Origin of the sequence: Parvularcula mediterranea (genome assembly GCF_013085255.1) — a bacterium.
GTDB classification, from domain to species: Bacteria; Pseudomonadota; Alphaproteobacteria; order Caulobacterales; family Parvularculaceae; genus Parvularcula; species Parvularcula mediterranea.
Map to the genome: position 1 here is coordinate 221106 of NZ_JABFCX010000002.1, position 55691 is coordinate 276796.

Annotated in this window: 58 protein-coding genes and 1 other RNA gene (2 of these 59 cut by a window edge); 17 read left to right on the plus strand and 42 right to left on the minus strand. The window is 63.4% G+C overall.

What is annotated here, in order from left to right:
- From HK107_RS01660 to HK107_RS01675, 4 genes are all read left to right on the plus strand, one after another.
- Positions 1-2549: the 3' portion of an Rne/Rng family ribonuclease gene (locus HK107_RS01660; RefSeq protein ID WP_173196173.1), read on the plus strand. It extends 448 nt beyond the left edge of the window; only the last 2549 of its 2997 coding nucleotides appear in the window; the start codon falls outside the window, past its left edge; its stop codon occupies positions 2547-2549.
- Positions 2550-2610: 61 nt separating this feature from the next.
- Positions 2611-3894 carry a NupC/NupG family nucleoside CNT transporter gene (locus HK107_RS01665; protein WP_173196175.1) on the plus strand — a complete coding sequence of 428 codons (1284 nt, stop codon included), beginning with the start codon at positions 2611-2613 and terminating at the stop codon, positions 3892-3894.
- 107 nt (positions 3895-4001) lie between these two features.
- Complete coding sequence (locus HK107_RS01670) at positions 4002-5366, plus strand: M48 family metalloprotease (RefSeq protein WP_173196177.1); 1365 nt, start codon at positions 4002-4004, stop codon at positions 5364-5366.
- 46 nt (positions 5367-5412) lie between these two features.
- Positions 5413-6198, plus strand: coding sequence for a DsbA family protein (locus HK107_RS01675; protein WP_173196179.1), 786 nt, complete (start codon positions 5413-5415; stop codon positions 6196-6198).
- 121 nt (positions 6199-6319) lie between these two features.
- Here HK107_RS01675 and HK107_RS15925 read toward each other — a convergent pair whose 3' ends face one another.
- The 4 genes from HK107_RS15925 to thiS all read right to left on the minus strand — a co-directional run bounded on the left by HK107_RS15925 (position 6320) and on the right by thiS (position 12998).
- Positions 6320-8293 (minus strand): alpha/beta hydrolase family protein, encoded by a 1974-nt coding sequence (locus tag HK107_RS15925; protein WP_173196181.1) that lies wholly within the window; start codon positions 8291-8293, stop codon positions 6320-6322.
- 124 nt (positions 8294-8417) lie between these two features.
- Entirely contained in the window at positions 8418-11666 is a 3249-nt protein-coding gene (locus HK107_RS01685; protein WP_173196183.1) for a TonB-dependent receptor domain-containing protein, read from the minus strand.
- 306 nt (positions 11667-11972) lie between these two features.
- Entirely contained in the window at positions 11973-12758 is a 786-nt protein-coding gene (locus tag HK107_RS01695) for a thiazole synthase (protein ID WP_332871465.1), read from the minus strand.
- Between the two features lie 3 nt (positions 12759-12761).
- Positions 12762-12998 (minus strand): sulfur carrier protein ThiS, encoded by a 237-nt coding sequence (gene thiS, locus HK107_RS15480; protein WP_198912264.1) that lies wholly within the window; start codon positions 12996-12998, stop codon positions 12762-12764.
- Positions 12999-13026: 28 nt separating this feature from the next.
- On the opposite strand from thiS, the gene aroQ reads away from it, so the two are divergent.
- Genes aroQ through HK107_RS01715 form a run of 4 tightly spaced genes read left to right on the plus strand, consistent with a single transcriptional unit; the run spans position 13027 to position 15882 of the window.
- Complete coding sequence (aroQ, locus tag HK107_RS01700; protein WP_173196187.1) at positions 13027-13494, plus strand: type II 3-dehydroquinate dehydratase; 468 nt, start codon at positions 13027-13029, stop codon at positions 13492-13494.
- A 14-nt stretch (positions 13495-13508) separates the two neighbouring features.
- Positions 13509-13982, plus strand: a complete 474-nt coding sequence (gene accB / locus HK107_RS01705) for an acetyl-CoA carboxylase biotin carboxyl carrier protein (RefSeq protein ID WP_173196189.1) — start codon at positions 13509-13511, stop codon at positions 13980-13982.
- A 5-nt stretch (positions 13983-13987) separates the two neighbouring features.
- A complete protein-coding gene (accC, locus tag HK107_RS01710) occupies positions 13988-15340 on the plus strand; it encodes an acetyl-CoA carboxylase biotin carboxylase subunit (RefSeq protein WP_173196191.1) in 1353 nt (450 codons plus the stop codon).
- A complete protein-coding gene (locus HK107_RS01715; RefSeq protein ID WP_173196193.1) occupies positions 15340-15882 on the plus strand; it encodes a CDP-alcohol phosphatidyltransferase family protein in 543 nt (180 codons plus the stop codon). Before accC ends, HK107_RS01715 begins: the two co-directional genes overlap by 1 nt.
- Here HK107_RS01715 and HK107_RS01720 read toward each other — a convergent pair.
- The 19 genes from HK107_RS01720 to rnpB form a co-directional block, all read right to left on the minus strand.
- A complete protein-coding gene (locus HK107_RS01720; protein WP_198912265.1) occupies positions 15845-16495 on the minus strand; it encodes a nitroreductase family protein in 651 nt (216 codons plus the stop codon). The genes HK107_RS01715 and HK107_RS01720 overlap by 38 nt on opposite strands.
- A 31-nt stretch (positions 16496-16526) precedes the next feature.
- Positions 16527-17576, minus strand: coding sequence for a cell division protein FtsA (locus HK107_RS01725; RefSeq protein ID WP_173196195.1), 1050 nt, complete (start codon positions 17574-17576; stop codon positions 16527-16529).
- Positions 17573-18484: a cell division protein FtsQ/DivIB gene (locus tag HK107_RS15580; protein ID WP_173196197.1), complete on the minus strand. Its 912-nt coding sequence runs from the start codon at positions 18482-18484 to the stop codon at positions 17573-17575. The genes HK107_RS01725 and HK107_RS15580 overlap by 4 nt, the downstream gene beginning before the upstream one ends.
- On the minus strand, positions 18472-19404 hold the full coding sequence (locus HK107_RS01735; RefSeq protein ID WP_198912266.1) for a D-alanine--D-alanine ligase: 933 nt from the start codon (positions 19402-19404) through the stop codon (positions 18472-18474). The genes HK107_RS15580 and HK107_RS01735 overlap by 13 nt, the downstream gene beginning before the upstream one ends.
- 3 nt (positions 19405-19407) lie before the next feature.
- Positions 19408-19857, minus strand: coding sequence for a hypothetical protein (locus tag HK107_RS01740; RefSeq protein WP_173196199.1), 450 nt, complete (start codon positions 19855-19857; stop codon positions 19408-19410).
- On the minus strand, positions 19854-20738 hold the full coding sequence (gene murB / locus HK107_RS01745) for a UDP-N-acetylmuramate dehydrogenase (protein WP_198912267.1): 885 nt from the start codon (positions 20736-20738) through the stop codon (positions 19854-19856). The genes HK107_RS01740 and murB overlap by 4 nt, the downstream gene beginning before the upstream one ends.
- Positions 20735-20947: a hypothetical protein gene (locus HK107_RS01750; RefSeq protein WP_173196203.1), complete on the minus strand. Its 213-nt coding sequence runs from the start codon at positions 20945-20947 to the stop codon at positions 20735-20737. Before HK107_RS01750 ends, murB begins: the two co-directional genes overlap by 4 nt.
- A 4-nt stretch (positions 20948-20951) precedes the next feature.
- Positions 20952-22355: a UDP-N-acetylmuramate--L-alanine ligase gene (gene murC, locus HK107_RS01755; protein ID WP_173198690.1), complete on the minus strand. Its 1404-nt coding sequence runs from the start codon at positions 22353-22355 to the stop codon at positions 20952-20954.
- Positions 22356-22402: 47 nt separating this feature from the next.
- Positions 22403-23506 (minus strand): UDP-N-acetylglucosamine--N-acetylmuramyl-(pentapeptide) pyrophosphoryl-undecaprenol N-acetylglucosamine transferase, encoded by a 1104-nt coding sequence (locus tag HK107_RS01760; RefSeq protein ID WP_173196205.1) that lies wholly within the window; start codon positions 23504-23506, stop codon positions 22403-22405.
- Complete coding sequence (locus HK107_RS01765) at positions 23503-24630, minus strand: FtsW/RodA/SpoVE family cell cycle protein (protein WP_173196207.1); 1128 nt, start codon at positions 24628-24630, stop codon at positions 23503-23505. Before HK107_RS01765 ends, HK107_RS01760 begins: the two co-directional genes overlap by 4 nt.
- Positions 24623-25939: a Mur ligase family protein gene (locus HK107_RS01770; protein WP_173196210.1), complete on the minus strand. Its 1317-nt coding sequence runs from the start codon at positions 25937-25939 to the stop codon at positions 24623-24625. The genes HK107_RS01765 and HK107_RS01770 overlap by 8 nt, the downstream gene beginning before the upstream one ends.
- Before the next feature lie 4 nt (positions 25940-25943).
- A complete protein-coding gene (gene mraY, locus HK107_RS01775) occupies positions 25944-27047 on the minus strand; it encodes a phospho-N-acetylmuramoyl-pentapeptide-transferase (RefSeq protein WP_173196211.1) in 1104 nt (367 codons plus the stop codon).
- A complete protein-coding gene (locus HK107_RS01780; protein ID WP_173196213.1) occupies positions 27047-28423 on the minus strand; it encodes a UDP-N-acetylmuramoyl-tripeptide--D-alanyl-D-alanine ligase in 1377 nt (458 codons plus the stop codon). The genes mraY and HK107_RS01780 overlap by 1 nt, the downstream gene beginning before the upstream one ends.
- A complete protein-coding gene (locus tag HK107_RS01785) occupies positions 28420-29868 on the minus strand; it encodes a UDP-N-acetylmuramoyl-L-alanyl-D-glutamate--2,6-diaminopimelate ligase (RefSeq protein WP_198912269.1) in 1449 nt (482 codons plus the stop codon). Before HK107_RS01785 ends, HK107_RS01780 begins: the two co-directional genes overlap by 4 nt.
- Positions 29865-31607: a peptidoglycan D,D-transpeptidase FtsI family protein gene (locus HK107_RS01790; protein ID WP_173196215.1), complete on the minus strand. Its 1743-nt coding sequence runs from the start codon at positions 31605-31607 to the stop codon at positions 29865-29867. The genes HK107_RS01785 and HK107_RS01790 overlap by 4 nt, the downstream gene beginning before the upstream one ends.
- Positions 31604-31915: an FtsB/FtsL family cell division protein gene (locus tag HK107_RS01795; RefSeq protein ID WP_173196217.1), complete on the minus strand. Its 312-nt coding sequence runs from the start codon at positions 31913-31915 to the stop codon at positions 31604-31606. The genes HK107_RS01790 and HK107_RS01795 overlap by 4 nt, the downstream gene beginning before the upstream one ends.
- Positions 31915-32919, minus strand: coding sequence for a 16S rRNA (cytosine(1402)-N(4))-methyltransferase RsmH (gene rsmH, locus HK107_RS01800; protein WP_332871466.1), 1005 nt, complete (start codon positions 32917-32919; stop codon positions 31915-31917). Before rsmH ends, HK107_RS01795 begins: the two co-directional genes overlap by 1 nt.
- Positions 32916-33434, minus strand: a complete 519-nt coding sequence (locus HK107_RS01805) for a division/cell wall cluster transcriptional repressor MraZ (RefSeq protein ID WP_173196219.1) — start codon at positions 33432-33434, stop codon at positions 32916-32918. The genes rsmH and HK107_RS01805 overlap by 4 nt, the downstream gene beginning before the upstream one ends.
- A gap of 446 nt (positions 33435-33880) precedes the next feature.
- An RNA gene (rnpB, locus tag HK107_RS01810) (RNase P RNA component class A) lies at positions 33881-34256 on the minus strand.
- Positions 34257-34317: 61 nt separating this feature from the next.
- On the opposite strand from rnpB, the gene HK107_RS01815 reads away from it, so the two are divergent.
- The gene (locus HK107_RS01815; RefSeq protein WP_173196221.1) at positions 34318-35352 is read left to right on the plus strand and encodes a Gfo/Idh/MocA family protein; all 1035 of its coding nucleotides are present in this window, start codon (positions 34318-34320) and stop codon (positions 35350-35352) included.
- On the opposite strand, the gene HK107_RS01820 is transcribed toward HK107_RS01815, so the two are convergent.
- From HK107_RS01820 to HK107_RS01845, 6 genes are read right to left on the minus strand one after another with little or no spacing between them, the layout of a single operon-like run.
- Positions 35349-35957, minus strand: a complete 609-nt coding sequence (locus HK107_RS01820; RefSeq protein WP_173196223.1) for a trimeric intracellular cation channel family protein — start codon at positions 35955-35957, stop codon at positions 35349-35351. The genes HK107_RS01815 and HK107_RS01820 overlap by 4 nt on opposite strands.
- Complete coding sequence (locus tag HK107_RS01825) at positions 35954-36559, minus strand: 2-hydroxychromene-2-carboxylate isomerase (RefSeq protein ID WP_173196225.1); 606 nt, start codon at positions 36557-36559, stop codon at positions 35954-35956. Before HK107_RS01825 ends, HK107_RS01820 begins: the two co-directional genes overlap by 4 nt.
- Positions 36559-37287, minus strand: a complete 729-nt coding sequence (locus HK107_RS01830) for an SDR family oxidoreductase (RefSeq protein WP_173196227.1) — start codon at positions 37285-37287, stop codon at positions 36559-36561. The genes HK107_RS01825 and HK107_RS01830 overlap by 1 nt, the downstream gene beginning before the upstream one ends.
- Positions 37284-37625, minus strand: a complete 342-nt coding sequence (locus HK107_RS01835; protein WP_173196229.1) for a DUF2834 domain-containing protein — start codon at positions 37623-37625, stop codon at positions 37284-37286. Before HK107_RS01835 ends, HK107_RS01830 begins: the two co-directional genes overlap by 4 nt.
- Positions 37625-37996: a DUF2834 domain-containing protein gene (locus HK107_RS01840; RefSeq protein ID WP_173196231.1), complete on the minus strand. Its 372-nt coding sequence runs from the start codon at positions 37994-37996 to the stop codon at positions 37625-37627. The genes HK107_RS01835 and HK107_RS01840 overlap by 1 nt, the downstream gene beginning before the upstream one ends.
- A gap of 5 nt (positions 37997-38001) precedes the next feature.
- Entirely contained in the window at positions 38002-38928 is a 927-nt protein-coding gene (locus HK107_RS01845) for a branched-chain amino acid transaminase (protein ID WP_173196233.1), read from the minus strand.
- A gap of 232 nt (positions 38929-39160) precedes the next feature.
- On the opposite strand from HK107_RS01845, the gene HK107_RS01850 reads away from it, so the two are divergent.
- From HK107_RS01850 to HK107_RS01860, 3 genes are read left to right on the plus strand one after another with little or no spacing between them, the layout of a single operon-like run.
- Positions 39161-39691: a GNAT family N-acetyltransferase gene (locus HK107_RS01850; RefSeq protein WP_173196235.1), complete on the plus strand. Its 531-nt coding sequence runs from the start codon at positions 39161-39163 to the stop codon at positions 39689-39691.
- A 41-nt stretch (positions 39692-39732) separates the two neighbouring features.
- Complete coding sequence (gene mazG / locus HK107_RS01855) at positions 39733-40530, plus strand: nucleoside triphosphate pyrophosphohydrolase (RefSeq protein ID WP_173196237.1); 798 nt, start codon at positions 39733-39735, stop codon at positions 40528-40530.
- Positions 40527-41519: a carbon-nitrogen hydrolase family protein gene (locus HK107_RS01860; RefSeq protein WP_173196239.1), complete on the plus strand. Its 993-nt coding sequence runs from the start codon at positions 40527-40529 to the stop codon at positions 41517-41519. Before mazG ends, HK107_RS01860 begins: the two co-directional genes overlap by 4 nt.
- A 141-nt stretch (positions 41520-41660) precedes the next feature.
- On the opposite strand, the gene HK107_RS01865 is transcribed toward HK107_RS01860, so the two are convergent.
- The 3 genes from HK107_RS01865 to HK107_RS01875 all read right to left on the minus strand — a co-directional run bounded on the left by HK107_RS01865 (position 41661) and on the right by HK107_RS01875 (position 43529).
- On the minus strand, positions 41661-42260 hold the full coding sequence (locus HK107_RS01865; protein ID WP_173196241.1) for an ATP-dependent Clp protease proteolytic subunit: 600 nt from the start codon (positions 42258-42260) through the stop codon (positions 41661-41663).
- Between the two features lie 209 nt (positions 42261-42469).
- Positions 42470-43285 carry an inositol monophosphatase family protein gene (locus HK107_RS01870; RefSeq protein WP_173196243.1) on the minus strand — a complete coding sequence of 272 codons (816 nt, stop codon included), beginning with the start codon at positions 43283-43285 and terminating at the stop codon, positions 42470-42472.
- Positions 43278-43529: a DUF3253 domain-containing protein gene (locus HK107_RS01875; RefSeq protein WP_173196245.1), complete on the minus strand. Its 252-nt coding sequence runs from the start codon at positions 43527-43529 to the stop codon at positions 43278-43280. Before HK107_RS01875 ends, HK107_RS01870 begins: the two co-directional genes overlap by 8 nt.
- Positions 43530-43660: 131 nt before the next feature.
- On the opposite strand from HK107_RS01875, the gene HK107_RS01880 reads away from it, so the two are divergent.
- From HK107_RS01880 to HK107_RS01900, 5 genes are all read left to right on the plus strand, one after another.
- Positions 43661-44596: a haloalkane dehalogenase gene (locus HK107_RS01880; protein ID WP_173196247.1), complete on the plus strand. Its 936-nt coding sequence runs from the start codon at positions 43661-43663 to the stop codon at positions 44594-44596.
- 81 nt (positions 44597-44677) lie between these two features.
- Entirely contained in the window at positions 44678-46828 is a 2151-nt protein-coding gene (locus HK107_RS01885; RefSeq protein WP_173196249.1) for a malate synthase G, read from the plus strand.
- Positions 46829-46890: 62 nt separating this feature from the next.
- Positions 46891-47718, plus strand: a complete 828-nt coding sequence (locus HK107_RS01890) for a hypothetical protein (protein WP_173196251.1) — start codon at positions 46891-46893, stop codon at positions 47716-47718.
- 51 nt (positions 47719-47769) lie between these two features.
- Complete coding sequence (locus HK107_RS01895; protein ID WP_173196253.1) at positions 47770-48141, plus strand: hypothetical protein; 372 nt, start codon at positions 47770-47772, stop codon at positions 48139-48141.
- Between the two features lie 52 nt (positions 48142-48193).
- The gene (locus HK107_RS01900; protein ID WP_173196255.1) at positions 48194-48433 is read left to right on the plus strand and encodes a DUF6356 family protein; all 240 of its coding nucleotides are present in this window, start codon (positions 48194-48196) and stop codon (positions 48431-48433) included.
- Here the strand turns inward: HK107_RS01900 and HK107_RS01905 are convergent.
- The 10 genes from HK107_RS01905 to HK107_RS01950 all read right to left on the minus strand — a co-directional run.
- Positions 48430-48906, minus strand: a complete 477-nt coding sequence (locus HK107_RS01905) for an AAA family ATPase (protein ID WP_173196258.1) — start codon at positions 48904-48906, stop codon at positions 48430-48432. The two genes, HK107_RS01900 and HK107_RS01905, sit on opposite strands and share 4 nt — an antisense overlap.
- A gap of 9 nt (positions 48907-48915) precedes the next feature.
- Entirely contained in the window at positions 48916-50253 is a 1338-nt protein-coding gene (locus HK107_RS01910; RefSeq protein WP_173196260.1) for a pyruvate dehydrogenase complex dihydrolipoamide acetyltransferase, read from the minus strand.
- A gap of 3 nt (positions 50254-50256) precedes the next feature.
- Positions 50257-50736, minus strand: a complete 480-nt coding sequence (locus HK107_RS01915; RefSeq protein WP_173196262.1) for a DUF805 domain-containing protein — start codon at positions 50734-50736, stop codon at positions 50257-50259.
- Positions 50733-51212 carry a DUF805 domain-containing protein gene (locus tag HK107_RS01920; protein WP_173196264.1) on the minus strand — a complete coding sequence of 160 codons (480 nt, stop codon included), beginning with the start codon at positions 51210-51212 and terminating at the stop codon, positions 50733-50735. The genes HK107_RS01915 and HK107_RS01920 overlap by 4 nt, the downstream gene beginning before the upstream one ends.
- A 27-nt stretch (positions 51213-51239) precedes the next feature.
- Positions 51240-51827 carry a hypothetical protein gene (locus HK107_RS01925; RefSeq protein ID WP_173196266.1) on the minus strand — a complete coding sequence of 196 codons (588 nt, stop codon included), beginning with the start codon at positions 51825-51827 and terminating at the stop codon, positions 51240-51242.
- A gap of 16 nt (positions 51828-51843) precedes the next feature.
- Positions 51844-52368 carry a DUF805 domain-containing protein gene (locus HK107_RS01930; RefSeq protein WP_173196268.1) on the minus strand — a complete coding sequence of 175 codons (525 nt, stop codon included), beginning with the start codon at positions 52366-52368 and terminating at the stop codon, positions 51844-51846.
- A gap of 96 nt (positions 52369-52464) precedes the next feature.
- Positions 52465-53838 carry a pyruvate dehydrogenase complex E1 component subunit beta gene (locus HK107_RS01935; protein WP_198912351.1) on the minus strand — a complete coding sequence of 458 codons (1374 nt, stop codon included), beginning with the start codon at positions 53836-53838 and terminating at the stop codon, positions 52465-52467.
- 160 nt (positions 53839-53998) lie between these two features.
- On the minus strand, positions 53999-54790 hold the full coding sequence (locus tag HK107_RS01940; protein ID WP_173196273.1) for a sulfotransferase family protein: 792 nt from the start codon (positions 54788-54790) through the stop codon (positions 53999-54001).
- A 53-nt stretch (positions 54791-54843) separates the two neighbouring features.
- Complete coding sequence (locus HK107_RS01945; protein ID WP_173196275.1) at positions 54844-55668, minus strand: SDR family oxidoreductase; 825 nt, start codon at positions 55666-55668, stop codon at positions 54844-54846.
- Positions 55665-55691, minus strand: partial view of an SDR family oxidoreductase gene (locus tag HK107_RS01950; RefSeq protein ID WP_173196277.1) — the 3' end only. Its footprint extends 768 nt past the window's final position; 27 of the gene's 795 nt are visible here — the last part of the coding sequence; the start codon falls outside the window, past its right edge; the stop codon is at positions 55665-55667. Before HK107_RS01950 ends, HK107_RS01945 begins: the two co-directional genes overlap by 4 nt.

Here is a 55691-nt window from a genome sequence, read left to right on the forward strand (position 1 = left end):
AGCCGGCATCGCCGGACTTCGTGCCCGAAGAAGACGGCGCGGAAGATGGCTTCTACCACGCCGCCGACGAAGACCTGATCTCTGCCGTTGGCAGCCGCGACGAAGCTGAAGCCTCTGACGACGACGCCAAGCGCAAGGACGCTGAGGAAGAGGAAGAAGAGGAAGAGCGCCGCACCGAAGAACACGGTGACGACGAAGAGGCTGATGCTGACGACAAGTCGGCCGCTCTCGAAGCTGAGCCTGAAGAAGCTCTCCGCAGCGAGGATGAAGCTGAAGCCGAAGCTTCCTCTGAGGAGCCTGTCGCAGAAGCAGACGCCGAAGAAGAAGCGGTCGCTGAAGACGAGACCGGCGACGCCGAGGCTCGCGCTGACGACGAGGGCAAGAAGGCCAAGCCTGAACCCACCGCAGAAGAGCTGGCCGCGCGTGCGCGCCAGAAGGAAATCGACAAGCTCCGCTCGCGCTATGAAGAAGCCAAGCGCGATCGCAACCGCCTGCTGCGCGCCTACAAGATCCAGGAGGTCATCAAGCGCCGCCAGATCATGCTGGTGCAGGTCGTCAAGGAAGAGCGCGGCAACAAGGGCGCAGCGCTCACCACCTATCTCAGCCTCGCTGGCCGCTACGGCGTCCTGATGCCCAATACCGCCCGCGGCGGCGGCATCTCCCGCAAGATCACCTCGCAGTCAGACCGCCGTCGCCTGAAGAAGGCGATGAGCGAGCTCGACATCGCGCCGAACATGGGCCTGATCATCCGCACCGCCGGGGCCAAGCGCTCCAAGGTCGAGATCAAGCGCGACTACGACTATCTCAACAGGCTCTGGCAGACGATCCGTGACAAGACGCTGGAAAGCGTCGCGCCTTCGCTGATCTACGAAGAAGCCAGCCTGATGAAGCGGGCCATTCGCGACCTCTACGACAAGGACACCGAGAAGGTCATCGTCCAGGGCGACGAGGGCTATCGCGAAGCCAAAGACTTCATGAAGATGCTGATGCCGAGCCACGCGAAGCACGTGCAGCAGCACAAGGGCGACGCGCCCCTCTTCCTCAAGCACAAGGTCGAGGAACAGCTCGACGGGATGTACAACCCGTCGGTCCAGCTGAAGTCTGGCGGCTACATCGTCATCCAGCAGACCGAGGCGCTCGTCTCGATCGACGTGAACTCCGGCAAGGCCACCAAGGAGCGGAACGTCGAGCAGACGGCGCTCAAGACGAACTCCGAAGCTGCCGTGGAAGTGGCGCGCCAGTGCCGCCTGCGCGACCTTGCGGGTCTCATCGTCGTCGACTTCATCGACATGGAAGAGAACCGCAACAACCGTGCGGTGGAGAAGAAGCTCAAGGACGCGATGAAGAACGATCGCGCCCGGACGCAGATCGGCTCGATCAGCTCCTTCGGCCTCCTCGAAATGTCCCGCCAGCGTCGCCGCTCCGGTATTGTCGACGGCACCACGCAGGCCTGCCCGGTCTGCGAGGGCGCAGGCGCCGTGCGCAGCCACGAGATGGCTGCCGTCCGCATCCTCCGCGCTGCCGAGGGCGAGGCCGCTGCCGGCAAGGTCGGCCTCGTGACGGTGAAGACCTCGACCGAAGTCGCGCTCTACATCCTGAACACGAAGCGCGCCTGGCTCGAACGGATGGAAGGCCTCTACGGGGTCAAGACGAACATCCTCGCCGACAGCGGCAGGTATGGTGACCAGTACGAAGTGACGGGTTCAGGCACCCCTGCCGAAGGCGTGTCGCTGAAAGATACCATCGGAGACGACGGTCCCCTCTCGGACTTCGAAGCGCCCGAACTGCCCGGCGAAAGCGCTGGCGAGACGAGCAGCACGTCCGACGAAGAAGGCTCCGAGGACAAGCCGAAGCGTCGCCGTCGCCGTCGCCGCCGCAAGGGCGGAGCCGAGGACAAGGCCGACGACCAGAACGAGGCTCGCTCGGACGAGAACGCCGACGAGGATGGCGCCTCGGAAGAGAAAGCTTCGGAAGACAAGGCCTCTGAAGAGACCAAGTCCGACAGCTCCGACGACGAGGACGGCGAGGACAAGCCCAAGCGCCGCCGTCGCCGTGGCCGCCGTGGTGGCCGCCGCAACCGCAAGTCTGGCGAGGACGGTGCCGAGGCAGGCAACGACAATGACGACGCCTCCGCGGAGACCGATACCGAGGACAAGCCGGCAGACGATGTGAGCGAAGCCGACAAGGCCGCTGCTGCTGCCGCCGTCGCCTCCACCGCCGCCGAAGCCGAAGCGCCGGAGGCTAGCGAGGACGCAGCATCGGCTGTCAGCTCCGAACCTGAGGCTGCGGACAATGTCATCGACCTGGACCAAAAGCGCGAAGCGAGCGCCGAGGCATCAGAGGACGCGGGCAAAGAGCCCGCACCGGCCGAAGCTGAAGAGGCTCCGATGAACGCCGAGGCGGAAGCCCAGGCCGAGGCTGACGAAACTACTGACGTCGAGGAGGCCGAAGAGGCTGCGGCTTCGAAGATCGACCGGACCGATACTCCGGCCGATCCCTCCAAGCCGCGCAAGGTCGGCTGGTGGTCGCGGGCGTTCCAGAAGGACTGATAGACATGATGCGGGGCGGGTGGATGAGCGGCAGGGGTGTCGCGACAGTGGAGACTTGCGGATGAGCGGCCTGTCGTTCGATCCGCGCATCCAGAGCGCGATCGGCATGGTCGCGTTCTGGGCGATTGCCTGGCTGTTTTCGGAGCGGAAGCTGAAGCTTCCCCCGATCCAGCGCTTCGTCGCGGTGGTGGCCTTCCAGGTCGGCCTCGCCTTCATCTTCCTGCAGATCCCGGCCGCGCGCGACAGCCTCGTTGCGGTCAACGGCATCGTGCTGGCGCTTTCCGAAGCCACAGGCACGGCGACCGACTTCCTGTTCGGCTACGTGGGCCGGTCCGACAACATGCCCTTCGCCCCGGCGGAGGGTGAAAACCCCGGGCTCTTTATCTTCGCCTTCCAGGCGCTGCCGCTGATCGTCGTCGTCTCGGCGCTCGCGGCCGTCCTTTGGCACTGGGGCATTCTGAAGATCATCATCCGCAGCTTCTCGCTCGTGCTGCAGGGCCTCCTCGGCACGGGCGGCGCGATCAGCCTTTCGGCTGCGGCCAACGTGATCCTTGGCCAGTCCGAAGCGCCGCTGCTGATCCGGCCCCTCCTCCGCAACCTCTCGCGGTCAGAGCTCTTCGCCGTGATCACCTGCGGGTTTGCGACCGTCGCGGGCACGGTGATGACGCTCTACGCTTTCATCCTCTCGCCGATCAGCGAAGCGATGCTCGGGCATATCTTCGTGGCTTCGGTCATCTCGGTGCCCTCCGCCCTCCTCTTCTCCGAACTGATGGTTCCGCCGGAGAAAGGCGAAGTGCCCACCAAGGTCGATGAGACAGCGTCTGGCTTTGCCTACGAGAACACCATGGACGCCTTCACTGCTGGCGCCACCGAAGGCGGCAAGCTGTGGGCGAACATCGTCGTGGCGATCCTTGCCTTCATCGCGCTGGCGTCGCTCATCAACCTCATCCTCGGCGGTCTTCCCGAAGTGTTCGGTGAGCCGCTGACGCTGGAACGCCTCCTTGGCTTCGTCTTCGCGCCGCTTGTCTGGCTTGCTGGTGTTCCCTGGGAGCAGGCCGGTGCCGCCGGTCAGCTGATGGGTATCAAGACCATCCTCAACGAGGTCATCGCCTATACCTCGCTCGTCTCTCTCGAAGACGGTACGCTCGATGACCGCTCGACCCTCATCATGGTCTATGCGCTCTGCGGCTTTGCCAACATTGCGAGCCTCGGGATCATCATCGGCGGGCTCGGCGTTCTCGAGGAAAGCCGGCGCTCGGACATCATCGCGCTCGCACCAAGGGCGCTGATCTCCGGCACCCTTGCGACCCTCAGCTCAGGCGCGGCCATCGGGATCGTCTTCTAGGCAACGTCGCGAAGTGTAAGACTGTCGCGATTGTCACGCGCCAGCGAAGACTTATGCACCTTCTGGCGCTAGCCTTGGAACTCAATTCACGTGAGTCCCGAGGTTCTATGCTCAACTGGCGCCGTTCCCTCACTGCCCTCGCTGCGGTGGCTTCGTTTGCCGCACAGGCGTCCGCGCAGGTCCTCCTGCGCGATGCCGAGATCGAGGAATGGCTCTACGAGATGTCGGAGCCGCTGTTCGACGCGGCGCAGCTACCCAAGGGCGGCGTGGAGATCCTGCTGATCGGTGACCCGACGCCGAACGCGTTCGCAGGCTCGTCGTCCGGCCTGAAAATGGGCATCCACACCGGCCTCATCACCCTCGCCGAGACTCCCAACGAAGTCGAAGGGGTCATCGCCCACGAAGCAGGCCACCTTGCGGGCGGCCACTCGGCCCGGACCCGCGACGCCATCGCCAAGGCCTCCCGCCCGCAGATGCTCGGCCTTCTCCTCGGTGCGGCTCTGATCGCAGCCGGCGCTCCGCCGGAAGCAGGCTTCGGCGCTATCGGCCTTGGCCAGCAGGCAGCGCTCGACACCTACCTGACCTACAGCCGGGGCCAGGAAAGCGCCGCGGACCAGGCGGCCGTCGGGTATCTCGACGAGGTCGGGAGCTCGACAAAAGGCCTCCTCGATTTCTTCGACAACCTGCGGAACATGCAGCTGATCCGCGCCAACGCACCGAACCCTTACTTCCAGACCCACCCTCTCGCCGTGCAGCGTGTTGCGCGCCTGCGGGAGCGGGCCGAGGCGTCGCCCTACTACGGCAATGGCAACACAGAAGCGGAGATTAAAGAGCTCCGCATGATCCAGGCCAAGATCAACGGGTTCTTGATGGATCCGAACGCTGCCCTCAGGGTCTATCCCCTCACCGACCAGAGCGACGCCGCGCGCTATGCCCGGGCGGTCGCCTACTTCCGCTCGTCAGATTTAGATGGTGCGACCCGGGAGATTGAGCGGCTGCTGACGGCCCATCCCGAGAACCCCTATTTCCATGAGCTTCAGGGCCAGATGCTGTTCGAGCACGGCAAGCCCGCCGAAGCGATCGCCCCCCACCGCCGCGCCATTGCGCTGGGGCCTGACAGCGCCCTTCTCGAGGTGAACCTCGCCCGGGCGCTGATCGCGACGGACCGTGACCACCACATCAACGAAGCCTCGGCGGTCCTGCGCTCCGCCCTCCAGAAGGAGCGCAACAACAGCTTCGCCTGGTCGCTGCTCGCACGGGCCGAGAGCCATAATGGCCGGGAAGAGTACGCCATGCTGGCCCAGGCCGAAGCGGCCTATCACGGCTACAACCCTGTCAGTGCCCACCGCTTTGCGACACTTGCCCGTGAGCGGCTGAAAGCGGGCACGCCTGAATACCAGCAGGCCCTCGACATCATTGTTGCGACTGCCGAAGAGGCGCAGAACGCGCGGCGGCAGATCCGCCGCCGCTGAGCCGCCTGAGACCCGATTTTAGTCATTCCACGCTAGAAGGTTCGCCATGACCCTGCGCCATGCCCTCCTCTCCTCCGTCCTGCTCGTGGCAGCTTGCGGCGCCTCCGCCCCCACCGGCGCAGAGGCGCAGTCCCCTTCGGGCATGAGCGATGAGGAGTTCGACCGCCGCCTCCGCGAAGCGCTGATGCGCAATCCCGAGCTGATCATCGAGGCGATCGAAGCCTACCGGACCCAGCTCGAAGAGCAGGCCGCCACGGCCTCGAAGGAAAGCGTCGTCGAGCTTCTGCCGAACCTCGTCTCCGCCCAGTCGGGTCACGCCATCGGCGCGAGCGAAGAAGACGCGTCGATCATCATCGTTGAGTTCTTCGACTATCACTGCGGCTTCTGCCGTACAGCGATGGCCGACGTTCTGGCGCTTGTGGAAGCCGACCCCTCCGTGCGTGTCGTGTTCCAGGAGCTGCCGATCCTTCGCGATGAGTCCCGCGATGCCGCTGCTGCCTCCGTGGCCGCGGCCAAGATCGACCCTGACGGCTACCGCAAGATGCACAGCGCCCTCTTCCAGTCGTCAGGCGTTCTCGACGAGACCGCCATCGAACGCGCGGCGAAACGTGCGAGCCTCAAGCCGCGCGCGCTCGACAAAGCGCTCGAGGACCATGCCGAGGAGATCGAGGCCACGATCGACCAGTCGATCGACATGGCTCGCCAGATCGGCATTCAGGGCACGCCCTATTTCATCGTTGCGAACCCAGAGAGCGGACGTTTCGAGATCTTAGAAGGTTTTCGTACCGAACAGTTCGAGGCCATGGTCGAGAGCGTCCGCGGCCAAGGCTGATCGCCAGAAGCCCCCTGCTTGAGGCATTCACCGGGTTCGATAGACGCTCCGGACAATCCTCTCACGAACAAAAAAAGAGCGCCCCGCGGGGCGCTCTTTTCCGTTTCTGGCCTCACCAGGCTTACGGCTTGAGACCGCAATCCTCGTCGAGGAACCGGACCATCGTCGGGAACATCTCCATCCAGTGGCGGTAGAAGATGGTGCCGAAGAAGTGGTTGGCGTCCTTAAGCTTCAGGTACTCGACATCCTTACCTTCACGCTTGAGCGCGGAGTTCAGAAGATCCGAGTGGATGATCGGAACGCGCTCGTCGTTGGTGCCGTGGATGATCAGCACAGGGACGTCCACCTTGCTGACATAGTCGAGCGGGTTCAGGCCCTCGACCGTATCACGATAGCGACGAGCGAGGCTGCCGCCGCCGCCTTGGAACAGCCACGCACGGAAGCGCGGCAGATCGTAGACGCCTGCGGACGGGATCGCGCACTTGTACGGATGATTGTCCCGCATGATGCCCATCGCCGAAGCGTAGCCGCCATAGGACCAGCCGAAGATCGCGAGGCGGTCTTCGTCAGCGATACCTGCGTCGACCATGAACTTCATGGCGTCATCAATATCGTCCTGCTGCAGCTTTCCCCATTCGGAGAAGCCAGCCTCGAGGTGCTCGCGACCGAAGCCGGTGGAGACCCGGAACTGGGGCTGGATCACAGCGTAGCCGCGGCTCGCGAGAACCTGTGCCCAGAGATCGAAGCCGCCCGTGTCACGTGCAGTCGGACCACCGTGAGGCATGTTTACCGTCGGGAACGGAGGCGTCCCATTCGGAATGGTGACGTAAGCAGGGATCTCATAGCCGTCACGCGCCTTGTACCGGATGTATTTCCGCTCAGCGAGCTGCTCGGGACGGAGCTGCGGCATCGATTCGCCGATCAGCTGGATGCCGTCGTCCGGCGTGTACAGGTAAAACGCACGTGGATACTTCTCACCCGTCGCCTGGATCACCCGGACGTTGCCGTCACGTGACTGGGACCAGACCGAGCTGACGCGGTCCGTCAGGACTTGCTTGAGCTGCTCATGGAACTGCTTCTCGAAGTCATCGATCCACACAACCTCACCGCCGCGGCCCGTGTAGGTGAAGCCAGTGATGTAGGTCTGCTTGAGGTTCTTGGGATCGCGAACGAAGCGCACCGAGCCGGCGTCATAGCGCGGATGGCGGAACAGGAGTTCCTTGTACCGGCGGCTCGGGATATCGAACGTGTAGATGCCCGAAGTGTCGGACTCGTGATTGGAGACCACCAGGAGTTCGTTGGGATCGTCGACGCTGGAGAAGCCGAGGACTGCGAACTGCTGCGACGTGGACGACGTACCGGCGCCCGAGCGACCGATTTCGATCCACTCTTCGCTGCCGCTGGCGCGTGCTACGGAGACTGCGTCGCCGGTAGCGGGGTCCGTGGTGCCTGCGAGGCGGACGTTGCCGTCTTGGTCAACGCGGTAACCGCCATAACGGGTATCGCCCCGGAAGGTCGGAACCACGCGGCCCGATTTGAGGTTCACCTTGCCAACGTAACGGACGGGGCGGAAGCCGCCGCTGCCACGCGTAAAGTCGGCCGTGTAGCTGATGATGATGTGCTCAGGATCGTGGGGAAGGTTTGAGATCACCGACGCGCCAGCTTGCTGCTGGAGGAGCTCTGCGTCAGAGCCCAGCGTCTTACGGTCGAACTGAATCTTGGGGATCTCGTTGAAGCCACCGCTAGTGCGGTTGATCGTCGCGACCTTGCCAATCTGGAAGGTGTTCGGCCCGTCATTGACCTGCTGGATGAAGTTGACGACCAGCGTGTCGTTGTTCGCCCAGGTTACGCCAGAGACTTCAATGTTCCGACCACCGAGGGTCCTGAGATGGCCCTTCGATAGGTTTTTGGCGTCGTAGATGCGCAGGAAGCGCTCACCGTCGACGGAGGCGCGCTGCACGACGGCAAGCCAGCGTCCGTTGGGCGAAATGTCTGCGTCTGTGATGGCCGGGTCCTGTGAGAAAGCCTCAAAGGTCGGCACGTTCTGGGCCGAGGCAGGCGTGAGAAACGCCAGCGTGGCCAGTAATGCGATCACTGCACGAAGCATAGTCTGATCTGAGCCCCAATTGTCTTTTATGGTTGATGTTGTCCCGAAAGAGAAAGGCCCAGCCTGACGGCTGGGCCTCCCTTACGCAAGGTCTGCGTTTCTTAAAGCCCGATTAGAAGGACTTGGTGACCGTCGCGAAGAGCGAGCGACCGAAGATGTCGTAGCCAACACCGAGCGGAACGTTCGCCGAGTTGAAGATACCTTCGTTGTCGTCGACCAGCGGCGGAGGCGTGTCGAGGATGTTCCGGACACCGATCGTGGCGTTCCAGGTCTCTGCCTCATAGTTGACCGCGAAGTCATGGCGGAACCAGTCGTCAGCATTGTCGACGTCGACAAAGCCTTCGCGGAACACACCAGCGCCACAGCTCGAAGGCGACACACCGGTGATTTCACCGGAAGGCGCGTTCTGGACGACCGTACAGGTGCCGAAGTCGTAGACGACGTTAGCAGCCGAACGGGTGTTTTCCTGGTCAGCAGGATCGTTCTCATCGTCGTCAGCCGCACCGACCCACTGGGTAGCCAGGGTGAAGGTGAAGGCGTCGTACGAAGCCTGCAGACGGAAGTCACCAACGAACTCCTGGTCACCGAAGCCACCGAGGAAGTCTTCGAAGACGCCGAGGATTTCTTCCTCACGCTCCGTACGTTGGTTGACGCGACCACGCCAGCTGATGTCCAGCGGACGATCGTTCAGGACGAACTCTTTCGAGATGTCGAGCGAGTAGTCGAGGCCTTTGGCCGTCTCAACACCTGAGTTCAGGAACGATGCGTCGATTTCCTGAATGAAGTTCAGGTCCGGGTCACCGGTGTTACGACGCGTGATCCGCGAACAGAACGGGCTCGAGAGGTTGGCGTTCTGAACGATACAGTCGTTCATGATGAAGCCAGTCGAAGGCTCGATGATCGAGTCTTCAATCTCGTACTCGTAGTAGGTCACAGATGCTTCGAGGTCGAAGGCATCGGTCCAAGGCTGCTCGAATGCGAAACCAGCGGTCCAACCGACCGAGGTTTCTGGGTCGAGCGACTGACCGTTACCACCGCGGAAGAACGGGATCGAGGTCGCGGCGTTACGGCCAAGCTCGTCAGGGTTTGCACCTTGAGCTTCACAGTTTGCGCGAACGATCGCTGCTTCTTCCGGATCGTCGATCGCTTCAAAGTTCGAAACGATACAAGGATCGGTGAACGCACCAGCGAAATCGATCTGCTGAGCCAGGAACTGCTGACGCAGGTTCGGGGCTTTAAACGTCGTACCGTAGGTACCACGCAGACGCAGCCATTCGACAGGCAGGTAGTTGGCGTTGAAGCCGTAGGTCCAGAGCGAACCGAACACTTCATCTTCCGTCCAACGAGCCGAAGCACCGAAGGTGAGTTCTTCAGCGAACTGACGGCCCTTGAAGACAGGGATTTCAGTTTCGAGGAAGAATTCTTTCAGCTCAGTACGGCCAATCGTGTCGCCTTCACGCGAGGTGGTCGGCGACGCACCCGAGGTGATGAGGAACGAGTTGAACGAGTTGATGCTGTCTTCGCGATATTCGAAGCCGAGGACGAGCGGAACGATGCCGTCAGGAAGCTTGAAGACATCACCGGTAACAACACCGTTGATGAGGGTCTGCTCGATGACCGTACGGTTGGTTGCGTTACCGCCCGCATAGTCAAGGAAGTCCTGCGGAAGAGCACCGTTGATGTAGTTATCAGGATCGGTGAAGTCCCACGGAACACACTCTTCTGCTTCAACATAGCCGAACAGGGTCGAGCCACCGCCGTCACAGACGAGTTCGCCGGCACCGTTACGCGACACGTTTTGCGTAGCGAAGATCAGGCGATCGTCGTTGAGAGCGAAGGTCGAGAAGTCGCCATTCGAGTGGTCGAAGCTGGCGTACGTATCCCAGACCCAGTTGTCGATGTTCACACCGAAGTTCTTGTCGGTGACGTACTTGCCCGAGGGGATGAGCCACTCGAGGTCGCCACGGAAGCCAAGAACACCGCGGACCTGAGCAACTTCGACTTCGCCGATGGTGCCAACGCCGAGGTAAGGCAGTGCGAGAAGCGAAGCGAAGCCCGTGCCTGCAGCCGTCGTACAAGCCGACGAGTTGGCGAACAGCGGATCTTCCTGGATCAGCGGGTGATCACAAGGGATCGACGGGAACGCCTGGTTAGCAGCGTCGTCGATCGATGCCGAACGGTTCGCGTACAGGGTCTCGAAGTAGACTTCGACGGTGTCCGTGATCGCGTACTCACCACCGGTGTAAGCCGAGAAGAACTCGTTGGCTTGCAGGAGGTCGAACGTGTCGCTGAAGCGGTTGGCGTTGTATGCGTTGTTGTAGACAAAACGCGAGCCAATGCCGTTCACGGTTTCACCCGGAGCGTCGAGGTTGTCGACGGTGTCACCCGGGCCGCCGGCCTGGTTGTTCACCGGAGCTTCGAAGAAGCCTTCACCCGCGCCGAAGTCGAACCAGTACTGACGGAAGTCAAAGTTCGAACCGCCAACGTTTTCGAAGAACCCGCCCGGGTCCAGAAGCATGGAGCCGAAGCCCGTGTTCTGACAGACAAGACGACGCTCACCGGTGGTGAGGTTCTCTTCGATGTCGCGCGTACACGGCGTGTAGTCACGGTCGCCACGCTTGATCTCTTCCTGGGTGCGGTACTCAGCACCGAAGATGACGTTACCACGGTCGCTCGAGGCGCCTGCGGTGAACGACAGCTGGAGGAAGTCGCCGCCATCAGCTTCAGGAAGGCGCGTGTTGAGCGAAAGCTCGACGCCGTCGAAGTCCTGACGGGTGATGAGGTTGGCAACACCAGCAACAGCGTCCGAACCGTAGATCGAGGATGCGCCGTCCAGGAGGACGTCGATTTGCTCGATAACGCCGGTCGGCATCAGGTTGAGGTCAGGACGGGTCGGAGCACCCTGCACACCAGCAGGAGCAAGACGACGGCCGTTGAGGAGGATCAGGGTACGGTCAGCGCCGAGACCACGAAGGTTCAGCGTAGCCGAGCCCGGGCCCGAGTCGGTGACAGCGCCGGTGAAGGTTGCGTCGAACTGGACACCACCTGCGATCGACGAAGACTGAAGGATGTCACCAGCGGTGAACAGGCCTTGCTGCTTAGCGTCTTTGGTTTCGAAGACGCGGAGCGGCTTCGGGCTGTCGAATTCGGAACGGCGGAGGCGCGAACCGGTGACGACAACCGTGTCGCCTTCGAACAGATCTTCTTCTTCTTCTTCGGTCAGAATTTCGACCGGTTCATCCTGCGCGGTGGTATTCGCGTAGGCCATGCTTGCGGTCAGCGCGAACGCCGAGGCGCCAGCGGCGAGCGCGAGCTTCACCTTCTTTTCGCGCAACAGCGCGAGTTCGTTTTCGACAGCCATGTCTTTCCTATCCTACCCCTGAGCCTCCGGAGAAGCTCGATGAATGAAAGGTTCTGATCAACAGAACCACGGCAAACGCGATGATGATGCCTCCATCACGCCCTATGCGCAGGTTCATCGCGCTGACACTTTTCTGTCAATGAGCAAACATCCGACCTCGTGGGGTTTCGGTCGCATGAACGAAGCGTTTCTTTGAAACGTAGCATTTTTGCCACATTATCTTATCGATAAATGATAAGGCGCGCTGCACAGATTGAGGCATCGCATCGTCATCTGAAATTCAGCTTAAACGGGAGGATGGCCGATTCAGCCAATAATTCCGTCTACTGGAGAACTCGCTGCTCCATACTGACGAATCGGCATCCGTCCTGCGAGATATGCTGCTCTCCCCGCCTCGACGGCGAGGCGCATGGCACGGGCCATGGCGATGGCGTCACGGGCCTCAGCGATGGCTGTGTTCATGAGGACACCATCGCAACCGAGCTCCATCGCCACAGCCGCATCGGAGGCTGTCCCGACACCGGCGTCGACGAGCACAGGCACCCTCGCCTGCTCAGCTATCAGCCTGATGTTCAAGCGGTTCTGGATGCCAAGACCCGAGCCGATCGGAGCGCCGAGGGGCATGATCGCGACAGCGCCTGCATCCTCCAGACGGCGGGCCATCACCGGGTCGTCGGAGCAATAGACCATCACTTCGAAGCCGTCCTCGACGAGGAGTTTGAGGGCGTGAAGAGTCTCGACCATGTCAGGATAGAGCGTGTCCGGATCAGACAGCACTTCCAGCTTCACAAGGTTCCAGCCGCCGGCCTCTCTCGCAAGCCTCAGCGTCCTGACCGCGTCCTCACCGGTAAAGCAGCCCGCCGTGTTGGGAAGGAAGGTGAAGCGCTCCGGCGAGAGGTGATCGACGAGCATCGGCTCATCGGGATTGGATAGGTTCACGCGCCTGACGGCGACCGTGACGATCTCTGCTCCGGCTGCTTCGGCAGCGGCGGCGTTCTCGGCGTAGTCCTTGTACTTCCCCGTGCCGACGATCAGGCGCGAGGTGAAGGTCCGTCCTGCGATGACGAATGGGTCGTTAGGCTGTGCGGTCACGTTTCAGCCGCCTCCCACAAAGCGGACGATCTCGATCTGGTCGCGGTCCGAGAGGGCCTGCGCGGCAAACGTCGAGCGCGGTACGATGGCCTTGTTACGCTCCACAGCGACCTTGCCTGTGGCGACGCCGAGAAGCTCAAGCAGGCCTGAGACCGTGGTCCCCTCGGGCACGACACGCTCCTCACCATTGACCGTCACGGCCAAGGTTTTTCCAGATTGCTGCTCGGCTGTTTTGCTCATGCTCACACTCCGCAGCTAGAAGGCCCGGATGAGCACTGCAAGTGACCAGCGAACCATCGCGATTCTCAACGGGCCGAATCTCAACCTTCTTGGGACGCGGCAGCCGGAGATCTATGGATCGGAAAGCCTCGACGATATCGATAGGATGTGCCGCAAGCACGCGGAGAGCCTCGGCTTTTCCACGCGGTTTCAGCAGACCAATAGCGAAGGCGAGCTCGTCTCTATGGTGCAGGACGCGCGCGCCTGCTCTGCGGTCCTGATCAACGCAGCGGGCTATACCCATACATCTGTTGCACTTCTCGACGCGCTTCTGACTGTTGAGGCGCCGGTCATCGAAGTGCACCTCTCAAGCCCACACACACGCGAATCGTTCAGGCACAAGTCCGTCATTGCGCCGGCCTGCAATGGCGTGATTGCTGGGTTTGGTTCTCTTAGCTATCGGCTGGGCCTTGACGCTGCGGTCGCACTTGTCGATGCGAACGGCGTGAACGCATAGGAAAGAGCATTAGAATGGCGAAAAGCCTCGACGAGGATCTCGAAATCGTTCGCGAGCTTGCGAACGTCCTGAACGATACGGGCATGACAGAAGTCGAGCTCGAGCGCGGAGGCCTCAAGCTGAGGGTCGCCAAGCAGGTCCAGCAAACAGTGATCGAAGCCCCGCAGGCCGCACCGATGATGGCCGCGGCGCCGGCAGCGCCTCAGGCCGCTGCACCAGCAGCCGCCGCTCCGGCTGCGCTCCCTTCGAGCGGTGAAGCCGTGCGCTCGCCGATGGTCGGCACGGCCTACCTTTCGCCGTCCCCGGGCGCTGACGAGTTCATCGCGGTGGGCGCAACGGTCAAAGCCGGTCAGACGCTGATGATCGTCGAAGCCATGAAAACCATGAACGAGATCAAGTCGCCCCGCGACGGCAAGGTGGTCGAGATTCTCGCCCGCAATGCCGAGCCGGTCGAATACGACGAACCTCTCGTCATTCTCGAGGCCTGAGGCCGATGTTCAAGAAGGTCCTGATCGCCAACCGCGGTGAGATTGCTCTTCGCGTCCACCGTGCCTGTCGTGAACTTGGTATCGCCACCGTCGCGGTTCACTCGACCGCGGATTCGAAGGCGATGCACGTCCGCATGGCCGACGAGAGCGTCTGCATCGGCCCTCCGCAGGCCAAGGACAGCTATCTCAACATCGCTGCTATCCTGTCGGCCGCAGAGATCACCGGCGCTGACGCGATCCACCCGGGCTATGGTTTCCTTTCGGAGAACGCCCGGTTCGCGGAGATCGTGAAGGCGCACAACATCACCTTCATCGGCCCCTCCTCCGATCACATCAAAACCATGGGCGACAAGATCGCGGCCAAAAAGGCCGTCGGCGATCTTGGCATTCCGCTTGTCCCTGGTTCGGATGGCGCACTGTCGAACATCGACGAGGCACGCGCTGCAGCCAAGGAAATCGGCTACCCGGCCCTGATCAAGGCGGCTTCCGGCGGCGGTGGTCGCGGGATGAAGCTGGTCGAGCATGAAGGCGAGCTGGAGCAGCAGCTCCATGCCGCAAGCTCAGAAGCGGAAGCCGCCTTCGGTGACGGCTCGGTCTATATCGAGCGCTACCTCAAGAAGCCGCGGCACATCGAGATCCAGATCGCCGCCGACAGTCACGGCAATGTCGTGCACCTCGGCGAGCGTGACTGCTCGCTCCAGCGCAGGAACCAGAAGGTGCTCGAAGAAGCGCCCTCGCCTGTCCTGACCCCTGAGCAGCGTGCGCAGATCGGCGAGACGACCCGCAAGGCGATCGAGGGCCTCGGCTATCTCGGCGTCGGCACGGTCGAGTACCTCTACGAGAACGGCGAGTTCTTCTTCATCGAGATGAACACCCGCCTGCAGGTGGAGCACCCTGTCACCGAGCACGTCACGGGTATCGACCTTGTCCGGGAGCAGATCTCGATCGCCGCCGGCAACCCGCTGTCCTTCAAGCAGGAGGACGTGAAGATCCAGGGCCACGCTATCGAGTGCCGGATCAATGCCGAGGACCCGATGACCTTCGTGCCCTCGCCGGGCCGGATCAACGAGTTCCACGCTCCTGGCGGTCTCGGCATCCGGTTCGATTCGGCGGTCTATGATGGCTACGACATCCCGCCGTTCTACGATTCGATGATCGGTAAGCTGATCGTCTTCGGCGACAACCGGGATCTCGTGCTCAACCGTCTCAAGCGCGCACTTGAAGAAACCGTGCTCGCAGGGATCAAAACCACCGTTCCGCTGTTCGAGAAGCTGTTGGACGAGCCTGAGTTCCAGAAGGGTGACTATCACATCCACTGGCTTGGTGAGTGGCTTGCCGGACAGGAGAAGGACGACTGATGACGCTGGCCAACAGGCTGACCCTGCTTCGCGCAGGTCTGATTATCCCTTATGCGGCGCTCGCTCTTTCAGGGCAGCGCCTGCTGGCCGGGATCCTGTTCGCCATCGCAGCGGGTACGGATCTTCTCGACGGCTATGTCGCAAGACGCCGCAATGAGGAAACCGCGCTCGGCAAGGTCCTCGACCCGATCGCGGACAAAATGCTGACGATCACAGCGCTGATCGTCCTTGTCGCCATGGGCACGCTCTCGGGCTGGCTGATGGCGGCGGTCATCATCATCGCGATGCGCGAGCTTTGGGTCGCTGGCCTGCGTGAGGGACTGATCGCGGGCGGCGGCGAGCTGCCAGTTTCCGCCCTCGCCAAAGCGAAGACGGCGGTGCAGCTGCTTGCGCTTTTCATCCTCACCCTGGGTGATGTTTGGTTCGGCTATGGCCTCTTTTGGGCCGCTGCGGCGCTGACCCTGATCACAGGCTATCAGTACACGGTGGTGACGTTCCGCGTCCTCAACCTTGGCTCGGAGGAGACGACCAGCGCTCGGTAAGCGCGCTGGCGTCCATTCTCGCCCGCTCCTTCGGCGCATCGGCCGGGGTCCCGAGATAAACCCAACCTGCGAGCCGCTCGTCTCCTTTGAGGCCAGCGGCTTCCAGCACACCTTCGTCGTAGGCGTACCATTCGGTCAGCCATTGCGCAGCGAAGCCTGCTGCACCTGCAGCGATGACGAGGTTTTGGGCGACAGCGCCTGCGGTCAGGATCTGCTCCCACTCAGGCGTCTTATGCTCCTTGTTCACGGCACTGACGACCGCGACGACGACCGGCGCCCGCTCGAAGCGCTCACGCTCGATCTTGAGGCACGCGGGATCCTCCGTGCCCTCTTTCTTGGCGTAGGCGCTCTCAAGGATATCGCCGAAGCGGCTTCGCGCTTCGCCTTCGAAGACGATGAAGCGGAAGGGGTGGACCCGGCGGTGATCCGGCACCCGTGCAGCGATCCTCAGAAGAGCGTCCACCTCTTCGGAAGTCGGTCCCGGCCCCTGCATCTGGGCAGCGGTGAGCGAACGCCGATGGGCGAGATAGTGGAGCGTCTCTTCGCGCAGGCGCGGCGCCTCCATTGGGTCGCCAAGCTGGGGCGCGGCGGGCAGATCTTCGAGCCATGTCATGGGCTCTAGTTAAGAGCCATTCGCAAGAAGTCTAGAAGTTTTCGCGCAGCCAGTTGATTACCCCGCCCTTGGACTTGGGCGCGGAAAGCTGGAGTGCCGTTGCCGCGGTGCGGGTCACTGTGCCTGCAGAGAGGAGCGCTGCACCCTTGGAGAGCGCCATGATCGCCGGATCAGTACGGTCGAGCGCAAGACCGGGTGTACGGACGATGGTGCCGGTCTTCTTGAACGCTGTCTCCACCGGGGGCGCGACGGGAAGGCCGAGGAGGCTGACTTCGTCCAAAGCAATGCCTGCGCGTTTGCCCGCTTCGGTGGCGAAGCTTGCAATCTCCTCGAGGCGCGCGAGGGCGACTTCGGAGGTTTTCTCTTCACCCGGAGGAACCCGGCCGAGCACCATCTGCAGCCCCTGCTCCTCCGCCTTGGCTTCATCGAGGCCGAAGGTCACAGCAAGGTCGCCTGCGATGTGACCATAGCCCACAGGGACGACCGCAGAAGCGGAGACGTGCTCCCCGGAAAATCCAATCAGTTTGGTGTGCCAACGGTCCACGACGATCAGTGTGCGGCCATCCTGCACCTGATGGTTGAGGCTCGCGGCTGCGGCTTCTTCCATGGCCATGACGCCGGTGAGCTTCAGTGAGGCTTCGGCGGCGGCGCGCTCGAGATCAGCCAGGAAAGCCAGTGGGCTGAGGAACGAGGTGACATCCGCTTCGAAGCGGCCAGCAGCCTGCCCGATGGGGCTCTCGGCCATGGGTTCGCCGTCGATTTCGGTGCGGGAAAGCTCTGCCGAGACGACGGCTGTCGACTCCCTACCCGCCTTGGCGAGGGCCGCTTCGAGGGCTGCGGAGAGGTCGTTCTGGGTGAGCTGGCGCCCGATCGAGGCCCCGACGCGCAAGGTCTGGCAGGTCGTACCGCACGCCGGAAGGCAGGCAACGACATCGCCGGGCTCGCTGATCAGGCCGAGGATTTCCCCTGCCGCTGGCTTGAGCTTGCCCTTGCGCCCGAAGATTGAACCGCCGCGATTCCATGAACCGTCAGCGGTCTGATAGGCCGTGAGCTGATCGGTCAGGAAAAGGATCGCGGTCACGGCTTCTTCTCAGCGCCCCCCTTGAGCTTGTAATAAGCATAGTCGGGGTTTCGGAGATCGAAATAGTCGAGGGTCTCGGCCAGCGTACCCGTGCCAGCTTCTAGGGAATGGAGACGGCGGAGCGCCTGGTCCACATCCTTCTCGGGAAGCTTGGCGAGGAAGCCGTTGCGGAAGCGAATGTCGAACCTCCGCCCGCCGACCACTTCGATGCCTGCGGTGCGGGCGTAGAGGACCGGGTGCTTCCTGAGCTCCGCCAAGAAGCCCATCGCTTCGGACGGGTCTTCGGTGCCGGAGATGGTGAGAAGTTCGGTATACTGCACAGGCTCAGCGGCGCGGATCAGCACTCCGTCGGCATCGACAACGAAGAACTCGCCTGCGCCGTTCTCGTAAAGCGCGCGAGGGGTGCGCTCGATGACCGAGATATGGATGGTGTCCGGCAAGAGCTTGGTGACGCTGGCGTGCTTGACCGGGCCAAGCGCCTCGACTGCCTCGCGGAGTTCGTGCGGATCGAGTGTGACGAGCGAGCGGCCGATGATCGAGCCCAGCTCGTCGTCGCGCAGGGCCGCCATCACTTCACGGGTCGAAAGGCTGTCCCCGCCCTTGATGGTCACGCGCATCACGTTGAGGCCGAGGTGCTTCGCCGTCTCACCAGGGAGCGCCGCAAGGCGGCCCGGCATGGTCTGAAGCTGGCCTGAGAAAACGGTGTAGAGGAAGGCGAGGAGCGCGGCGGCGATAATCCCGAGGAACGCGGCTTGAATGGCGCCCGTCGCCATCAGCGCGCCGCCCTCGTCCAGCCTTGCTCCGAGAGCTTCGAGCGCACCGACCTGACGGCGGGAGACCCTGCGCCGGGGCGCGGGTTTCTTGGCTGCTGGGCGCTTGCGCGTCTGTTTCTTCGCTACCTTCGGCACGAGGCGTCTTCGACCATCCACTGGACGAGCTCGTCGAACGAGATGCCGCGATAGGCGGCCTGCTCGGCGGCGAGCGACGTCGGCGTCATACCCGGTTGGGTATTCACCTCCAGGATAAACAGGCCGTTAACCCCAAGTTCCGGGTTCCAGCGAAAATCGACCCGGCTGAGCCCCCTGCACCCAAGGACAGCGCCCGCTTTGGCCGCCATCGCAAGGGCTTCGGCGGTTACCTCTTCAGGCAGCTCGGCCGGAATGACGTGGGGCGCGGCCTTGTCGGAATACTTGGCGTCGTAGTCGTAGAAGTCGGCCTTGATCTCGGTCACCGCAAGGGGCTCATCACCCTTCAGCGCGACGGTGAGCTCGTGGCCGGGGATGTAGGTTTCGACGATAGCGCGGCCGCCATAGACCTCGTCATGGAGGATCTCTGACCGGGGCGCGGGATCGCTCTCCTCACGGATGATCACCACGCCGAAGGTCGAGCCGTCTGCAATGGGTTTAAGGACGTAAGGCGTCGGCATCGGGTGGACGCCGGAGAGGTTGTCCGTCTCGACGATGTGCCCGCCCGGAACGCGCAGGCCAGCAGCGGCCATGACGTCCTTGGAGAGCGCCTTGTCCATGCAGAGGGCCGAGGAGAGGACGCCGGAATGGGTGTAAGGGATGCCCATCATCTCGAGGAGGCCCTGAACCGTGCCGTCCTCGCCGAAGGGGCCGTGGAGCGCGTTGAAGACGACGTCCGGCCCCTGCCCGCCGAAGCTGTCCCTGATCTGACGGTCGACCTCACGGGTGACGTCGATAGCTTCGACGTCGAAGCTGCCGTTCGCTTCGAGGGTCTTCCGAGCGGTTTCACCGGAGACGAGGCTGACGCCTTTCTCCGCGGAGAGGCCGCCCATCAGGACGAGGACTTTCTTCATGTCAGCCATCGGTCAGTGTCCCTCTTCTCTCTCGTCCTTTATGCCCTGCGCGAAGCGCATGAACGCTTCGATCCGGTCAGGGCCACCGCCTGTGAAGCGCCCGTCGAGGAAAACCTTATCGATGGTCTCACCGTCTTCGGTCCTCACCGGCGGATCGATCAGCAACCAGGGCCGATCATAGGTCAGGGTCTCTCCCGAAAGAGTAAAGCGCCGGGGACGCCTGCGGCCTGCGATATGCGCGAGGCTGGGCGCTGTACCCTGACCGTCTGCACCCAAACGGATCATGTAGCCCTTGCGGAGTGAATGAATGAGGCCAACGAGGCTCGCCAGAAGTGCTGCAAGGACGAGCGGCAGGAAAAGCGCCCACTCCATCACAGACCCTCGGGAGAAAACGAACAGGCTCAGGAGGGACGTCGCGCCGAAAGCTGCGCCGAGGAGCGGCCAGCGGAAGCCGAGCGTCACGCGAGCCTCCCGATGCGCTTGATCTCCCATTCGAGCTCGTAGCCGAGCTCTTTCTGCACGTCCGTGCGGATCGATTCGCCGAGGGTCTCGAGATCGGCGGCGGTGGCATTGCCCTTGTTGATCATGAAGTTGGCGTGGAGCTCCGACATCTGAGCATCGCCAACGCTGCGGCCCCTACCGCCAACGGCGTCGACGGACTGCCATGCGGAGCGGCCTCCTGAAAGGTCAGGGTCGGGGTTCTTGAAGGTGGAGCCGCCGGTTTTCTCGCGGATGGGCTGGGTCGCCTCGCGCTTCTCCATGATCTCCTTGATCTTGGCTTGCTCTTCCTCCGCATCGCCCTTGGGCACCTCAAAGGTGGCTTCGATCAGGACGAGGTCAGCCGGGACGTCGGCCCAGCGGTAGCGGAAGCCGAAATCGTCCGCTGACAGAGTGACGATCTCGCCCTTGCGGTTGATGGCGCGGCCGGAGACGAAGTGGTCCCTGGTCTCACCGCCATAAGCGCCAGCGTTCATGCGCATTGCGCCGCCGATCGTGCCCGGGATGCCTGCGTAGAAGCTGAGGCCGGAGAGGCCTGCTTTCGCAGCTTCCTTGGCAACCTTGGCATCGAGAGCAGCGGCGCCAGCGCTGACCTTTGCGCCGTCTACGGAGATCTTGCCGAAGCCGGGGCCAAGACGGATGACTGTGCCTTCGATGCCGTCGTCACGGATGATGACGTTGGAGCCGACGCCGAGAACCGTGAGCTTCTCGACCGGCGAAAGCTCACGCAGGATCTCGCTCAGCTCTTCCTCCGTGTTCGGAAGGTAGAGCCTATCGGCTGGACCACCAACGCGCAGCCATGTGTAGGGCGCAAGCTCTGCGTTCTCCATCAGGCGGGCGTTCATCGCTTGCCTCCGATCCATTCGCGGACCTGGTCTAGCTGTTTGTCGGTCAGCGCGGCGGCTGCAATCATGGTCATCAGCGCGGCAAATCCGAAGGGTGCGCCGATGTAGAACGGTACGTCACGGGCGACTTCCAGCGCGAAGAAACCCATGACTAGGCCCAAGAGGCCGATCAGGAGGCGCGTCTTCTGGTGGCGGTTTTCGTCCTTCACGCGACTAGCCCTCAAAGCTCGCAAGGCATTCTGGCAGCGCGTGGGCGTGCTTGGTGATGTCCCCTGCGCCAAGGCACAGAACGAGGTCGCCATCCTTGGCTTCGGACGCAATGCTGCCCGGCAGCTCGTCGATAGTGCTCAGTGCAAAGACATTGCGGTGGCCGTTACGGCGCATTCCTGCAGCGAGGCCTTCGGCGTCCTTGCCCTCGATCGGGTCCTCGCCAGCGGCATAGACAGGAGCAATGAACACCGTGTCCGCCTCGTTGGCGCAGGAGCAGAAGGCGTCGAAGAGGTTGTCGAGGCGGGTATAGCGGTGGGGCTGGATGACCGCGATCACCCTGCCCTCGGTCACGCCGCGCGCCGCTTTCAGGGTCGCGGCGATCTCGACCGGATGGTGGCCGTAATCGTCGATGATCCGCACACCCCTCCAGTCGCCAGTATGGGTGAAGCGGCGCTTGACGCCTTTGAACTTCGCAAAGCCGTCGACGATCTTCTCGTCCGAACAGCCAAGCTCCCGCGCGATGATCGCCGCGGCGACGGCGTTCTGGATGTTGTGCTCGCCTGGCATCGGCAGGCGGCAGCCTTCGAGGCGGTGAAGGGTCTGGGCCCCTTCGCGGAAGTGAATGTCGAAGACCTGAATACCGTTCTCGACACGGATGTTCTCGGCACGGACATCGGCTTGCGGGTTCAGGCCATAGGTGACGATGCGGCGGTCTGTGATGCGTCCGACCAGCGCCTGCACTTCAGGATGATCGAGGCAAACGACACCGAAGCCGTAGAAAGGCGTGTTCTCGATGAACTGGTCGAAGCCCTTCCTCAGGGCGTCGAAGTCGCCCCAATGGTCGAGGTGCTCAGGGTCAATATTGGTGATGACCGAGACGGTCGTCGGCAGGCGGACGAAGGTGCCGTCGCTCTCGTCAGCCTCGACGACCATCCAGTCGCCGTCGCCTGAGCGGGAGTTGGCGCCGTAGGCATTGATGACGCCGCCATTGATGACAGTCGGGTCCTTGCCGCCTGCATCCATCAGCGCCGCGATCATCGACGTTGTCGTCGTTTTGCCGTGGGTGCCCGCGACGCAGACGTTCCATTTGAGGCGCATCAGCTCGGCCAGCATGTCGGCCCTGCGGACAACGGGGATATGCTGCGCGCGCGCCTCGGCGACCTCGGGGTTTGAGTTCCGGATAGCTGTAGAAGTGACGACAGCTGCGGCGCCGGTAACGTGGGCCTTGTCGTGGCCGATATGAACAGCGATCCCCTTCTCCCGCAGCCGGTCGAGGATGTCGCTTTCCTGAATGTCCGAGCCTGATACCTCGTAGCCGAGGTTCGACATGATCCGGGCGATGCCGGACATGCCGATGCCGCCAATACCGACAAAGTGGATGCGGCCGACGGGAAACGGCAGGCGGATGGAGATGTCGCGTTCTTCGGTCAAGGCGGCGTCTTTCTTGTCTTCGGTCAGCCGAGTTTTCCGGCTGTGAGGTCTTGGGTCAGGTCAGCGAGCGCAGCGGCTGCGCCCTCGGCCATCCGGCCCTTTGCCGCATCGGCCATGCTGGTCAAACGGGTGGTGTCGGAGAGCACCGCTTCGAGGGTCTTAGCGGCATTGTCGACGCTGAGATCGTCTTCGAGGATCAGCTCAGCCGCGCCCACGTCGGTGAGGACGGTGGCGTTCATGCGCTGGTGGTCATCCATGGCGATCTTGAGGGGCACCAGCAGCGAAGGCCTGCCGATGACCGAAAGTTCCGCAACGGAGGATGCGCCGGACCGCGCGACGATCAGGTGGCTGCTTGCGATCCTCTCGGGAAGGTCGGTGAAGAACGGCGCAAGCTCGACCGAGCGGGGGTCGATGCCTGCCGCTTCATAGGTCTGGCGCGCGGCGTCGATGCCGTCTTCGGCCACCTGATGGGTGATGCGGAGGCGGTCCTTGAGCGCTGATGGGAGCTTGCCGATCGCCTCGGGGAAGATGCGGGCGAAGAGCGATGCGCCCTGGCTGCCGCCGAAGATGAGGAGATGGAGCGGGCCGCCTGCCATCGGCTTGTCGAACGGCTCGGAGGCCGCCTCGATCACGGCGCGGCGGACAGGGTTGCCGGTTTCGCGCAGGCGCATGGCGCCCTTGGGTGCGCGGTCGAGCTTGGGGAAGCCGTGGGCGATGAAGCCTGCCTTGCCCGCTGCCAGACGGTTGGCGCGGCCAAGGACGGCGTTCTGCTCATGGATGCCGGTGGCAATGCCTGACTGCTGGGCTGCAAGCATGGAGGGCGCGGAAGGGTAGCCGCCGAAACCGATGACCGCGTCTGCGCCGAAGCGCTTCAGCGCCTTCTTCGCCGTGCCGATGCCGCCGAGGAGGGTCATCGCGGCGGAGATCTTGGCGAGGATGCCGCTGGCCGAGGGGCTGGCTGCCTTGAGGAGCACCTTCTCGTCGTGGGGGAAGTCCTTGGTGTAGCGGTCGCCCCGCGCATCGGTGAGCAGCATGACCTGCCAGCCGCGCGAGCGGGCTTCTTCGGCCAGAGCCTGTGCGGGGAACATGTGGCCGCCGGTACCGCCGGCTGCGAGGGCAATCTTCATGCACGCCTTTTGCGGGTGAGCACCAAGAGAAGTCCAGCCGTGAAACCGGTCGCCAACATGGATGATCCTCCATAACTGATGAGTGGCAGGGTCATGCCCTTGGCCGGGAGGACGCCGAGGTTCACGCCGATATTGATCGACGCCTGAATGCAGAGAGCGGTCGTCAGCCCTGCGATGGCGCAGCGCTTGAAGACGTCTGTGCTGGCAAGCGCTGCCGTGAGCCCACGGATCGCGATGACGGCGAAGAGACCGATGATGAGGAGGCCGATCAGGAGGCCGAACTCTTCAATGGCGACGGCGAAGACGAAGTCCGTCTGGCTGTCCGGCAGCGATGCTTTTACCCCTGTCGCCTCGTGGAGGTCGTGGCCGAAGACGCCACCTGAGCGGATGGCCTCGGCCGCCTTGTCGGTCTGGTAGGCGTCGCCCGATGAGGGATCGAGGAAACGGTCGATCCGTGCGCGGACGTGAGACTGGGTGAGATAGCCTAGGGTCAGCGCGCTGGCCGCTGCTGAGCCGAGGGCTGCGATCCATGCCCAGCTGAAGCCCGCCACAAAGAGCATCACCGCCCAGATCGCGGTAAGCAGCAGCCACTGGCCATAGTCCGGCTGGGATAGGAGTAGGACTGACGCGATACCGTAGACGAGGAGGCTTGCGAGGAAGCCCGGGAAGCCGCTGTCAGGCTTGGCTGAGAGGAACCACGCGACGAGGATCGCGAAGCCGGGCTTTAAGAATTCAGAGGGCTGAAGACCGAAGCTGCCGATGGGGATCCAGCGCTTGGCGCCCTTGATCTCGGGGCCGACGAGGAGCGCCACGGCCATGAGGAAGAGCGCGCCGAGGGCAGCAAGGATACCGATGCGGCGGGCCTGAAGAGGCGTGAGAGCTGCGGTCAGGCAGGCACCCGTCAGCGTCGCGCCTAGGAAGATGACGTGCCGCTCGGTGAAGTAGAAAGGCTCAGTGATGCCGACCCGCGCTGCGGCGACGGGGCTCGCAGCGAAGCTCAAGACGAGGCCGGTGAGCGCGAGTAACCCAAAGGCATAGACCAGCGCCATGTCGTAGCCGCCGAGCTGGCCAGCGCGGACCTTGGCTGCGCCTGCTTCGAGGCGTGAGAGGGTGGCTTCAAGCATGGGCTCTCCCCTGCTCGGCCATTTCCTTCAGCGCCCGGAGCTTGAAGAGCTCGCCCTGACGGGAGAAGCCTTCCGCCCCCGGAGAGTAAAGGAGCACGGGAGCAGCAGTGGGCTCGCGGCGGAGGAGGTCATTGGCAGCACGGATCGCAGCTTCGGTGGCGGCTTCGGCGTCCTTGAAAGTCACCACACCATCGACCGGCGGGCCTGAACCATCAGGGTGCGTCACGAAGAAAGAGCCGCGCATCCCGCCTTTCACCCGCTTGGAAAGGTCGCCGTGCCGATGGCCGATCCAGAAGACGTCAGGGCATGCCGTGATCGCGGCCTCGGTGGAGGACTGGCAGCTCGCCTCACGGTCATCGACGAAGACGATCCGGCCTTCGGTGCCGATGCAATCGAAGCGGCCATCGAGGCCACGGAAGCTCGTGAGCGCCGCGATGATCTGGTCGTCATTGATGCCAAAATGGGCGGCGACGGCGGCAGCGGCCGCAGCGTCTTGGCCCATGTGATCACCGAGCAGGCTACCGCTGTCGGAGTAGCTGCCGATGCGCCGGGTCCTGCCCCCGCGCACGGCGTAGAGATTGCGTTCGAGCGCGAACCAGCCGTCGGAGAGGGTCGCGCCGCCGCTGACGGCCACGATGTCCCGGGCCGAGGAAGCGCTCTGCCTGCGGACGGCCATCAGGAGGCTCTGGCAGCCGATATCGTCCGTGCCGAGAACGGCGACCTGCGCGGTCGTCAGAAGCTCGATCGCCGCCTCGCGCGCCTTGTCGCCCACCTGCGCGCCGCGCTCCTCGGTGAGGTTGAGGACGATGGCCGCGCCTGCGCCGAGGGTCAGGGCATCGCGTACGGCAGAGGGCTCTGCGCGGAGGATGAGATGCTCCGTCAGCGCACCAAGGGCGTTAAGAAAGCCCCGGCCCTTATCGACTTCCACGGCATCCTGCCCGCCCTGGGCGAGGAGCCTGAGGAGCAGTGCTGAGGTGACCGCCTTCCCTGCCGAGCCGGTGATGACCGTCCTGCGCGCACGGTCCACGGCGAGGCCCTGCTGCACGTGGCCGAGGAAAGCGAGGTCGGAGAGGACGGGCATGTCCCGCTCCACCGCCTGCCGCTGAAGGCTCGCCCGGACCGGATGCTCGACCCCGAGCCCGTAGATGAAGGCGCCTGCGCCCTGCGGAAGCTCAGCCTCCGGACTGTCAGGCGAGATCATCGCGACGTCGAAACCGCGCTCGTCGAGGACACGGCTCGCCGCATGGGTGAGCGGCGGGCCGAAATAGGCGATCTGACCGCTGGCGGGGATGTTGGCGGTCTCTTGCACAGGCTTACCTCAGCTTGAGAGTGGACAGGCCGATCATCGCGAGGATGATCGCGACGATCCAGAAACGGATGACGATGGTCGGCTCTTTCCAGCCGAGCTGCTCGAAATGGTGGTGCACCGGCGCCATCTTGAAGACCCGCTTGCCGGTCAGTTTGAAGCTGGCGATCTGGATCATCACCGACAGTGCCTCCACCACGAAGAGCCCGCCAATGATGGCTAGGACGATTTCGTGCTTGATGGCCACCGCCATGGCACCGAGCGCTCCGCCGAGGGCCAGCGAGCCCGTGTCGCCCATGAAGATCATGGCCGGCGGTGCGTTGAACCAGAGGAAGCCGAGCCCTGCACCGATGATCGCGGCACAGATGATCGCCAACTCCCCTGCCCCCGGAACATAGATGATGCCGAGATATTCGGCATAGTCCGCACGGCCCGTGAGGTAGGCGATGATGAGGAAAGCACCGGCTGCAATCATGACCGGGACAATGGCGAGGCCATCGAGGCCATCTGTCAGGTTCACGGCGTTCGAGCTGCCGACGATGACGATGGCTGCGAACGGAAAGATCAGGAAGCCCAGGGGGATGATCGCGCCCCAGAAGGGAATGGCGAGGCCTGTCGCAATTTCCGAATCGGCGCCCTGCGAGCTGGAGAGAACGGCCACCGCCGCTGCGCCTGCCACGAAGGCCACGGCGAACTGGAAGAGCAGCTTCATCGAACCCACGACACCGTCGGCGGACTGCTTCTTTACCTTCTTGTAGTCGTCGTAGAACCCGAGAAGCCCGAAGCTCAGCGTCACGCCGAGCACCATCCAGACGTAAGGGTTGTTGAGCGGCGCCCAGAGCAGCGTCGAGATCACCGTCGCGAGCAGGATCAGCACGCCGCCCATGGTCGGGGTCCCCGCCTTCTCGATGATGTGGCTTTGCGGGCCATCCTTGCGGATCGGCTGGCCCTTGCCCTGCTTCACGCGCATCCAGTCGATCATGCCGGGGCCGACGATGAAGGCGATGATGAGCGCCGTCATGGTCGCACCGCCCACGCGGAACGTGATGTAGCGGAACAGGTTGAAGATCTGATATTCGTCCGCAAGCGGAACGAAGAGGTGATAGAGCATTAGACGGTAGTCCCCACCTTGAGAAACGCCTCGACAAGGGCACCTACCCTAGAGGCGTTCGATCCCTTGAAAAGCACCGTATCGCCCTCATGGAGATCATCTAACAAAGGTTGAAGAAGTCCTTGCGCAGTTTCAGCATGGCTACCGCGCTTTGCGGCGGGGAGTGCGTCACGCAGGTGCGCCATGTCGGCCCCTGCGGTGTGGACGATGTCGGCGGAGACCGCTGCTTTTGGGGCGAGGCCTGCGTGAAGATCAGGCGAGGTGGGCCCGAGCTCTTTCATCTCGCCGAGGATCGCGATGCGGCGGCCGCCCTTCTTTTCCGAAAGGACGCTGAGCGCGGCTTCCATGGAGGCAGGGTTGGCGTTGTAGCTCTCGTCGAGAACGAGGACGGTCTTGCCGTCGATGGTGAGCTTGCGGTCCTCGCCGCGTCCCGCGCCGGGGCGGAACTGTTCGAGGGCTGCGGCAGCGTCCTTGGCGGAGAGACCTGCGAGCTTGGCCGCGGTCAGGGCGGCAGCGGCGTTCCTGACATGATGAGGCCCGGCGACGTGGAGGCGGAAGCTGACGGCTTCGCCCAGAATGTCGGCATCGACGTCGCTATAGGCGTTTTGCAGGTCGATCTTGTTGAGGCGGCTCTCGAAGGCCCCTTCCCCGAAGCGCAGGATCTCGGTCACGCCAGCCTCGCGGCAGCGCTGTTCCAGCCTCTCGGCGTAACGGCTCTCGCCGGGGATGATCATGGCTCCGCCGCGCCGCAGGCCCTCGGCGATCTCGGCCTTGGCATCGGCAATGGCTTCCATGGACCCAAGAAATTCGAGGTGCGCTGCAGCGATGGTCGTGATGAGCGCGATATGCGGCTGGACGAGGCTCGTCAGGGCACGGATCTCGCCCGCGTGGTTCATGCCCATCTCGAAGACGCCGACATCAGCGGACGGAGGAAGCTCCGCCAGCGTCAGCGGCACGCCGATATGGTTGTTGAAGCTCTTCTCCGCCGCGTGGACCTCGCCCATCGGCTCTAGGCACGCGCGGAGCATTTCCTTGGTGGTGGTCTTGCCTGCGGAGCCCGTCACGCCGATCAGCGGCGCAAAGCTGCGATCACGGGCGGTGCGCGCCATAGCCTCAACGGCGCGCAGGGTATCGTTGACGATGAGGCAGGGCCCGCCCGCGATCTCGCGGGTGACGATGGCGGCGGCTGCGCCTTTCTCAAACGCTTGCGGCACGAAGTTATGGCCGTCGCGCTCAGCTTCGAGCGCCACGAAGATATCGCCAGGCTGGAGCGTGCGGGTGTCGATGGACAGTCCGTTCCCGGACCAGTCGCCACCTGTCAGCTTTCCGCCGGTTGCGCCTTGCACCTGATAGGCTTGCCAGAGTGCGTCGCTCATGCGTCACCTCCCACTTTCTGGAGGGCTTCGCGGGCCTTTTCGAGATCGCTGAAGGGATAGATCACGTCGCCCACCATCTGGCCGCGCTCGTGGCCTTTGCCTGCGATGACGAGGGTGTCCCCTGCTTTCAGGGAAGCAACGCCGTGGCGGATGGCTTCCTCGCGGTCGCCGATGATGGTGGCTTTGGGAGCGCCCTCGGCCACCTGCGCGCGGATGAAGGCGGGGTCTTCCGTCCTCGGATTGTCGTCGGTGATGATGACATGCTCGGCCAGCGAAGCCGCTGCTGCACCCATCTGGGAGCGCTTGGCAGTGTCGCGGTCGCCCCCGGCACCGACGATGACATGGATGCGCCCTGCGGTATGCGGACGGATGGCCTTGAGCACAGTCTCGACGGCGGCGGGCGTGTGGGCGTAGTCGACGAACACCCCTGCTTCGCCATCAGGAAAGCGGCGGACGCCTGCAGGCTCCATCCGGCCGGGAGCGGCGCTGATCTTTTCGAGGAGCGGCAGCACTTCATCGGCTGAATGCCCGCTCTCCATGACGATGGCCGCGGCGACGAGGGCGTTGTCTGCCTGGAAGCTGCCAATCATCGGCAGGCGGAGCATGTAGCGCTTGCCCGCCGCCTCCACCGCGATGTCAAGGCCCGCAGCGGCTGGTTTCACCGAGAGAAGCCTCAGCGTCTCGCCCTGACGCCCGACGGTCACAGGGCGGCGGCCATAGGCCTTCGCGTCCTGCACCGCGGTCTCCGCATAGGGACCATCGGTGTTGATGACCACGGCATTGCCGCGCGGCAGGAGCTGGGTGAAGAGCCGGCGCTTGGCCTTGTAATATTCCTCGAAGCTGCCGTGATAGTCGAAGTGATCGCGGGTCAGGTTCGTGAAGGCTGCGATCTGGAAGTTGACGCCATCGGCCCTGTACTGAGCAAGCCCGTGGCTCGACACCTCCATGGCGAGGTGCGTCGTGCCCACGGTGGTCATGCCGGAGAGGACCTGATGGATCTCCACCGGGTCAGGGGTCGTGTGCTTCAGCGCATAGTCATAGCCCGGAGCGAATGCGCCGAGCGTGCCGAGGCTCCCAGCCGCATGGCCGCAAAGGTCCCAGAGCTGGCTGGCGAACCGCGCCACGGAGGTCTTTCCGTTCGTACCCGTCACACCGGCGATCATGCGCGGCTGTTGCGGGTGGAAGCACATGGCGAGCTGGGCCAGCGTCAGGCGCGGTTGCTCGCTCTCCACCACCGGCACGGGCGCGGGAGTGCCGGGCCTTGCGAGGATCGCAGCGGCGCCGTTCTGGATCGCGCTCTCGATATAGGTTCGACCGTCAGCTTGCGTCCCGGACAGCGCCGCGAAAAGCCATCCCGGCTTCACCGCGCGGCTGTCCGCCGTCAGTCCTGCGATCTCGACATCTGGCAGCCGTCGCGCCAGAGCCGTCATCTCCTGAAGCTTCATCGTGCCTCGTTTTCCGAGACGTCCCCTGCTGCCTGCCTGGGGTTCCTGTCGCCTCGTTCTCCCAATATTGTCAGAAATCCGTCCGCGGCCACATCATCTTTCACTGGCCTGATCCCAAGAATCGGGGAGAGCCTTTCCACCACCCGCGAGAAGGCAGGCGCCGCTGTCCAGCCTGCCGTCGCGTAGCCCTTCGTATCCGCATTGCCCTGCGGCTCATCGAGAGAAATCAGCAGGACATATTCGGGGTTATAGCCGGGGAAGGCACCGATGAAGCTCGAAATGATCGGGCCGTCATCGTTATAGCCGCCGACGCCGGGCTTGTCGGCGGTCGCCGTCTTTCCGATCACGTAGTAATCCTGCGCCTCGGCAAAGCCGCCCGTGCCTTCGGTAACGACGCTCCTCAGTGCACGGCGCATGGCGAGGCTGGTCTGGGGCGAGATGACCCGGCGCGCCTCGACAGGATCGCTTTCGAGGAAGCGCGGGGTGACGATCTCTCCGCCATTCACCAGCGCCGAGAAGGACGAGACGAGCTGCAGCGGCGAGACGGCAATGCCGTGGCCATAGGAGACCGTGGCGATCTCTGCCGGACCCCACTGGCGCGGGATCAGCGGGCTGCGGCTCTCAGGCAGGCTCGTGGACATGCGTTCGAGCAGGCCAAACTCGCCGAGCGCTTCGCGGAAGCCGTCTTCGCCCATCAGAAGCGCAAGCTGCGCCGTGCCGATGTTGGAGGAGTAGGCGAGGATTTCCTCCACGGTGAGGATGTTCCCCTTCTCCGAATAATCCTCGATCTCCCAGTCACCGACTTTCAGCGGCGAGGTCACATCGACAGGTGTGTCGAGGGCGACCTGTCCATCCTCAAGCGCCATGGCAATGGTCAGCGCCTTGAAGCCTGAGCCAAGCTCATAGGTGTCCGAAACCGTCCGATTGCGGCGGGCCTCGGCTTCGCTTGCGCCGGGAACGTTCGGATCGAAGTCAGGAAGGCTGACCATCGAGACGACCGAGCCGTCCTTCGCGTTCATCAGGATGCCCCAAGCCGCGCGCGCTTCGAAGCGGCGCATGGCGAGGCTCAGCTCACTAACGAGCACGGTCTGGGCCGCGACCTGAAGGGTGGTCTTTTGTGGGCCCTGAAGCTCACGCGCGGTCAGGGCGCCCTCGAGGCCCGTGACGCCGCCGCGGCCGGGGATCTGGTAGCCGATGACGTGGCTGAAGAGACGGCCCTGTGGGTAGGCGCGAATGTCCGCCTCCGGAAAATCGATGCCGGGGAGGCCCAAGGCGAGGACCTGCTCGCGCTGGCGCTCGGAAATCACCCGGTCGATGGTCACGCGCTGGCGGGCGGAGAGCTTGATGCGCAGCTTGTCAGGGTCGACCTGCGGGAAGATCGAGGCGAGCCCTTCGGCGGCTTCGTCTGCGTCCCACACTTCCGACCCGTTGATGGCGAGGCCAAAGCCTTTGACGTTGAGCGCGAGCGCACGGCCATCGCGGTCTTCGAGGCTGGGCTCGGAGCTGTCCGACGGGATGTAACCGCCCGCATAGGTCGGGGCTGGCGTGTCGAGGGCCAGCTGCACGGTCCTGATGCCAAGGACGCCAAATGCCATGGCGAGGCCGGCGCCGCACAGGATCAGCCTGCGGCGGATGCCTTCTGAATGTGCCTTGTGATCCTTGACCGGCGCGCCCTTGCGGGCTGCGACCTCGTCATAGACCATATCGACATCAAAGCGTCCGGGGACAGTGCTGCTCACGGATAATCCTCCAGGCGGGCAGCGGGATCGATCGCTTCAAGCAACACATCACCATCTGCCATCTGGCGCCCACTGCCCGGCGTCAAAGGAAGACGGTCGGCACTAAGTTCGTTGAGTCGGGGCGCAGACTCCAGAACTTCCACCTCAAATCGAAGTCGGTCGACCTCGGCCTGAAGTTTCGCCTGCTGACGTTCGAGCTTGGCAATGGCCCGGCGCTCGGCGCGGACTTCGTGCTCTGCGGTGAGACGAAAGATGGCCGCGCCTGCGACGGCGGCGATCAGGATGGTGAAGGTTGCGAAGCGGATCATCAGTGTTGGCTCCAGCGGGCCTGAAGGTCGGAGAAAACGAGTGACGGTGCGCCGAGGGAGCGAAGGCGCTCCTTGGTCCATTCGGTCGGCGCGGCTGATGTGCGGGTCGCGGCGCGCAGCTTGGCCGAGCGCGCGCGGGGGTTCTGGGCAGCCTCGTCCTCGCTGGCCGCGAGGGCCTTGCGGGTCTCGAGGGTGAAGCTTGGGTCGGGACGCTCGATCACCGGCATGTGGCGCGAGCCGCCTCCATCGCCTGCCGAGGCAATCGTCAGGAACTTCTTGGTGATGCGGTCCTCGAGGGAGTGGAAGGTCACGACGACGAGCCTGCCGCCGTCCTTCAGTGCCTCCTCGGCACCCATCAGGGCACGGACGAGCTGGCCAAGCTCGTCATTTACGAAGATGCGGATCGCCTGGAACATGCGGGTGGCGGGGTGGATCTTGTCCTTGGCGCGCTGAGGGCCTGCTAGGGCTGCCAGTTGTGCCGTGGTGGTGATCGGCGCCTTGGCCCGCTCGCGGACGATGGCCGCCGCGAGAAGCCCTGCGCGGCGCTCTTCGCCATATTGCCAGAGGATCGTCTTGAGTTCGTCCTGGGTCAGCTCGGCGATGGCTTCCTCAGCGGAGACGCCGTCGCCCATGCGCATGTCGAGGGGGCCGTCCTTTTGGAAGGAGAAGCCGCGCGCGGACTGGTCGATCTGCATGGAGGAGACGCCGAGGTCGAAGACCGCGCCGTCGAGGCCGTCGGGCGCGTGCTCGGCGGCCTCTTCGGCGATGGAGTCGAAGGGGCGCTCGATCAGGGTCAGGCGCTCTTCCCCTTCGAACCGCTCTTTGCCCGCAGCAATGGCGGTCGGGTCACGGTCAAAGGCGAGGACCTTCGCGCCTGTCGCGAGGATACCAGCGGTGTAGCCGCCTGCGCCAAAGGTGCCGTCGGCCACGACCTGTCCCTCGGACGGCTTCAGGGCCTCCAAGACTTCCGGCAGCATGACGGGGATGTGCGGAGCTTCGCTCACGACTTCCTCCCCGACTGGACCGAGGGAAGGCTTCGCGCACGGAGGGTTTCGGCATGACGGCCTGCAGCTTGACGCGCCTTGAGGCGGCGCGCTTCTAGCCAAGCGGCGTCGGCAAGGATGAAATGACGCCCGCGCCCCGCGAAGCCGACGGGCCCTGAGAGCTTGGCGTGCTCGCGCAGGTTCTTCGGCAGGGAGACCCTGCCCGTCTCATCGATGGCGAGGCGGAGGACCCCTGCGGTGATCTCTTCCTCGATCAGCCAGCGGTCTTCGTCATAGACGTCCTGACCTGCGATGGCTTCGAGGAGGTCAGCCAGCATCTCAGCCGTTCCGAGCTGCAGCACATCCTCCGTGAGCGAAGGGAATGCGTAGACCTCGGGCGCCACGAGCTGCTGGCGGAATTCGGTGGGAATGACGACGCGGGACTTCGTATCCAGCTTGCCAGGAAAGCGGCCCGTGAAGCGGGCAGCGGCGCGTAGATCCCCGCGCTCAGTGACCTGCCCCTCGACCGTGGCCATGTCTGTCCTCGCCTCTTTGCCTATGCGTTTCCCGGACCCTCAGGATGCCGCCCTCGGGTGAAACTGGGATAACATGGGCTCACTTGGGAAACAATGACACCTTGGCAGTGTGGAAAAATCCTTAACGATTTCTATCTCGCGGCGCGTGGCGCGTTCATCTTCGTTGGCGCTACCGCTTCGCTACTTGAGCGCAGGGGGACGCACCTGACCGGCGCGGACGCCCGGTCGGGCGCCTTCCGGCGGAGACGTTGCACGTCGAAGCCCCTCTCCCTCGATCCCTCTCCCCTAGGGAGAGGGAGGCGCAAACTGAGCCGCTACGCCTCCATCCGAACCGTTCCGCTCGAGGGCACCCAAGCGGGTGCCCGGCGCCTATGCGCCGCCCCATCGGAGGCGCCACGCGCCGTGAGATACAAAAACTCAGCGCCCTTGGCGCGTGAAACAAAAAAAGCATCAGGCGGCCGGTAAGCCGGGTTCTGTCTTCCCTTGCGGGAGGACGACCATTCATCTGAGGCGCTTCCTTGCGGAGGCGCTCCTGCAACCAACCCGGACGGCTCAGCCTGGCGGCGGGCCTGCAGCGAGCTGCACGCCGTCCCTATTCGGTCTTGCTCCGGGTGGGGCTTGCCTTGACCCGCATCCGTTGCCGGAGCGGCGGTGGGCTCTTACCCCACCTTTTCACCGTGACCTCGCCGGGGCGAGGACGTCTTTCTCTGTGGCGCTATCCCTCAGCTCGCGCTGGCCGGACGTTATCCGGCACCCCGCCGCCATGGAGCCCGGACTTTCCTCGAAGGCCGAAAAGGCCCCCGCGGTCGCCTGGCCGCCTGACACACTGCGTGTGGGCTTTTTTGAGCTGAGTGTCTACGGGTGGGCAAAAGGGAGAGTGGTTATGGCATTGCGTCTTGGGATCGTCGGTACGGGGAAGATCGCGAACAAGCATGCGGTCGCTATTTCCCTGACGGACAAGGTCGAGCTGGCTGCCGTGGCTTCGCGGAAGCTGGAAACGGCGCAGGCCTTCACGGCGAAGCATGGCGGTGAGGCTGTGAAGGGCTGGGAAGCCCTCGTCGCGCGGGACGATATCGAGGCGGTCTACATCGCAACGCCTACTGGTGCGAAGCATGAGATTGCTGTCGAGGCGCTTGCCGCGGGCAAGCACGTCATCATCGAGAAGCCGTTTCGGGATGCCCTCTCCGCCTATCAGCTCGAGCGCATGGCACACCGCAGGGGCCTCGTTCTCTGGGACGCCACCCACTTCACGCATAATCCGCGTACCGACGCGATCATAGAAGCAATCGAACGGGGCGACATTGGCGAGCCCCTTTCCCTAATGGCCAACTTCCACGCCGACGTTGGCGGGCGCGAGAACATCCGGTTCAATCCCGCGCTCGAACCCTACGGAGCGCTTGGCGATCTCGGCTGGTACTGCGCGAGGCTTGTCGCGGAGTTCGCATGGGGAGCATTTGAGACGTCAGGCCGCCATGCCTTTGGATCGTGGGATCAAGACACCCTCGTCTCGATCAGCTCCGTGACCCGCTTCATGAACAAGAGCTTCCGCCTGACGATGGATTGCGGTTTTCAGGCAGGAGCCTTCACGCAAGAGATGACGCTTATTGGCACCGAGGGGATCATCTCCATGGACGACTTCGTCCACGACTGGGAGAAGGCCCGCATCGGCGAGGAGAAACCGCAGTTTCCGTCAGGCTACAAGCTGCGCAAAGGCCGAAGTGATCCGGATACGGCGGAGTTCATCAAGACACCCTCGGCCAAGTCACACATGATCTTCCTGCTCGAGAACTTCGCAGACGCGGTCGCAGGCAATCCTCCCGACGTGCTCGCAGGCGGTCGGACCATGTGCAAGACGCAGGAGTTTCTCGACGATATCTGGCGGAGCCTCGACGACAAGCCGAAGGTTCACCAGCGCTAACCACGCGGCTTAGGCAGCTCCAGCTTCCAGATAATCGCTGCGCCGCGCAGGAGAAACGCCGCTACGCAGCCGCCTGCGAAGGCCAGCGTCTGGGTGGCGGGCGACGCGACAAGGATGGCGTAGATCAGTGCGCCAAACATCGCGGCGGTAGCGTAGATGTCCTCCTTGAAGATCAGAGGCTCGCGGTTGGCCACCACGTCGCGCAGCAAACCGCCGAAGGTCGCCGTAATCGTCCCCATAAGGAGCACCACCACGAGGCCGTAGCCGAGCTCTGCCGCCTTGGCCGCGCCGGTGATGGCGAAGAGCGCGAGGCCCATCGCATCTGCCCACCTGAGCGGCTTGAACGCATCGACAGCGCTGGCCGCAAAGAACGCCACGAGGCCGCCAGCCGCTGCGAAACCGAGCACCACCGTGTCCTCCAGCCAGAAGACAGGCTGGTCGAGGAGCAGGTCGCGCAGGGTCCCTCCCCCGACGGCAGGCAGGAAGCTCAGCATCACGACGCCGAAGAGGTCCATCCGCAAGCGGACGGCTGCGACGCCTCCTGAAAGGGCGAAAACGAAGGTCCCTGCCCGGTCCGCGAGGAGGAGCAGAAGTTCAGGGCTCAACCCTTGGACCTAAGGATGTCGAGCTCGACGTCGCCGAGGCGGTCCTTGCCGAAGTAGAGCTCCTCTCCGACGAAGAAACTCGGTATGCCGAAGACCCCGCGCTCCACCGCACGGTTGGTGTTCTCCACCAACTTCGCCTTTGTCTCGGCCTCGGACGCCTTGGCGAGCAGCATGGCGCCCGGCAGGCCGTCCTGGTCGAGGCGAGCCTTGAAGACCTCCGCATCGTCCATTTTCAGGCCCTCTTCCCACATGCCCTTGAAACAGGCGGCGTTGTAGGCCTTGAGGTTGCCCGCCTCCTCCGCCGCGATGGCAGCGCGCATCATGGTCAGGGAGTTCTGGGGGAAATGTGGGTTCATCTGGAAGTTCGTGATCTGATGTTTCGCGAGAAACCTGCTCATCTCGCGCATCTCGTATTCCATCCGGCCCTTCACGGGACCGAAGCGCTGGAACGGTGAGACGTTGCCCGTCTCCTTGAAGATGCCGCCGAGAAGGACCGGCACCCGGGCAAAGTGAACGCCAGTCCGCTCCTCGATCTCCGGCAGGACGCGCCATGCGAGATAGGCGTTGGGGCTGCCGAAATCGTAGAGAAACTCAGGGGTCATCACCAATTCTCCTTCCACGGACGAAGGTCAAGCTCCTGCGTCCAGGCATCTTTTGGCTGCTTGTGCAGCATGACATAGTTCGCCGCGATATGGTCCGGGTTCAGAATGCGGCCATCATCGCGCATCCCGTCCACGCCCGGCACGTTGTCGCGGATGAAGCGGCTGTCGATCATGCCGTCGACGATGACATGGGCGACGTGGATGCCTTCGGGGCCAAGTTCTCTCGCCATGGACTCCGCCAGCGCGCGCAGGGCGTGCTTGGCTCCTGCGAAGGCGGAGTAGCCTTTTCCTCCGCGGACGGAGGCTGTGGCGCCGGTGAAGATGATCGTGCCTCGCCCGCGCGGCTTTTGGCGCTTCGCAACTTCGCGGCCCATCAGGAAGCCTGCGAAGGAGGCCATTTCCCAGACCTTGCGATAGACGCGCGAGGTGGTCTCGGTGACCGGGAAATTGACGTTCGCGCCGATGTTGAAGACGGCGACTTCGATCGGCCCGACGTCGGCTTCGATCTTCTCGACCAGGGCGACCATCTCGTCTTCATCGCGTGCATCGGCAGGAATTGCGAGAGCCTTGTGGACCTCATCGCGGATTGACTGGGCCAGCTTCTCGAGATCCTCCGCATGCCGAGGACGGCGTACGACGCAGGACGTTAGCCCCTCCCGCGCGAAAGCTCTCGCAATGGCGGCACCGGTATCGTCACCCGCGCCGATGATGAGGCAGGCGCCGGTCATGACGAAGGTCCCGGCCGCTTCGAAAGCTGGTGTGTCCTAAGGAGGAGGTAGAGGGCGAATGCCGACGCTACGCCCGGAACGATGACCAGCGGGATGCAGATCCAGCCGTGCCTGATACCGACCGCGGCCTGCTCATACAGGATCCAGACGATCAGGATCAGCCCGCAAAGGATAACGTCTACGGAATACCCTGTCGCAAACGGATTGACGAAGCCTCCCCCAAAAGCGCCGATGAGGTCGCCGCTCTTTAGCGCGGGCGGCAGGACGAACAGCAGGAAAAAGAGCGTGAATCCCGCGCCCAGTGCTCCAACGGCGGCTTTGTAGATGCCACTATGCATCAGCTTGACGCCTGGCTCTGGCTGGTTGCCTCACGTTCACGCTCCTTCGTTCTTACGAAGTGAAGCGAGCGGATAATGAGGTAGTAGGCAAGCGCCGCTGCCACGCCGGGTACAATCATCAGCGGCCATGCGATCCAGCCATTCCTGATCCCAAAGCGCGCACGCTCGTAGAAGATCCAGACCATGATGACAGCGCCCGTGACCAGAACGTCGATGGACCACGTCGCCGCATGCCTGTTGACGAAACCGTCCGTGAACGGCGCCAATGGCTCCCCCCGCACCAGCGAGGGGATGAAGATGAAGGCGATGACGCCGAAGGCGTAGAGAAGGCCGATGATTCCAACCGTTCCTTCAAACGCCTTCCTGCTCATGGGGCTCAGCCCTCGACCGGGTCGAGCCAGCCGTACTTGTCGTCGGTCCGCCCGTCGAAGAGGCCGAAGAACGCGTCCTGCAGGCTCTTGGTGACGGGGTTCTCGCCCGGGGTGCCGATGGTGATACCGTCGAGCGACTTGATCGGTGTGACCTCGGCTGCGGTGCCGGTGAAGAACAGCTCGTCCGCTCCGTAGAGGGCTTCACGGGCAATGTCCTGCTCGACCAGCTCGTAGCCCATGTCCTTCGCCATGGTCATGATCGAATCGCGGGTGATGCCGACCAGAATCGACGCCGCGGTCGGAGGCGTGATGATCTTGCCGTCCTTGACCATGAAGAGGTTCTCGCCTGCGCCTTCCGAAACCATGCCGGAGTGGCTGAGGCCGATGCCTTCGGTGCAGCCGCGGGCCTTGGCTTCTGTGGTGATGAGGCGGCTCGACAGGTAGTTGCCGGCCATCTTCACACCAGCGGGGATCGTCCCCGGAGCCGAGCGGCGCCACGAGGTGACAGCAACGTCGATGCCCTTGTCCACGGCATCCGCGCCGAGGTAGCGGCCGAAGGCGAAGGCGATCACGTCAAGCTCATCCGGGCAGCCGGTGGCCGAAGGCGAAAGCTCGCCATAGCCGAGATAGGCATTCACCCGGAGATAGGCCGAGGTCAGGCCGTTCTCGCGAACGGCGCGGCGGCAGGCCTCCATGATCTCTTCCTTGGTGTAGTGGATGCCGATGCCGTAGATCTTCGACGAGTACATCAGGCGCTCGGCGTGGGCGTCGTTGCGGAAGATCATCGTACCCTTTGGCGTCTCGTAAGCACGGATGCCTTCAAAGGCGCAGGTGCCGTAGAGAAGGCCGTGGGTCATGACGTGGGTCGTTGCTTCCGCCCAGGGGACCATCTCGCCGTTCCGCCAGATGTATTTTGACTCATTGATGGGCATCGAAGATCTCCGCTTCAAAGTTCGTGAGGGCGCTCTAGCGCCGCTTTCTCGGACGTGCCAAGCGCCGCGCGCTGGTCCTCCCATCACGGTTTTGCGGCAGCGCCGTGCAGGCTGACAGAATCAGGCTGTGTGCATTGGAAGAGAGACAGCGATCCTCGCTTGGGGCAAGCTATCGCTAGCGTTTGACGCCAATTGCCTGCTAAAACGCACCGGAGAAATTTTTGCGCACGCTATGACACCGGAACTCAAGACAGAGCGCCTTCGCCTGCGGCCCCTCACCCAGGATGACCAACCCTGGTTCGGCAAACTCAACCGCGACCCGGTGGTCCGCCGCTTCCTGTGGGACGATGACATCATCTCCGATGAGCAGGCCGCCGACATTATCGCGGAGAGCTCACGCCTCTTCGAGGACCGGCAGTACGGCCTCTTCCGGGCGGACGACGAGAACGGCGAGCCGGTGGGCTATTACGGCCTCTGGTTCTTCTTTGGCGAAGACCTGCCGCAGCTCCTCTACGTGACCGATCCTGAGCGGAATAAGGAAGGCTTTGCCGTGGAGGGTGCACGCGCCATTCGCGACTATGCCTTCGGACCGCTGGCGTTCAGCCACCTCGATGCGGCCTGCGATGCTGCCAATGAGCCTTCGCATCAGGTGGCCCGCGCGCTCGGTTTCAAGCTTCGCAAGACGGCGATGGAGGAAGGGCTCGAGACCACCTTCTACCGCGCTTACCCCGCCGATGACGGTGCGGCACTGGCCAGCGGCTGAGCCTGCCTTTAGGAGGGAGCCTCTCATCCCAGGAGGGCTCCATGGCCAAAACGCCGCCTACTGACGTTCGCTCCATTGAGGGCCTCAAGGAGCTGATGGCGAAGCTGCGCGATCCCGATGGCGGCTGCCCCTGGGACGTGGAGCAGGACCACAAGTCGATCGCCCGCTACTGCATCGAAGAAGCTTACGAGGTGGTCGATGCGATCGAGCATGGCAGCGACGCGGACCTCGTGAACGAGCTTGGCGACCTCCTCCTGCAGGTGGTCTTCCACGCCCAGATGGCGAAGGAGCGCGGTGCCTTCACCTTCGAGGACGTGGTCGAGGGCATCGTCACCAAGATGGTCCGCAGGCACCCCCATGTCTTCGAAGCCGCCGATGGCCGCGATGCTGACGGCCAGACGGTGCAGTGGGAAGAAATGAAAGCGCGGGAACGCGCCGAGAAAGGCGATGACAGCCTCCTCGCGGACGTACCCGTCGGCCTCCCCGCCCTCTCCCGCGCCGAGAAGCTGACGAAACGCGCGGCCCGCGTGGGCTTTGAGTGGGAGAAGCCCGAGCACATTCTCGACAAGCTCGAAGAAGAAATCGGAGAGCTCCGAGAAGCCATGGCATCAGGTGATGAGCGGCATACGGAAGAAGAGCTGGGCGACGTCGCCTTCTGCGTGGCCAACATTGGCCGCAGACTGAAGATCGATACGGAGACAGCCCTCCGCTTCACCAATGAGAAGTTCGAAAAGCGCTTCCGCCATATCGAAGCGCGGGTCGAAGGCTCAGGCCGTAACTTTGAGGACCATTCCCTCGAAGAGCTGGAGGCATACTGGCAGGAGGCCAAATCCCTATGACCCTTGAGATCGTCCGGCCCCAAAGCCCGCTCACTCCTCGTGAGGAGGATGCAGTCACTGTAGCCCTCGCGCAGATCGCCCCCGCATGGCTGAAGCGCGAGGACACGATCGACCGTATGGCTGCTGCCATCATGCAGGCTGCCGATGAAGGGGCACAGCTGGTCGCCTTCGGCGAAGGCCTCCTCCCCGGCTATCCGTTCTGGGTGGAGAAAACCGGCGGCGCTGTCTTCGAGAGCGACCTCCAGAAAGAGTGGTACGCGCACTATCTCAATCAGGGTGTCGATATCGAGCGCGGCGATCTCGTGCCGCTGCAAGAGCTCGCAAAGGCCAAGGGCCTCGCTCTCTCCTTCGGGATGATGGAGCGGGCGAACGATCGCGGCGGGCACACACTCTACGCCTCGATGGCCTACATTGATGCAGGCGGTGAGATCCGTGCCGTGCACCGGAAGCTCCAGCCAACCTATGAGGAACGGCTCGTCTGGGGACCGGGTGATGGCCACGGGTTGCGGGTACACGAGCTCGGCGCCTTCACCGCGGGAGCGCTCAATTGCTGGGAGAACTGGATGCCGCTGGCGAGGGCTGCGCTCTATGGCCAGGGCGAGGACCTGCACGTCGCGAGCTGGCCCGGCGGTCCTCAGAACACGGAAAGCCTGACGCCAGTGCTTGCCCGCGAAGGGCGAAGCTATGCGCTGTCGGTGTCAGGGGTTCTTGATCCGAAGACTATCGACCTGAACCTACCGGGTGCGGACAAACTGTGCGAAGGGGATAGCCTCTTCGCGCGCGGCGGCTCCTGCATTGCAGGACCTGATGGTCAGTGGCTGATCCCGCCTGTGAATGACCGCGAGGCGCTGCTGGTGGCGACGCTGGACCATGCCGAGGTGCGCCGCGAGCGGCAGAACTTTGACCCGGTCGGCCACTACTCCCGGCCAGATGTCCTGCAGCTCCGAGTGAACCGCGAACGCCAGTCGACGGTTCGGTTCGAGGACTGACGAGCTGCGCTTACCTCTCCCTCCGGGAGAGGTCGAAGGCTTTCGCAAGAAAGGCTTCGGGTGAGGGCTTTTGACGTCCCGCCCTCACCCGAAATCGGAGATTTCGACCTCTCCCGGGGGGAGAGGTATAGCGGCAGAACCCTAGTTCAGCTCTCCGATGTTCTGGATCATCTTGCCCAGAAGACCGTACTCCAGTGCCTCGTCCGGCGAGAGCCAGTGGTCGCGGTCCGTGTCTTTCTCGATCTTCTCCACCGACTGGCCGGTGGCGTCGGCGAAGATCTTGTTCAGACGGTCCCGCATACGGATGATCTCGCGCGCCTGGATCTCGATGTCCGAAGCCGGGCCGCCTGCGCCGCCTGACGGTTGGTGAAGCAGGAAGCGGGTGTTCGGCGTGCAGAACCGGCGCTCCTTGGGCACCGAGACGTAGATCAGCGCACCAGCCGATGCGACCCAGCCGGTGCCGACCATCTTCACCTCGGGTTTGATGAACTTGATCGTGTCGTGGATCATGTCCCCTGACTCGACGTGACCGCCGGGCGAGGAAACAATGACCGTGATCGGATCATCCGAAGCATGGGCGAGCGCGAGAAGGCGCTGGCAAATGTCGCGGGCGAGCTCCATCGTCACCTGACCGACGATCAGCACCTGGCGCGCATCGAAGAGATGCTTCTCTACAGGGATCGAGCGGCCTTTCGAAGCCACTTTTTCGTCGTCATCGTTCAGCATGGGCAGGTCGGTCATGGCGTCCTCGCTAGTGATCTGTTGTTCGCAAAATGGGCCGTAACGCAGGTCGGGACAAGCTCAGGTTTAAAGGTGCGCTTTCGCGCGAGAATTTTTGTGATGGTTCCCGGATCAAGTCCGGGATGACGGGCGGGGAGGTGGTCTTCCAGTTATCGTCATCCTGGACTTGATCCAGGATCCATCGGGGAAAATAGACGCGCAGCGACCTCTCAAACCGCCGCCATCAAAGCCCGCCCATAGGCTTCCCAGTTCTCGGCCCGCGCGACCTCCAGCATCGGGCGGTCCTCACGGGCGACAGGCGTATAAGCTTCGCCACCGGGAAGGAATCCGAACCGGCCACCAGCTTCCTCGACGATGAGCTGCCCGGGCGCGTGGTCCCAAGGGGTCATCTTGAACTGCACCACATAGTCGATGAGGCCGCGCGCTAGGTCGGTATAGGCGTAGGCGGAGCAATGCCCTGCCCTGTGGCCAGCGCTCTTGTCGACTGCAGCGGCGAAGGCGGACTTGTAGGGTTCGTCGACATAGACGGGGCTGAAGTCTCCGCTCGCTTCCGTCCAGGGTTTCACCGGGTTCGATCCCAGCCGCTCGCCGCCAAAGGTCGCGCCCGCACCCTTTTCGGCGACAGCACATCGGCCATCGACAGGGAACAGTATCCAGCTCTGCGCGACTTCACCTGCGCGCACAAAAGCGACCATGACGCCGAAGCGCTCCGAGCCCTGAACGAAGTTCCAAGTCCCATCGACCGGATCGACCAGCCAGCAGTCCCCGCCCTCTCCCAGCACCTTAGGATCAATCGTCCCGGCACTGACGGCTTCCTCGCCCACGACCACAGAGCCCGGCACCATCGCCTGAAGCTCCGGCGTCAGCAGTTCCTCAGCCTCGCGATCGGCTATCGTCACGAGATCGCCGGGGCCGGTCTTCTCATCCACGTCGCCTTCGCCCAGCGAGCGGAAGCGGGGCATGATCACCCTGGCCGCAACATCGCGCATCAGGGCTTCAACGACATCGAGCTTGGGATCAGACATCTTGGGGCTCCTTGATGCGGTAGCGGATGACGCCTTTCACGGTCTCGGGGTCGACGACCTTCCCCTTCTTCGTGACCTCGATCAGCCCCTCGGCAGCGAGGACACGGCCCTCCGACCGGATGGCCGTCATCAGCGAGCGCCACTCGCCGTCACCCGCAGCCGCCCTTGCGGCTTCGGAGGGGCAGATCGACTTGCCGGGGTCCCGCTTGGCGAGAGTGTCGAGGATGGCGTCGCGCAATTCCATGAGGCGGACCTACGCGCCGCGCGGCTGAAGGCAAGCCTTGAGGATCCCTCACCCTGCCATCAGCAGTCAGGTGGTTCCCTCCCTCAAGCGGCGGGCCTAGCCTTCCGGCAAAACGACTAGGGAGACCGCTCATGGAAGCGCTGAGGACACCGGAAGAGAGGTTCGCCAACCTCCCCGATTTTCCGTACACGCCGCACTATCTTGAAGGCGAAGGCCGGGCCGAGGGCCTGCGCATGGCCTATCTTGATGAGGGGCCGAAGGACGCCCCGGTCTTCCTGTGCCTCCACGGAGAGCCGAGCTGGTCCTACCTCTACCGCAAGATGATCCCCGTCTTCCTGGAGGCTGGCGGCAGGGTCATCGCGCCCGACCTCTACGGCTTCGGACGGTCGGATAAGCCAGTCAGCCAGGGCGACTATTCGTACACGTTCCACCGCGAAGCGCTCCTGTCGCTCGTCAAGCGGCTGGACCTTCAGGACATCACGCTGGTCTGTCAGGACTGGGGCGGCGTTCTTGGCCTGACCCTGCCGATGGAAGAGCCAGAGCACTGGTCACGCCTCCTCGTGATGAACACTTCCCTGCCCCTTGAGCCTGAGAGCTCGATCGTGGCGGAGGACCTCGCGCGGCCTGCGGATGAGCGGAAGACAGGCTTCGGCGTCTGGCACGCGATTTCTCAGAAGACGGACGACATGCCCGTCGGTCACATCGTCAACACGGGCGCCGGAAAGATGCTCACCGAGGCAGAAGTCGCCGCCTATGACGCTCCGTTCCCGGACAAGAGCTACAAGGCAGGCGCCATAGTCTTCCCGCGGCTTGTCCCCTTCTCCGACAGCCAAGAAGGCTATGAAATCGGCCGCCGCGCGCTGAGGTTCTGGAACGACTGGCAGGGCGAGAGCTTCATGGCGATCGGTGCTGCTGACCCTGTCCTCGGCAAGAAGGCCATGCTGCGCCTTCAGGGCGAGATCAAAGGTTGCCCGCCTCCCCTCATCATCGAGGAAGGCGGCCATTTCGTGCAGGAATGGGGCGACCAGATCGCGAAAGCTGCGCTGGAGAGCTTCGCCAAGCGCTGAAGCTGTTTACCGCACCGCACCCAAACTTTGCCTTGAGCGGCGGAGCGGGCTAGCTCGCTCTCAAACAGACGAGGTACGCTCATGTCCGACACCATCACCATGGCCGGGCTGACCATTTCCAAGCCTCTCGCCGACTTCATTGAGGGCGCCGCTGCTGGCGCCGGGATGACGGCCGAGGAGTTCTGGGGCGCGGTCCGCCGGATCACTGACAAGCACACGGAAACCAACGAGAAGCTTCTCGCCAAGCGCGCCGACCTGCAAGGCCAGATCGACGCCTGGTACGAGAAGAACGGCCCGCAAGGCCCCGAAGCGCAGGAAGCTTTCCTCCGCGAGATCGGCTATCTCGTGCCCGAAGGCGGCGACTTCACCATCGAAACCGCAGGCGTTGACCCCGAAGTGGCGGAGATCTCAGGCCCGCAGCTCGTCGTGCCGGTCAAGAACGCGCGCTACGCCCTGAACGCAGCCAACGCCCGCTGGGGCTCGCTCTACGATGCCCTCTACGGCACCGACGCGATTCCTGAGGATGGCGGCGCGGAGAAATGCGGCGCCTACAACCCCGTGCGCGGCGGCAAGGTCATCGAATTCGCCAAGGCGTTCCTCGATGAGCACTTCGCCCTCGCCGATGGCCGTCACCATGACGTCACCAGCTATGCGGTGAAGGACGGCGCGGTTGTGGCGACGATGGCGGACGGTAAGACGTCCGGCCTTGCGGCAGCTGACCAGTTCCGGGGCTATCGCGGCGATGCAGCTTCGCCCGAAGCTATCCTTCTACGGAACAATGGCCTCCACGCGGAGCTCCAGATCGACCGCGGCCACCCTGTCGGCAAGGACGACCGGGCGGGCATGGCGGACATCCTGCTCGAGAGCGCCGTCACCTCGATCATGGACTGCGAAGACTCCGTCGCTGCTGTCGATGGCGAGGACAAGACGGAAGTCTACGGCAACTATCTCGGCCTCATCAAAGGCGACCTGACCACGAGCTTCCAGAAGGGCGGCAAGACCGTTCAGCGCGGTCTCTCGGATGACAGGACGTACACGGCGGCCGATGGCTCAAAGCTGACGCTGAAAGGCCGCGTCCTGATGCTGGTCCGCAATGTTGGCCACCTGATGCGCAACCCTGGCGTTCTCCTGCCCAACGGTGACGAGATCTTCGAAGGCCAGCTTGATGCCTGTGTCACGGCCCTCATTGCGAAATATGACGTGGGCGGAAAGAAAAACTCCATCCACGGCTCGACTTACGTCGTGAAGCCCAAGATGCACGGTCCCGAAGAAGTGGCCTTCGCAGTGGAGCTCTTCGAGGACGCCGAGAAGGAAATGGGCCTCCCGGCCAAGACGCTTAAGATCGGTATCATGGACGAGGAGCGCCGCACGACGGTGAACCTCAAGGAGTGCATCCGCGCCGCCAAGGACCGGGTGATCTTCATCAACACCGGCTTCCTCGACCGCACCGGCGACGAGATCCACACCTCGATGAAGGCTGGCCCGTTCAAGCGAAAAGGCGAGATCAAGGCCGCGCCCTTTATGTCAGCCTACGAAGCATGGAACGTCGACAATGGTCTGGCTTCAGGCTTCCAAGGCCGGGCCCAGATCGGCAAGGGCATGTGGGCCATGCCTGACCTGATGGCGGACATGATCCAGCAGAAGATCGGCCACCCCAAGGCGGGCGCCGACTGCGCTTGGGTCCCCTCGCCCACCGGCGCGACGCTCCACGCGATGCACTACCATGCCGTGGACGTGGACAAGGTGCAGGACACCATCATGGATCGTCCGCGTGCACCGCTTTCGGACATCCTGACCCCGCCGCTGGGCGATCCTTCGAGCTGGTCCGCTGCGGATATCCAGGAAGAGCTCGACAACAATTGCCAAGGCATCCTCGGCTATGTCGTGCGCTGGGTGGACCAAGGCGTCGGCTGTTCCAAGGTGCCGGACTATTACGATGTCGGCCTGATGGAGGACCGCGCGACCTGCCGGATCAGCTCCCAGCACGCCGCCAACTGGCTGGCCCACGGCATCGTCACCCGCGATCAGGTCGAAGATACCCTCCGCCGCATGGCCGTGAAGGTGGACGAGCAAAATGCGGGCGATCCCACCTACCGTCCGATGGCACCGGACTTTGACGGCTCCCTCGCCTTCAAGGCCGGGGCCGAGCTGATCTTCGAAGGCGCGAACCAGCCCTCGGGCTACACCGAGCCGATCCTCCACCGGACGCGGCTTGAGCTGAAGGCTGGCTAACTGCTCTCTTCAGTAGACATTGAAGCAGTGCTCCCTTTTCATTGGAAAGGGAGCACTTTTCTATGTCTGATACCGGTCAGCCGACAGAACGCCAGCGTGTCCGCGACACTCTACGTACCTGGATCAAACAGGTTTTCACGCGTCGAGGCGTCCTCAACAGTGATTGGGTTGTTTCACTCAGCGTGATCATCGGCCTCGTGCTAATCCTCGCCATGGGAATTGCTTGGGTTAACTTCGGCCTCTCGGGGATGGCGCTCATCCTGATGACCTTCGGAGCGTTTCTTTTCATCGGAGGGTTACTTGGCTTTCTCTTTGGAATTCCAAGAACCGTCACCGGTCAAACGGCAGGGCAGCTGGAACAGACGCCGTCGTCCGCCCCTTTTCCGAATTCTCAGCAGGGCGACGAAACGCGTCAGCTGGCGCAGGAAGGCGCTTCGAAACTCAGTGACGACCAAGTCAAAGAACTCAGGGACGAAAGGCGGCGTTTGCAGGTCCGCCGGGAAGCCATCGCCAGCAACACCAACCTCGAACAGATTTCTGACTGGCTGACCAAGATCATTATCGGCGCCTCCCTCGTTCAGCTCAGGCCGATCGCCACAAGTCTCGGAGGCCTCTCGCGTAGCCTCGGCGCTTCTCTTGAATCGATGGGGCAAGAGCAGCCGCACGCGCTGCACATCGAGTTCGGAGGGCTTGGAATGAGTTCAACAGTAGGCAGCGAGGCCCTGAACGGCGCAGGAGAGCGCCTTGGTCCTTACATGCTGATGGTCATCCTCTTCAGCAGTGTTATCGGGTTTTTATTCGCATACCTGTGGACCCGCATCTTCCTCTTCGAGCTCCTCATCAAGTCAGCAGAAAAGAACTTGCAGCTCGAGCGTCGCTCCGAAGGCTGATCGCTCTAGGTCACTCTTCGACGCATAAGTAAGCCACGAGGGAGGACCGCCATGATCACCGCAATCGCCATTCTCGCCATGGCCGCCGTGCCGAAACCCGACGTGTCGGAACTCGGGATCGAGGTTTCCGCACCGGGGCTCCTCGAGCTCAAGTCGAAGGTCGTCGGACGGCCTGACAGCGCCTGCCGCATGGCCCGGCCGCGGGTGACCCAGTGCATCATCGGCGAGGGCTCGGAGATCTACCAGTTCACCGAAGACGGCCATAAGGCACACCCCACCGGCTATTTCCTCGGCTATGCCGAGCGCGACGGGGTCCTCCAGTTGGAGGAGCGCGGCTGGACCGCTTCGGACAAGGCGCGGGTGGCGGCCTCGTTCTTCGCGAAGTCCCGGAGGGCCAAACCGGCGCCTATCGCTCCCGAGTGAGGCGAATCGTCTCGCAGTTTTGCTCGCGCTGTGATAAGCTCCGCTCATGTCGATGGGTGAAACAGCGAAAATCGAGCGCGCTTTCCGGGAGCATCCCGAGAGCGTTGGCGAATCCTATGTCGGTCACGCCAAGCAGGCGAACAAGATCGGCTGGCTGATGATCGGGACAGGCTTCTGCTGCCTCGTCCACGCGGTCTTCCCGTTCCTTTTCAAGCGCACGGCCAGCCAGCGGATCCGCTATCTCGGTATGGTGGCGAAGAAGCGCCGTCCGGGTGCGCACCTCGAGGCCTAGCCCTCACCGTACTGCTGCACGTCAAAACCCTCACCTTCGAGCGGCGGGGTGAAGTGTGCCGTGAACTGATCGAACATCTCTTCGCTCGTTTCGAACGGATGCTCACCGCTTGCGTTCCGCTCGCGCAGCCGCGCCTTGCAGGTCTCATCGGACACGTCGAGCCAATGCAGGCGAGCCCGGACGCCTGCCTGCTCAGCCAGCCCCGCCATCCACTGACGGCGCTCACGGGTGTTCGCGTGGAAGTCGAGCACCACAGGCAGTGAGTTCGCCAGAAGCTGCGTAACGATGGGTGCGATGGCAGCTTCGAGCCGCGCTGTCCGCTCCCGAAAATCCTTCGGTGTCAGGATCTCACCCGGGTAGAGCTGCGCCATCAGTTCGTCCTCGGACAAAAGGATGGCGCCCTCCTCCCCGGCCAAGCGCTTGGCAAGGGTCGACTTGCCTGAAGCGATCTTACCGCAGAGGAGATGGAGCATGGACTGCGCCTAGAGCAACATCACTGCGGGGTCTTCGCAGAAGAGCTTGAACTTCTGGAGGAACGCCGCGCCTGCTGCGCCGTCGACCACGCGGTGGTCGCAGGTGAGCGTCACGGTCATGATGTTGCGGATGACCATCTCGCCATTCCTGACCACGACCCGCTCTTCGCCAGCGCCGACCGACATGATCGCGCCGTGGGGCTGGTTCACGATGGAGGCAAAGCTCTTGATACCGAACATTCCGAGGTTCGAGACAGAGAAGGTGCCGCCCTGATACTCTTCAGGCTTCAGCTTCTTGTCACGGGCGCGCTTGGCCATGTCTTTGATCTCAGCGGAGATCTGCTTGAGGCCTTTCTGCTCGGCCTTCCAGACGATCGGCGTGATCAGGCCACCGTCAATGGAGACGGCCACGCCGATGTCAGCGTGCTTGTGGCGTAGGATTGCTTCGTCTGTGTAGGTCGCATTGGCTTCTGGCACGGCCATGAGGGCAGCGGCGGACGCCTTGATGATGAAGTCGTTGACCGAGAGCTTGTAGAAACCGTCCTCGCCCTTGGGCGGCGAACCGGCATTGATCTTGGCACGGAGGGCCAGAAGCTCGGTCAGCTCGATGTCGACGTTGAGCGGGAAGTGCGGGACTTCCTGGTTGAAGCTCTGGTGCAGGCGCTTGGCGATGGTCTTGCGCATGCCATCGTTCTTGATCGCCTCGTAGCTGTCCGCCGGATAGAGGCGCTCGTCGATGCCAGCGGCTGGCATAGCCGCAGGCGCTGCTGCAGGCGCTGAAGCCGCCGCGGGCGCGGAGACGCCTTCCTTCAGTGCCTTCTCGACGTCGCGTTTGACGATCCGTCCGTGGGGGCCTGTGCCGTTGACGGCGGAGAGGTCGAGGCCTTCGTTCTTGGCCAAACGCTTGGCGACGGGCGAAGCCTTGATGCGGTCGCCGGCGTCACCGCCGCCTGTGGCGGGCGCGACGGATGCAGTACCAGCAGCGGCAGCGGCCATGGCCGTGTCAGCGCCAGCTTCGGCTTTGTTGTCGGTGGTCGGCTTGCCTTCGGGCTTGGCCTGGCCACCGCCCGAAAGGGAAGCTTCGTCGATGTCGTCGGCGCTCTCGCCGTCTTCGAGGATGACGGCGATCGGCGCATTGACCTTCACGCCTTCGGTGCCCGCCTCGATCAGGATCTTGCCGAGGATGCCCTCGTCGATCGCTTCGACTTCCATCGTCGCCTTGTCGGTCTCGATCTCCGCAATGACATCACCGGAGGAGACTGTGTCGCCTTCCTTCTTAAGCCACGTGGCGAGGGTCCCCTCCTCCATCGTCGGGCTGAGGGCGGGCATCAGAACGGGAATCGGCATCGCTTACTCCTGGGCACTCGGCGGCGGACCATAACGATTTGCCCCGCGCTGACTAGGGAGGAGGTACAGCCAGAACAGGTGGATCGGTAAAAAGATCAGGATCGTCGAGAACCCACCGAGTCCATTTGCGGTCAGGTCGTCATCGACCGTGCTCGGCTCCTGCCCGTCAAAGAGCGCGGCCCAGCCCCCTTCGGCAGGCACATACTCTCCGAGAAGGAAAACAAAACCAAGGGCATAGAAGACCAGAAAGATCAGGTTCCACCGCCCTGAGCGCCCCTGATCATGCAGCCTCTTCCACGGCGTCGCCACGAACAGCGGCCAGGCGAAGAAAATCCAGACCAGCGCCGTCAGGACCCAGCTGTTGAGCGCGTCTGTGATCCACACGGCCACCATCAGCGGCAGGAGCATGCCGAGCGCGAGCTGCTTGCGGTTGATGCGGCCTTGGGTGGAGGTGAGAAAGCGCAGGATGGCGTCGGGCGTCACGTCTTGTCCTTGGGATCAGGTCCGAAGCGATTCGGCCCGGATTTCCCGGGCACGAGGCTGAGGACCAGCACCTGCACCAGGGCGATGATGCCCGCAATGCGCTGACTGTCGCCCCCGACGGCGGGGACCTGGCTGTCCTCGCCAGTCAGGACAGCGAGCCAGTCCGTGACGCGCATGGAGAGCTCCTCAAAGCTGCCAACCGGGCCGATCGTCCCGAACAGGAAGATCGCGACCAGCGCAGCGAAGTGCACCGCTGCGGGCACACCGAGGTCGTGCAGCCTCGCGATGGGTGCTGCGAAGTTACCTGCCCAGAGGAGGAGGACGAGGATGCCGCCAATCGCTGCGTCGGCGATGGGCGCTTCGGTAGAGCGAAGGAAGCCGATGGCGATCAGAGCGCCGATATTCGGCATGATGAGGTCCCAGAGGAAACGGCTCCTCCGGATCCTGCCTCTTGGATCAATGACGATGCCCCGCATGTGATGCCCCTGCTCTGCCCGCTTCGATCATTCCTCGAAATGCGGGCGGTGCACAACTCCCCCAGGGGTGAAGACGCCCTCGGGAAGACACGTCTTGGGACTGTCGAAGTTGGGGGCGAGGAAGAGCACCAGACGCTGGCTGCGCTTCTCGGGCTGGTCGTAGTCTCCCTGCACAACGCGCCAGCACGCATCGGCGCGGGGGACGGGCTCTTTCGTCGCCGCGTCGAAGGTGCGGTAGTGGAAAGCCGAGTGCTGGTGACCCACGGCGTAGATCGTGTCCTGCTCGTTGAAGAAGCCCAGGAAGAAGGTCGGCAGCGGCGCGCCGCCCTTCATGCCCTTTCGCTTATAGGCGACCGCGATGGGACGGAGGCGGAAGCTGCCGCTCTCGTCTGGCGCTAGGCTGACATAGGGGTCGGCCCTGTCCGTGCCTTCCAGGGTGAGCTTGTCCTCGATCTCGCAATTCGTGTGGCCGTAATGAGGGTCGAGCATGACCCGCACTTCCGCGGGCGGAGGCGCCGCCGGGGTGAACTGTCCCTCAAGCGAGACAGTCGCCGGCGTGGTCCCGCAAGCAGCAAGCGGGGCGGCAAGCATCAGAAAAACCAAGCGCCCCAACATGCTGTCTCCTTTGAAGTCAGTCGGCGAAACCCATACCGCTTACCAACGGATCCTGACCAAAACGGTTCTCCTGGCGCTGTCCGGGGAGCAGCATCAGGATAATCATTTCGATATAGGGAATCGCGGTGGCGGCAATGGCTGCGAAGAGGCGGTCAGGCTTCTCGCTCAGCTGGCCGAACATGGCCGCAGTCGCTTCCCAGCCTGCTTTACCCTCGCTCATCGCCGCGATGCCGTCGGGGTCGTTCATCGCCTCGACGATGATCGGCAGCGTGCCATAGCCGCTGAGAATGCCCACGAGAACGGCGATGCCGAAATGCCACCAGCCGGTCAGGTTGAGATCGTGGAACCGCTTGAACGGCACGGCGATCAGCGCCGGCCAGAAGAAGAAGAGCCCGATCACCGTCGTATAGACCTGGATGAGGCCCTGCTGCGGCAGCAGCAATGAAGGCAGAATGACGAGGATCAGGTAGGCCGGCACGAAGCCCAGCGCGTATCCCTTACGGCTGATGCGGCCTGAGGGATTGAACAGGAAATCAAACATGGATGGAAAGCCCCTAACGTGTTGCGACGCTTTCCCCTATGTAATGATTTTCGATAAAGCATGCGAGGGGCAAAATGCACCCCTCGCCGCAAAGCCTTAAACGTAGAGGACTTTCTTGACCGCAGCCACGACGCGCTCGGCATCGGGAAGGCTGAGCTTCTCTAGGTTGGCGGCGTAGGGGAGCGGAACGTCTTCCTGGCAGACCCGTGCGGGCGGCGCGTCGAGATAGTCGAAGGCTGCTTCAGTGACCGACCAGCCAACCTCTGCGCCGACGCCCATCGGGCCCCAGGCTTCCTCGACGGTGACGAGGCGGTTGGTTTTCTTGACGCTCTCGATGACCGTGGCGCGGTCCATCGGACGGATGGTGCGGAGGTCCACGACTTCAGGGTCGATGCCCTCCTGCTCGAGGATGGCGGCAGCTTCAAGGGCGCGCTTCATGCCTTGGGCGTAGGAGACGATGGTCACGTCCGAACCCTGACGGACGACCTTGGCCTTGCCGATCGGCAGGACGAAATCATCAAGGTCCGGAACATCGAACTTATCGCCGTAGAGCATCTCGTGCTCGAGGAAGACGACCGGGTTCGGGTTGCGGATCGCCGCCTTGAGGAGGCCCTTCGCGTCGGCTGCTGAGTAAGGCGCGACGACGAGGAGGCCCGGCACGTGGCCGTACCACGGGGCGTAGTCCTGGGAGTGCTGGGCAGCCACGCGCGAGGCGGCGGCGTTCGGGCCGCGGAAGACGATCGGGCAGCCCATCTGGCCGCCGGACATGTAGCGGGTCTTCGCGGCAGAGTTGATGATGTGGTCGATCGCCTGCATCGCGAAGTTGAAGGTCATGAACTCGATGATCGGCTTCAAGCCTTCGAACGCGGCACCGACGCCGAGGCCAGCGAAGCCATACTCGGTGATCGGGGTGTCGACCACGCGCTGGGGACCGAACTCCTGGAGGAGCTCGCGGGTCACCTTGTAGGCGCCCTGATACTCAGCGACTTCCTCGCCCATCACGAAGACGTCCTGGTCCCGGCGCATCTCCTCGGCCATCGCATCGCGGAGAGCGTCGCGCACGGTGGTCTCGGTGAAGGTGGTGCCTTCGGGAACTTCAGGCTCAGCCGCGATGGAGAAGGCCGGAGCCTTGCGCTCGGTCGCCTCGGGCTCCGGGCCGGTCTCGGCAGCCGATTGAGGCTCAGCCGCGCCGTTGGCAGCGCCGCCGCCGCTCACGTCGCTGTCGGAGATATCCGAAGCGCTTTCGCCATCTTCGAGCAGCACTGCGATGGTCGCGTTGACCTTCACGTTCTCCGTGCCCTCGGCCACGACGATCTTGCCCATCACGCCTTCATCGACGGCTTCGACTTCCATCGTCGCCTTGTCGGTCTCGATCTCGGCAATGACATCACCGGAGGAGACGGTGTCACCCTCCTTCTTGAGCCATTTCGCGAGGGTGCCCTCTTCCATGGTGGGAGACAGGGCGGGCATCAGAACAGGTATCGTCACGGGATAAACGCTCTCGTTGAATGCTGACAGAGTGCCGCTAAAGGCAAACGGGCTCCGCCTCAAGCCGTCTCGCCAGTGCAGACGTGCACGTGATGGTAGAGTGAGGGCCGAGCGGAGCTGATCGCACCTTCACAGAAGCGGGCTAGCTCGCTGCTTCGCGCGAGGTGACTTCCCCCGCCAGCTCGAAATCGCGAGCGTAGTAGTCCCGTAGGAAGCCGCTCAGCGTCTCCCCGCCTGGCAGGGGCTTCGGAGTCCCGCCCTTGTCCTTGGTCAGGAGCGGCTTGGCCATCTTCACGATGGAGCGGTATGCGCCCACGGGCAGCCTCTCCCGCAATGCCGTGCTGGCGCGGCGGGTGGTCCTGATCAGGCCGGGGAACCGGTATTCTGCGCTTTCATTGGCGCGCAGGGCCTCACCGAGCCGCTCACCGGTATGATTGCTGATCGCCGAAAGCATCCCTGCGACGTCGCTCATCCAGAAGAGATCATCGGCGAAGCGCTCATCCTCATGCTCGATCCAGCGGTGCTGGGGCAGGAAGTGGATGAAGCCCTTGGGCGGTAGCTCCTCACCTTTGGAGAGCTCTTCGATCACCTTGCCGATCTCGTCCTCGACCAGATCGTCCTCGGCGTGAGCCAGCTCCACCGAGTGAAGCTCCCGGAGCCTCTGCGCGAGGGCCGAGCGGAACCGGCCCTCAGGATCGCGCATGACGGCGAAGGCGCGGAACGCGCGCACCTCCTCGAAGGTCTCGGGGAAATGCTTCTCGAGGATCGAGAGAGGCAAATGGGTGCCGTAGATCGCACCGAGCTTTTCATGGTCGAGCGGGCCGGAGAAGCGGCCATCGCTCGTATCGAATGGTTGAAGCTGCTGCCTGACGGATGTGCCCGCGCATTTCGGGATGTGCAGGAACACGAAGCGGTGCGGGTGGGAGATGATCACTTCGGAGGTCCTTCAGGCTCGCAGGCTTCTGGCAGCTCAGGTTGAACGATCCGTCAAGAGCGGATGGTCCTCTCGATCATCCCGTCAACGATCCGTGCAGGGAGCAAGGCCCTGAGAAGGATGAGCCGGGTTGCCTTGGGCGGGCAGGAATAGCGCGTCCGCGGGTTCGCATCAGTCAGTGCCCGTTCGACAGCCTGCGCGACGACCACCGGTTCAGGGGCAACCTTGTGGCCCTGCTCGTGGTGCCATTTGGAGTATGTGTCATGGTGCTCGCCATAGGCATCCATGCGGTGTTTTTTCAGCTGCTCCTGCTCCTGATCGCCGAAGCTCGTGTTGACGAAGCCGGAGCGGATGAGGCTCACACCGATGCCGAAGGGTGCAACCTCTCGCCGGAGCGCATCGGTCAGGCCTTCGAGCGCGTGCTTCGATGATCCGTAGACCCCCTGAAACGGCGGAACGAGCCTGCCCGTGACCGAGCCGATGTTGACGATCCTGCCTGCCCCGCGCTGGCGCATCTGGGGGAGAACGGCGCGGCAGACATTCGCGACACCAAAGACGTTGGTCTCGAACTGGCGGCGCCATTCATCGAGCGGCACGGCCTCGATCGCGCCCATCACGGCAATCCCGGCATTGTTCACGACATGATCAATGGGGCTTAGCCCCGGCACGACCGCTTCGATGCTTTCAGGGTCCGTGACATCGAACTGCACCGGCGTGACCTGCCCTGGCTTTTCAGCTGCCAGTTTCTCGAGCGGCTCCGCCCTTCGCCCCGAAGCGAGGATGTGGAAGCCTTCCTCAGCTAGGTAGAGTGCGCAGGCCCTGCCGATGCCGGTCCCTGCGCCCGTGACGAGGACGCGGCCCCTGCCCGCTCCCCTCACAGCTTCATCGACAGGGTAGCGTC

Coding starts and splice junctions, on each gene's coding strand:
- HK107_RS01825 (WP_173196225.1), bottom strand. CDS start 36,559: ATGACCCCTGAGTTTCTCTACGATTTCGGCAGCCCCAACGCCTATCTC.
- HK107_RS01780 (WP_173196213.1), bottom strand. CDS start 28,423: ATGAGCGACGCACTCTGGCAAGCCTATCAGGTGCAAGGCGCAACCGGC.
- HK107_RS01845 (WP_173196233.1), bottom strand. CDS start 38,928: ATGCCCATCAATGAGTCAAAATACATCTGGCGGAACGGCGAGATGGTC.
- thiS (WP_198912264.1), bottom strand. CDS start 12,998: ATGAGCAAAACAGCCGAGCAGCAATCTGGAAAAACCTTGGCCGTGACG.
- HK107_RS01850 (WP_173196235.1), top strand. CDS start 39,161: ATGACACCGGAACTCAAGACAGAGCGCCTTCGCCTGCGGCCCCTCACC.
- HK107_RS01840 (WP_173196231.1), bottom strand. CDS start 37,996: ATGAGCAGGAAGGCGTTTGAAGGAACGGTTGGAATCATCGGCCTTCTC.
- murB (WP_198912267.1), bottom strand. CDS start 20,738: ATGAACGCCCGCCTGATGGAGAACGCAGAGCTTGCGCCCTACACATGG.
- HK107_RS01910 (WP_173196260.1), bottom strand. CDS start 50,253: ATGCCGATTCCCGTTCTGATGCCCGCCCTCAGCCCGACGATGGAGGAG.
- HK107_RS01925 (WP_173196266.1), bottom strand. CDS start 51,827: ATGTTGGGGCGCTTGGTTTTTCTGATGCTTGCCGCCCCGCTTGCTGCT.
- HK107_RS01765 (WP_173196207.1), bottom strand. CDS start 24,630: ATGCTTGAAGCCACCCTCTCACGCCTCGAAGCAGGCGCAGCCAAGGTC.
- HK107_RS01675 (WP_173196179.1), top strand. CDS start 5,413: ATGACCCTGCGCCATGCCCTCCTCTCCTCCGTCCTGCTCGTGGCAGCT.
- HK107_RS01665 (WP_173196175.1), top strand. CDS start 2,611: ATGAGCGGCCTGTCGTTCGATCCGCGCATCCAGAGCGCGATCGGCATG.
- HK107_RS01795 (WP_173196217.1), bottom strand. CDS start 31,915: ATGATCCGCTTCGCAACCTTCACCATCCTGATCGCCGCCGTCGCAGGC.
- accC (WP_173196191.1), top strand. CDS start 13,988: ATGTTCAAGAAGGTCCTGATCGCCAACCGCGGTGAGATTGCTCTTCGC.
- mraY (WP_173196211.1), bottom strand. CDS start 27,047: ATGCTCTATCACCTCTTCGTTCCGCTTGCGGACGAATATCAGATCTTC.
- HK107_RS01865 (WP_173196241.1), bottom strand. CDS start 42,260: ATGACCGACCTGCCCATGCTGAACGATGACGACGAAAAAGTGGCTTCG.
- HK107_RS01890 (WP_173196251.1), top strand. CDS start 46,891: ATGTCTGATACCGGTCAGCCGACAGAACGCCAGCGTGTCCGCGACACT.
- HK107_RS01835 (WP_173196229.1), bottom strand. CDS start 37,625: ATGCATAGTGGCATCTACAAAGCCGCCGTTGGAGCACTGGGCGCGGGA.
- HK107_RS01900 (WP_173196255.1), top strand. CDS start 48,194: ATGGGTGAAACAGCGAAAATCGAGCGCGCTTTCCGGGAGCATCCCGAG.
- HK107_RS01815 (WP_173196221.1), top strand. CDS start 34,318: ATGGCATTGCGTCTTGGGATCGTCGGTACGGGGAAGATCGCGAACAAG.
- HK107_RS01720 (WP_198912265.1), bottom strand. CDS start 16,495: ATGACATGGCTCGAAGATCTGCCCGCCGCGCCCCAGCTTGGCGACCCA.
- HK107_RS01830 (WP_173196227.1), bottom strand. CDS start 37,287: ATGACCGGCGCCTGCCTCATCATCGGCGCGGGTGACGATACCGGTGCC.
- HK107_RS01860 (WP_173196239.1), top strand. CDS start 40,527: ATGACCCTTGAGATCGTCCGGCCCCAAAGCCCGCTCACTCCTCGTGAG.
- HK107_RS01805 (WP_173196219.1), bottom strand. CDS start 33,434: ATGGCCACGGTCGAGGGGCAGGTCACTGAGCGCGGGGATCTACGCGCC.
- HK107_RS01670 (WP_173196177.1), top strand. CDS start 4,002: ATGCTCAACTGGCGCCGTTCCCTCACTGCCCTCGCTGCGGTGGCTTCG.
- HK107_RS01895 (WP_173196253.1), top strand. CDS start 47,770: ATGATCACCGCAATCGCCATTCTCGCCATGGCCGCCGTGCCGAAACCC.
- HK107_RS01760 (WP_173196205.1), bottom strand. CDS start 23,506: ATGAAGATTGCCCTCGCAGCCGGCGGTACCGGCGGCCACATGTTCCCC.
- aroQ (WP_173196187.1), top strand. CDS start 13,027: ATGAGCACTGCAAGTGACCAGCGAACCATCGCGATTCTCAACGGGCCG.
- accB (WP_173196189.1), top strand. CDS start 13,509: ATGGCGAAAAGCCTCGACGAGGATCTCGAAATCGTTCGCGAGCTTGCG.
- HK107_RS01735 (WP_198912266.1), bottom strand. CDS start 19,404: ATGGCTGACATGAAGAAAGTCCTCGTCCTGATGGGCGGCCTCTCCGCG.
- HK107_RS01920 (WP_173196264.1), bottom strand. CDS start 51,212: ATGCGGGGCATCGTCATTGATCCAAGAGGCAGGATCCGGAGGAGCCGT.
- HK107_RS01785 (WP_198912269.1), bottom strand. CDS start 29,868: ATGAAGCTTCAGGAGATGACGGCTCTGGCGCGACGGCTGCCAGATGTC.
- HK107_RS01885 (WP_173196249.1), top strand. CDS start 44,678: ATGTCCGACACCATCACCATGGCCGGGCTGACCATTTCCAAGCCTCTC.
- HK107_RS01870 (WP_173196243.1), bottom strand. CDS start 43,285: ATGTCTGATCCCAAGCTCGATGTCGTTGAAGCCCTGATGCGCGATGTT.
- HK107_RS01875 (WP_173196245.1), bottom strand. CDS start 43,529: ATGGAATTGCGCGACGCCATCCTCGACACTCTCGCCAAGCGGGACCCC.
- HK107_RS01930 (WP_173196268.1), bottom strand. CDS start 52,368: ATGTTTGATTTCCTGTTCAATCCCTCAGGCCGCATCAGCCGTAAGGGA.
- HK107_RS01715 (WP_173196193.1), top strand. CDS start 15,340: ATGACGCTGGCCAACAGGCTGACCCTGCTTCGCGCAGGTCTGATTATC.
- mazG (WP_173196237.1), top strand. CDS start 39,733: ATGGCCAAAACGCCGCCTACTGACGTTCGCTCCATTGAGGGCCTCAAG.
- HK107_RS01935 (WP_198912351.1), bottom strand. CDS start 53,838: ATGCCCGCCCTGTCTCCCACCATGGAAGAGGGCACCCTCGCGAAATGG.
- HK107_RS01905 (WP_173196258.1), bottom strand. CDS start 48,906: ATGCTCCATCTCCTCTGCGGTAAGATCGCTTCAGGCAAGTCGACCCTT.
- HK107_RS01685 (WP_173196183.1), bottom strand. CDS start 11,666: ATGGCTGTCGAAAACGAACTCGCGCTGTTGCGCGAAAAGAAGGTGAAG.
- HK107_RS01880 (WP_173196247.1), top strand. CDS start 43,661: ATGGAAGCGCTGAGGACACCGGAAGAGAGGTTCGCCAACCTCCCCGAT.